This is a genomic window from Methylobacterium oryzihabitans (assembly GCF_004004555.2).
Lineage (GTDB): Bacteria > Pseudomonadota > Alphaproteobacteria > Rhizobiales > Beijerinckiaceae > Methylobacterium > Methylobacterium oryzihabitans.
The window spans coordinates 112,173-165,920 of sequence record NZ_SACP01000002.1 but is presented as its reverse complement, the minus strand read 5'-3'; the positions used below and the strand labels follow the sequence as shown (position 1 = coordinate 165,920).

Here is a 53,748-nt window from a genome sequence, read left to right as displayed (position 1 = left end):
TGGCCCGGGCACAGGCCGAGGCGGGCCGAGAACCGGAACGCGAGGGCGAGGCCGATCGCCACCGCCTCGCCGTGGACGAGCCGGGCCGAGTCGTAGTTGGTCAGCCGCTCCAGGGCATGGGCGAAGGTGTGGCCGAGATTGAGCAGCGCCCGTTCGCCGTCCTCGCGCTCGTCACGCACCACCACGCCGGCCTTGGCGCGGCAGCAGGCGGCGACCGCGGTCTCGCGGGCCGGTCCCCCGGCGAAGATCTCGCCGAAGCGCGCCTCGCACCAGGCGAAGAAGGCCGGATCGTCGATGAGGCCGTACTTCGCCACCTCGGCGTAGCCCGCCCGCATCTCCCGCGGCGTCAGGCTGTCGAGCGTCGCGGTGTCGGCCAGGACCAGCACGGGCTGGTGGAAGGCGCCGACGAGGTTCTTGCCGTGGGGCGAGTTGATCCCGGTCTTGCCCCCGACCGAGGAATCGACCTGGGCGAGCAGGGAGGTGGGCGCCTGGACGAAGCGCACGCCGCGCCGCAGGATCGCCGCCGCGAAACCCGCGAGGTCGCCGACCACGCCGCCGCCGAGGGCCAGCACGAGGTCGCGTCGCTCGATCCGTTCGGCGAGCAGCCCGTCGCAGACCGCCGCCAGGGTGGCGTAGCTCTTCGAGCCCTCGCCCGGCGCCACGGTGACGAGGCCGGCGCGCAGGCCCGCCTCGCGCAGGGACCCCAGCACCGCCTCGCCGTAGAGGCCCGCGACGGTCGTGTCGCTGACCACCGCCACCGCCCGCGCGCCGAGTTCCGCCACCCGCGGCCCGATTCCGGCGAGCAGCCCGCGCCCGACCAGGATGTCGTAGGCCCGCCCCCCGTCGAGGGGGACGTGCACGGTCTCGGCCGGGCTCATTGGGCGGCGACGCCGCGCAGGGACGGGTCCTCCTGCGGGCGCAGCAGGTAGGCGTCGAGGGCCTCCAGCACGTCCTGCACGACCCGGTCGTGCGACACGTCGCGCGACACCACGATCACGTCGGCGTCGCCGTAGACCGGGTGGCGGGTGTCCATCAGCCTGCGCATCGTTCCTTCGGGGTCCTCGTTCTGCAGCAGCGGCCGGCCGGGCCGCTTGCGCACCCGGCGCATCAGCACCTCGAGTTCCGCCTTGAGCCAGACCGAGACGCCGGCCTCGGCGATGCGCCGGCGGGTCTCCGGCCGCATGAAGGCGCCGCCGCCGGTGGCGAGCACCATCGGTCCCTCGCGCAGGAGGCGGGCGATCACCCGCTCCTCGCCATCGCGAAAGCTCGCCTCGCCGTAGATGGCGAAGATGTCGGGAATGGTCAGGCCGGCCGCCGCCTCGATCTCGTGGTCGGCGTCCTTGAAGATCAGGCCGAGGCGGCTCGACAGGCGCTTGCCGACCGTGCTCTTGCCCGCGCCCATCAGCCCGACGAGCACGATCGAGCGCGCCCCGACGCCCCGCCGGACGCGGCTCTCGATCGTGTCGGCGGTGGGGCGGGACTCGGCCATGCGGCGTTCTTAACCTGTTTTCCCGGCGGGACGAAACGTCCGAGATTCTGCGGATTCACGGCAGCGGCGCAACAGCCCTGCGCAATCCGACATCGGCCGGGCGGCCGCCCTTGTCAGGCTTGGCCGCCCATGGTCGAACGGACGGGCCCCGCGGCGACGCCGGGCCCTGGACCGGCCCCTGTTTCGCGTAGCTTCGAGGTTCGTCCGACGTGCCGACCCTGTTCCGCTTCCTCGTCGTCGTGGCGATCCTGGCCGGGCTCGCCTACGCGGCGATGTTCGCGCTCGCCACCTTCGTCGAGCCGACGCCGCGGGAGATGTCCGTGACGATCCCGGCCTCGAAGCTCCAGCCGCCGGGCCGATGAGCCGGACGAGCCCCGCCGCCCGGGCCGGTTCCGGGGCGGCGCAATCCTATCTCGACATGCTGGCGGCCGAGCGCGGGGCCGCGGCCAACACCCTCGCGGCCTACCGGCGCGACCTCGACGACTACCTCGCGTATCTCGGCGCCCACACCCTCGACCCGGCGACGGTCGAGGCGCCGGCGGTACGCGGCTACATGGCCGACCTCGCCGGGCGCGGCCTGTCGGCCTCGTCCTCGGCCCGGCGCCTGTCGTGCCTGCGCGGCTTCCACCGCTTCCTCTACGCCGAGGGCCTTGCCGAGACCGACCCGACCGCCCCGGTCGCCGGGCCCAAGCGCGGGCGGCCGCTGCCGAAGGTGCTGTCGGTGGCCGAGGTCGACCGCCTGCTCGCCGTCGCCAAGGCGGCGGCCGAGCGCCCCGACGCGGGACCCGGCGAGGCGGCGCGGGGGCGCCGGATGCTGTGCCTGCTCGAACTCCTCTACGCCACGGGCCTGCGCGTCTCGGAACTGGTGGCGCTGCCGCGCGCCGCGGCGCGCACCCGCGAGCGCTTCCTGATGGTGCGCGGCAAGGGCGGCCGCGAGCGGCTGGTGCCGCTCACCGACGTCGCCCGCGCGGCGATGATCGCGCATCTCGCCGACCTGCCGGCCGCGGGTCCGTGGCTGTTTCCCGCCGACAGCGAGAGCGGCCACCTGACCCGGCAGGCCTTCGCCCGCGACCTCAAGGCGGTGGCCGCCGCCGCCGGAATCCGCGCCGACCGGGTGAGCCCGCACGTGCTGCGCCACGCCTTCGCCAGCCACCTGCTCCAGAACGGCGCCGACCTGCGGGTGGTGCAGGAACTGCTCGGCCACGCCGACATCTCGACCACCCAGATCTACACCCACGTCCTCGACGAGCGCCTGAAGGACATGGTGCGCGACCTGCACCCGCTCGCCGATGCGTGATCCGATCGTCGAGCGATCGGTTCCGAGAACCGATCACTCCGCGACGTGTCGGGCCCAATAGGCGACAGCCCAGCCGAGCGCGACGGCAAACAGGGGCGTCACGATGAAGGCCAGGATCTGGATGTCGGTCATGGCTTCAGCCCCTTGAGCACGTAGCGGGCGGGGGCGTGGAGAGCGATGCTCCCGAACAGGAAGATCAGGACACCGAGTGCGAGTGTCAACGTTGGCAGATGTCCCGAGGCTCCCGAGACCCCGAACGCAGCGGCGGCAAGCGGCGCGATCACCCCAGCCGTGACCATGCCGTCCGCGGCCGTATTCAGGTATGTCGCCGTCAGCTTGGTCCGCTCGTTGTGGACGAGGCTCACGCAGGGATCTCCGTCACCCGAGCCGAGCACCGCTCAGTGGATGGGCACGCCGGCCTGGGACGGGGGGATGTGGTCGCTGAGGCGGAAGCCGACATGGGTCAGCGCCGCCTCGACCAGATCCCTGAGCACCGCATCGCCGTCGAGTTCGGACAGCCGGTGGGCCTCGATCAGGGTCCTGGCGAGTCCGTCGAGCACCTCCGGGTCGGCCGCCGGCGCGACCGGGATCCGCGGCGGCGGCGGGCTGACCGCCTTGATCGGCAGGCACGGCTTGGCGGCCGGTGGCGGGGGCGCGATCGTCCGCTCGGACACTGCCGGGGTCAGCAGCGCGCGGAACTCCGCGATGTTGCGGCGCACCTTCTCGGCTTCCTCCCTGAGGGCCGCCACGCGTTTCTGCATCTCCGCCACGAGGGCCAGACTTCGTGCGACCGGCGGGTCGTCGAGAGGCATCGTGTCCCTTTCCGCTCTGTTCTGCCGGGTAGCCGAGCGTCGCCGGCAAGATGACGTCCAGCGGGACAAATAGGCAAGGGCCGTCTTCGGCGACAATCGGTCGTTGTGCCGCGTCTGCGCGGCCCGCCGGTTGCGGTCGCGGATCCGGCGACGACCTTCGTCCCGGCCGCCGCGAGGGCGCGAAGACGATGCGGTGGTAACCCGGATTGGCTCAACCGGGACGTGTCATACGAAATCCGGATGATCGCTTCAGGCGATCCTGGCGGATCGCATTCGCGATGCGGATTTCGACTCCGCTCAGGCGGCGCGCGGGCTGGGGAGACGGAATCCGGACGTGATCGTCCGGATTCCGTCTCATCGCTCAGGGCACCGGCTTTCCGGCCGCGGCGGCCTCCATGGCGCAGGTCGCCGGGTCGGGATCGGCGGCGCCGAGGGCGGGCAGGATCGCCGCCAGTTCGGCCCGGGCGGCGTCGAGGTCGGCCCGGAAGGCGGCGCTGCCCTGGAGCGCGGCGAACAGGGCCGCGCCGTTGTCGCGTCCGGCCTCGACGTCGCTCGGCCAGTGCACGCCGCAGACGATGCGGCTCTCGCCGTAGATGCGCCCGCGCCGCAGGATCGCGGTGGCGTGCTCGGGCATCGCCGCCGCGAGGATCAGCGCGAAGGTCCAGCCCTCGGTGGTGTGGCCGGACGGGTAGGACGGGCTGCGCGCCAGCGGCTCGGTGCGCGCGACGCAGATCGGGGCATCGTTGCCGAGATGCGGCCGCTCGCGCCGGTAGACCTCCTTGGGGCGCCGCACCGCCTCGACCACGTCGAGGCGGGCCCGTTCGAGCACGCCGATCAGCACCGGCAGCCGGGCCGGATCGAGACGCCGGCCGATGCTGCACGAGAAGTCGTCGAGCAGGCTCGCCACCCCGGACGCCACGTCGTGGGTGGCGAGATGCCAGCGCGGCGTGTCCTTCAGCGCCCGGGTGGCGTCGTAGGCCGCCTTGTCGGCCCGGGCGGCCTCGCTGCCCGGGGGCGGGGGCGGCGGCAGCACCGCCGTGGTGTCGAGGGCGCCCGGCGCGAGGTAGGGCACCCGCGCGGGCTTGCCCGGCCGCACCGGGTCGGCGGCGATCGGCGGCGCCGCCTCCTGGGCGTTCGCCCCGTGGATCGCCGCCGCGGCGAGCAGGAAGGCGGCGAGGACCGGGATCGGGCGGGGCATGCGGTCTCCTGCGGTGTCGGCTCAGGCGGCGAGGATCGCCGCCGCGACGGCGTCGGGATGCTCCTCGTGCGCCGCCAGCGCCCCCGGGATCGTCGCGGCGGTCACGAGGCCGGAGGCGGCCAGCGCCTCCATCTCGGCGCCGGAGCGGCGCGGCGCGCCGGCCGGGCGCAGCACCGTCACCGGCGGCAGGCCGGGGCGGAACAGCGCCAGGAACTCCTCGCGCGTCTCGACCGGGTCGAGGCCGCCGGTGACGAAGGCCGCGGTGCCGAAGCGGGCGCCGGGCTGATTCGTCACCCGGCGCTTGTCGGCCAGGACCTCGGGGGTCACCCGCGCCGGGTCGGCGTAGACGTGGGCCTGCATCATCCGCGACACGATCGGCGTCGAGACGTTGAGACGGTAGAGGAGGTCGCCGACGAGCGGCGTCTCGACCGCCCGGCGCAGGCGCCGGAACAGCGGCCGCCGCTCCGGTCCCATCGCGGTCGGCAGCGGCCCGCGCCAGGTCGGCGCGACGAGGACGAGCCGCGCGAACAACCCGGGATGGCGCCGCGCCGCCGCCACGAGGTAGCCGGCACCGTGCCCGGCCGCGACGCCCAGCGCATACGGGCCCGGCCGGGCCTCCGCCAGGGCGTCGAGGAAGGCGTGCAGGGTCGCGGGGGCCAGCGGCACCCGCGCCCGCGCCTCGGCGCCGAAGCCGGGCCAGTCCGGCACGAGGCAGCGGAAGTGCCCCGCGAGGTGCCCGGCCAGCGGCCGCATCTCCTCCCGGGTGGCGATCGACGACAGGGCCGGCAGCAGCAGCGCGTCGGGCCCCTCGCCGATCGTGTCGCAGCCGAGGTCGACGTCGCGGCCGGCGAGGCGGAGGATGAGGCGGCGATGGGGCATCAGAACGGCTTCACCACGACGAGGATCACGATGACGATCATCAGCAGCGTCGGGACCTCGTTGATCACCCGGTAGAAGTTCGGCGTGCGGGTGTTGCGGTCGGCGGCGAAGTCCTTGACCATCCGCGAGAACCAGCCGTGCAGGCCGCTCATCGCCACGACCAGCGCCAGCTTGGCGTGGAGCCAGCCCTGCGAGAACGCGCCGCTCTGCACCGCCAGCGTGATGCCGAACACCCAGGTGGCGATCATGCCCGGCAGCATGATCCCCTTGGCGAGGCGCCGCTCCATCACCTTGAAGGTCTCGCTCTGGGCCGAGCCCGCCGGTGCGGCGGCGTGATAGACGAACAGGCGCGGCAGGTAGAGCATCGCGGCCATCCAGGCGATCAGCGCGAGGATGTGGCCGGCCTTGATCCAGAGATAGAGCACGGGGGGTCCTGGGTTCGGAGAGGATCAGCGCCGGAATCTGTCGAGCGTGCGCTCGACATCACTTGCGGAGCCTGTCGAGCATGCGCTCGACATCACCTGCGAAGCCGGTCGAGCATGCGCTCGACATGCGCGATCGGCGTCTGCGGGGTGATGCCGTGGCCGAGGTTGAACACGTGCGGCGTGCCCGCGGTGGCGGCGCGGATCGCGTCCACCGCCGCGTCGAGGGCGTCGCCACCGGCGATCAAGGTCTCGGGGGCGAGGTTGCCCTGGGTTACGGTGCCAGCCGGCAGGCGGGCGCGCAGGGCCGCGAGATCCACCGCCCAGTCGACCCCGACCGCGTCGGCGCCGGTCTCGGCGACGACCCGGGCATGCCCGTCGAGCCCCGAGCCGCGGGCGAACACGATGATCCGCACCCCCGGCGCCCGCGCCCGCAGGCCGGCGACGATCCGGGCGATCGGGCGCAGGCTCCAGCGCGCCAGGGCGTCGCCGGTCTCGCCCTCCGGAACCGCCGGCAGGGCGCCGGCATGGCTCTCGAAGATCTGCACCGCGTCGGCCCCGGCGGCGCATTGCCGGGCGAGGTACTCGATCGAGACGCTCACCAGCCGGTCGATCAGCGCGTCGAGGAGCGCCGGGTCGCGGGCGCCGAGCGCCCGCGAGGGGGCGAGATCGGGCGTGCCGCGCCCGCCGATCATGTAGCTCGCCACCGTCCAGGGCGCGCCGCAGAAGCCGAGCAGGGTGGTGGCGTCGGGCAGGCCCGCCCGCAGGCGCGACACCGTCTCGAAGACCGGCGCGAGCCGGCCCATCACCGCCGGGTCGTCGGGCCCGCGCAGGGCATCGAACTCGGCCTGCCCGGCGAGGGGATCGAGGCGCGGCCCCTCGCCCTCGACGAAGCGCACGTCCTGGCCGAGCGCGTGCGGCACCACCAGGATGTCGGAGAACAGGATCGCCGCCTCGAAGCCGAAGCGCCGGATCGGCTGGAGCGTGACCTCGGTGGCGAAGTCCGGATTGTAGCACAGGTCGAGGAACGAGCCGGCCTGCGCCCGCACCTCGCGATATTCCGGCAGGTAGCGGCCGGCCTGCCGCATCATCCAGGCCGGCGGGGGCGACAGCGCCTCGCCGCCGAGGACGCGCAGCACCGGCCGGCGGGCGGCGGCAGCCCCACGGGCTGCCTCGGAGGTGTTCGGCGTCACGCTCGTCGTTCTCCCTCGTCATCGGCCCGCAGGCCGTCGGCTCGATCTAACCGCAGAGCCTCCGTCCGACAGGGGGACCCTTGGTCGCTTCGTGCGCCGCGACGCGTCCCCAGCCGGCCTCTCATAAAAGGAAGATAGGAATCTAGGACTCTGTTTTTTCTATTGGGGGGCGGAATCACGCGCTGCCAGCGGCGTCCACAGCCTCTCCCCGCGGCGACGGCGTTAAGAGGGCTTTAACAGGTTCCGTTCAATATGCAGGGATCGCGTGAGAGGTGAGGGGCTTGCGCCCCGCGATCCTCTCCCGCGGCCGACCGGGTCCCGGATTCTCCCATCGGCCCGTCGCGCCGTCCCGGCACCCTCGCGTCTGTTGACGCGGGAGTCGATGAGCGGAGGCGCCCGCCGCCTGGACCTGCGGCCAAGCCCGGATTATCCACACTTGTCGACTCCCGACGCGCCCCGGGGTGCATAACCGGCCCGGGGCGGGGATCGCGCGCGCCGGACCGGTCCGGCCCCTCACCGCCCGGCCGGGGAGTCCACGTGGTCCGCAGCTACTTTCACCTCCACCTCGTCTCGGACTCCACCGGCGAGACCCTCATCAATGTCGGCCGCGCCGCGGCGGCGCAGTACGAGGGCGTCTCGGCGATCGAGCACGTCTATCCGCTGGTGCGCTCGGGGACCCAGCTGGAGCGGGTCATCAACGAGATCGAGCAGGCGCCCGGCATCGTGCTCTACACCCTCGTCGGGCACGAGCTGACCGAGCGGCTGGAGGAGGCGTGCCGGGCCACCGGCTCGCCGGCCCTGTCGGTGCTGGAGCCGGTGCACAGCCTGCTGCAATCCTATCTCGGCGCCCATTCGACCGCGCGGCCCGGCGCCCAGCACATGCTGAACGCCGAGTACTTCAAGCGCATCGACGCGATGAACTTCACCCTGGCGCACGACGACGGCAACCTGCCGGTCGACCTCGACGAGGCCGACGTGGTGCTGCTCGGCGTCAGCCGGACCTCGAAGACCCCGACCGCGATCTACCTCGCCAATCGCGGCCTCAAGACCGCCAACATCCCGCTCGTCCCGGGCGTGCCGCCGCCGCCGGTGCTGGAGACCCTGCGCCGGGCGCTGGTCGTCGGGCTGATCGCCTCGCCGGAGCGGATCGTGCAGATCCGCCAGAACCGGCTGCTCAGCCTCAAGGCCGACGAGGATTCGCCCTATGTCGACCGCGACGCGGTGGCCAACGAGATCGCGACCTCGCGCCGGCTGTTCGCCCGCAACCGCTGGCCGGTGATCGACGTGACCCGGCGCTCGATCGAGGAGACGGCGGCGACGATCGTCGACCTCCACCGCGAGCACCGGATGAAGTTCATCGCCACCTGACGCGCCCGACCCCCGATGACCCGTCCGCTCTGGCGCGGCCCCGCGCCGCTTCTCCTCGCCTCGACCAGCCCGACCCGCCGGGCGCTGCTCGAGTCCGCCGGCCTCGCCGTCGAGGCGCGGGCGCCGGAGGTCGACGAGCGCGCCGTCGAGGCCGCGTCCGGCGGCCTGCCGCCGGCGCGCCTCGCGCAAGTTCTCGCCGAGGCCAAGACCGCGGCGGTCGCCGAGGCCGCGCCCGACCGGGTCGTGGTCGGGGCCGACCAGGTGCTCGATCTCGACGGCGCGGTGCTGCACAAGCCCGGCGGCCGGGCGGCGGCGCACGCTCATCTCGCCCGGCTCCAGGGCCGGACCCACGGCCTGCACGCCGCGGTGGCGCTGGCGCTCGGCGGCGTCGTGGTCGACCGCTTCGTCGCCACCGCCCGGCTCACCCTGCGGCCGCTCGACGGCGCGGCGATCGACGCCTATCTCGACGCCGCCGGTCCGGCGGTGACCGGCAGCGTCGGCGCCTACCAGATTGAGGGCGTCGGCATCCACCTGTTCGACGCCGTCGAGGGCGACCATTCCACCATCCTCGGCCTGCCGCTGCTGCCCCTGCTCGCGCGCCTGCGCGGCCGGGGCCTGCTGGCGTTCTGATCCGACCGGACCCGCCCATGCCCGCTCTCCCGAAAGCCTTCGTGGTCGGCCATCCGATCGCGCATTCGCGCTCGCCGCTGATCCACGGCCACTGGCTCGCCGCCCACGGCCTCGCCGGCCGCTACGAGCGGATCGACGTGGCGCCGGAGGGTTTCGCCGACTTCCTGCGCGGCTTCGCCGAGGCCGGCTTCGTCGGCGGCAACGTCACGATCCCGCACAAGGAGGCGGCGTTCCGCCTCGTCGACCACCTCACGCCGCGGGCGCGCCGGATCGGCGCCGTCAACACGCTGAGCCTCGACGGCGACGGCCGGCTGCACGGCGACAACACCGACGCGCCCGGCTTCATCGCCCACCTCGACGCGAGCCTCGGCGCGGAATGGCCGGTCTCGACCGGCACCGCGGCGGGGCGGGCGGCGGTGATCCTCGGAGCCGGGGGCGCCGCGCGGGCGATCGTGGTCGGGCTGCTCGACCGCGGCCTGTCGCGGATCCTCGTCGCCAACCGCACGGCGGAGCGCGCCGGGGCCCTGCGCGACCTCGATCCCGAACGGGTCGCGTCGGTGGAGTGGGAGGCGCTGCCGGACCACCTCGCGGAGGCGGGGCTCCTCGTCAACACCACCTCGCTCGGCATGGGCAGCGGCCCGCCCCTCGTCCTCGACCTGTCGCCGCTGCCGGCGGGGGCCGCGGTGGCGGACGCCGTCTACGTGCCGCTGGAGACGCCGCTGCTCGCCGCCGCCCGCGTCCGCGGCCTCGCGGCGGTCGACGGGCTCGGCATGCTGCTGCATCAGGCGGTGCCGGGCTTCGCCCGCTGGTTCGGGGTGACGCCGCGGGTCACCCCGGAGCTGCGCGCCCTCGTGGTCGCCGACATCGAGGGCCGTCGGTGAGCCGGCCGGTCGTCCTCGGCCTCACCGGCTCGATCGGGATGGGCAAGAGCGCCACCGCGGCGATGTTCCGCGCCCGCGGCGTGCCGGTCCACGACGCCGATGCCTGCGTCCATGCCCTCTACGGCCCGGGCGGCGCCGCGGCGGCGCGGATCGGCGAGGCGTTTCCGGGCACCCTCGCCCCCGACGGCGCCGTCGACCGCGCCGCCCTGCGCGCCCGCGTGCTCGACGATCCGGCGCGGATGAGGGCGCTCGAAGCCCTGGTCCATCCCCTGGTGCGCGCGGCCGAGGCGGACTTTCTCGCCGCCCAGGCCGGGGCGCCGCTCGCGGTGCTCGACGTGCCGCTGCTCTACGAGACCGGCGGCGAGGCGCGCTGCGACGCGGTGGCGGTGGTCAGCGCCCCGCCCGAGGTCCAGCGCGCCCGGGTGCTCGCCCGGCCCGGCATGACCGAGGCGACCTTCGCGGCGATTCTCGCCAAGCAGATGCCCGATGCCGAGAAGCGCCGCCGGGCCGACTTCGTGATCGAGACCGGGGAGGGCTTCCCCCATGCCGAGGCGCAGGTGGAGGCGGTGATCGCGACGCTGCGGCGGTGAGGGTCGTTGGCAGGCCGCCACCACCCCTCGTGAAACCCGCGACGCGAACCCTCCCCCCTATGCGGGGGAGGGTGCCCCGCTGCGAGTGCGAAGCACTCGTGCGCGGGGCGGGCCGGGACGACAGTCCCACAAGAGGGGACCGCGACGGTGTCGGATGGAGCGCCTGTCCCATCGGCTCCGACCTTTCCGGAAGCGTGGTTCCCCTCTCGGCGGGACTTCGTCCCGCTGCGCTCACTCCGTTCGCCACCCTCCCCCGCAGAGGGGGGAGGGTTTGAATGCGCCCCGCACCCCTCTACCCGAACGCCCCGACCTCGTGCTGGATCATGCCGCTGATCTCGCGCACCTGGGCGAACAGGCGGCCAATCGGGGCGAACAGGGTGCGGTGCTCGGCCTCGTAGGTGCCGACGCCGCGGGGGCCGGCCGGCTCGCCGAAATTGAGCCCGAGCGTCGGGTCGGGAGTGACCGGGAAGATCTCGTCGAGGAGCTTGAGACAGGCCTCGACGTCGAGGCGCAGGATGCGCTCGATCAGGGCCTCGCGGGTGACGCCGGCCTGCGGGCGGAAGCCCGGGATGTGGACGGCGAGGAACCAGATCCGGTGGATCAGGGCGATCCGCAGGGCGTGCAGCAGGGTCAGGCGCGGCCCCATCCCGGTCAGGTCGGCGGCGACCATCTGGAGCCGCAGGTGGTCGTGGGTGAGGCGGCCGAACAGCCGGCGCAGGCGCGGCGCGAGGTTGAGCCGGTCGAGGGCCGCCGCGATGGCGACGATCTCCTCGCGCCGCCCGTCGCGGGTCGCCCGCCGCGCCCGCTCCAGCCACATGCCGGGATCGAGGGTGTCGACATAGGCCCGCAGCACGTCGAGGTCGCTGACCGCGGCGGCGTGCCGGGCGAGGCTGAAGGCGCGGCCGAACCGCTCCGACTGCACCCGCATGTCGTTGAACAGGTCGGGCGCGCGCCCGGCGGCGCGGCCGAGGCCGTGCAGGCTGTTGGCGAGGAAGCCGAGCTGCTGGAGGATCGCGTTGTTGGGGATCGCCCGCATCTGGGCCGGATGGGTGATCGCCACGGGGCCGCCGGCGTCGGACTGGCGCGCGACCGGGCGCGAGCCGGTGCGGTCGATGAGGTTGGGACCGAAGGTGCCGAGCAGGGCGGCGTAGCCGGGATCGTCCACCAGGGTCTGCATGTCCTGGCGCATGCCGGTGAAGAACTCGGTGGCGAAGTCCGGCTCGGCGTAGACCGGGTCGGGCGCCTCGGGCAGGCGCGAGTAGACGTGCTCGGCGATGCGCTGCACCGTCGCCTCGGCGAGCGCCGGGCTGCCGAACAGGAGGTAGCCGTCGGTGCCCTGGAAGCTCGATTCGAGCCGGACCTGGATCCCGGCCTCGCGGTTGCGCCGGCGGGCCTGGGTCGGGGCGAGGTAGGCCAGCCGCTCGGCGAGGCTCTCGGGATGGGCGCCGCGGCCGATCGACTCGCCGTGGGTGTCGAAGATCACCAGCTCGACGTCGGCGAGGCCGTGGGCCACCATCAGCTCGGTGACGCGCAGGCGCAGGCGCTCGATCCAGAACGTCGCGGCGATCTGGCCGACGTAGCGGCCGGAATCCGAGTAGCCGAACTGCAGCACCAGCCGGCCGAGGCGCTTGAGGTACCGCTGCCAGTGCGGCGAGCGCAGGGCGTCCTCGACGACGTGGATGCCCTGTTCGAGCGCCGAGGCGGTCTCGAACAGCGGCGTGATCTCGACCTTGTCGCCGATGCCGAAATGCTCGGCGAGCCAGAGGGCGGCGAGCAGGGTGTAGCCGGTCTCGGTCTCGGCGATGAGGAAGCGGACCGGGTGGCTGCCGTCGACGTGCTTGAGGATCTGGGCGATCGTCATCATCAGCCGGGCGGCCGAGGCGCGCTCGGCGGCGAGCGCCCCGAAATCCACCGGCACCGCCGCGACGTGGTCGAGCAGGTCGTTGATCGAGGCGAGGTGCGAGCGGCGCTGGGCCGGGTCGGTCGGGTCGCCGTCCTGGTCGAGGGCGCGGCGGACCGCGTTGTGGACCTGGCTGGCGTTGAGCCGGAAATGCGGCAGCCCGTTCTGGAGCCCGTGGGCGGCGCAGCCCGCCCGCAGCACGCACAGCGCGAGGCGGGCGTCGTCGTCGGCCGCCTCCGCCACCGCCTGGTCGAGGAGCGCCAGCAGCGGCCCGACCTCGGTCTGCGCCCGCTCGCGCTCGATGATGAGGGCGAGGGCGAAGCGGTGCACCACCTCCAGGCCCGGCTTGTCGCCGAGCTTGGGCGCCGCGGCGAGCTGGCGCAGCACCGCGTCGCGGGCGGCTTCCGCGAGGCGCCGGGCTGGGCCGGCGGCCGGGTCGTCCGGCAACTGGTCGAGCACCCGGTCGAACTGGGTCCGCTTCGATTCGAGCCGGTAGCGCAGGGTGTCCCACCAGTCGATGTCGGTGCGCCCGTCGGTGTCGCATCCGACCCAGGAGGCGAGCACGACCGGGCGCGGCACCAGCGCGTGCCAGCGGTCGGGCCAGCGCTCCCGCGCCGCGCGCAACACCGCGGCGTTGAGCCGGTCGAGGGCGGCGCGCCCGTGCTGCACCCCGTGCCGGGCCTGATCGAACTCGTCGTTGAGGGTGATGACCGGGTCGGGCCGCGCCGACAGCGTCGCGGCCTCGGCCAGGAACGGCTCCCGCGCCTCCGGCTCCGCCGTGGCGGCGTCCGCCAGCAGGTGGGCCACCGCCCGCGACATGCCGAAGGTCGGGTGGGCGGTGAACACCGCCGCGAACCGGGTGCGCTCCAGCCGCGCCCGCGCCTCCTCGAACGAGGCCGCCGGATCGCCGAGGACCAGCGTCGCGGTGTCGTCGAGGCTCGCCCCGCCGCCGAGGCCGACATAGGCCCGCAGGCGCGCCGCCCGCTCGCCGAGGGCGTCGTGGCGCAGGCGGGCGAACAGGCCGTCGAGGTCGCCCTCGCCGATCTCGCCGCGGTCGAACCGCCGGCTGATCGCCAGCGCCACGGTCAGGACCGGATTGCGGAACGGATCCTCGCTCGCCTGCTGGCGGGCCTGCTCCACCAGGTGGAGCAGGTCGCGCTCCAGTTCCTCTGCGTCGCGGGATGCCGCGCCGTTGCCCTCGTGCCTGTCCATCGGCGTGCTCGCCCCCTGAAAACCCGTCAGCGTGTGCGGGATGACCGTCCGGCAGGCAAGGACCGTTCCGCCCGGGATCCCCGGGAAAGGGATCGTTGACCGGATCTTAACGGATGGTCAGGCGCGCGTGCCCGGGGCATCATCCGATCCGACGACGAATCACCGCCGGCAGAGCGGGCAGGGGGACGCCACGATGTCGATGATCGCAGCCAGCACGGGCAGCTACGGAGCGCCCGCCGAGCCGCCGCCGGTCGCGGCGGCCGAGGAGCAGGACACCCGGCAGGTGTTCGACGCGACGGCCCTCGGCCCCGACGGCGTCGAGGCGGTCGCGGCCGAACTGCGCCGGGCCGGGTTCCTCGGCGACCGGCACGGAGCCGGCCGGCGCGGGTGACCGGGCCGCGGCCGGATCACGGCCGCCCGGTCGCCGGTGCCTGCGGGGTCGGCCCGGTGCCGCGGGTCGTCGGGGCCGGCACCGGCGCCCCGGCGCCGCCGGCGCTCGCCTGCGGCGTGCACACCACGGCGTCCTCCAGCACGTAGCAGATGCTCATCGCGCCGGTGCGGTGGTTGACCCGGAACACGCCGGCCTCGCGCAGGTGGCGGGTGGCGACGAGGCCGTATTGCGACGGCGGCTGCGGACCGGCGCCCTCGCCGGGACCGAAGCACAGGGTCGTGCCGACGGTGTTCTCCTGCAGGCCGTACTGGCACGAGGTGACCTCGCCCGTGACCGTGTCGACCCGGTAGACCCGGTTCAGGTCGGCCTGCGGCGCCGGCACGAACTCGTAGGTCGCCGCCCGGGCCCGACCGCCCGCCGCGGCCAGCGCCAGACCCAGCATTCCGGCGGCCCAGGCCCGCCGATCCCATCCACCGCGCATCGCGCGCTGCTCCTCGTCTGCCGCCGTTCGGGGCGAATCGGCCGTCGTCGCGCGTTATAGCGCGGCCTCCGGGCGCGTGCCCCGCCCGCTCACGCCGGGTCGGGCGCCGTCTCCCGCGCCGCCCGCCGGGCGGCCCGGGTCTCGCGGGCATGCGCCGTCTCGCGCAGGCGCCGGCGGCGCTCGTCGAGGCCGTCGCGGGTCGGCGGCCACCAGCCGCGGGCGGGGTCGTCCGGTCCGGCGGCCGGGAGAACCGCGGCGAGTTCGGCAAAGGTCGGCATCCGCCACCAGCCCCAGACGAAGGAGCCGCCGCGGTCGCGCAGGAACGGGTAGGTCGTGGCCACCGCCGCGGGGTCGAGCGGGTCGGCGTCCAGCGCCTCGAACGTCACGACGCCGTGCTCGCGGGTTTCCACCGGGGCGCCGAGCGGCGGCGGGTCGGCCTGCGGCACCGGGTGGCGGCGCCGGCGCCGCTCGCTCTCCCGGCCCGGGTCGCGGCCGGCGGCGCGGGCCCGGCGCGCCGCCGGCTCGGCCTCGGCGGCGGCCGCCTCGATCGCCGGCCAGACCGCCCGCAGGTCCTCGTAACCGCGCCACGGCACCCGCCACGCCCGGATCGCGGGATCCCAGTGCGCCGAGGCGATGCCGCGCAGGAGATCGACCACCCGGCGCGAGTAGGGGGTGCGCACCACGAGGCTGTCGGGCGGCGTCTCGAGGTAGCGGCTCGCCAGCGGCTCGAAGGCGAAGGCGTCGCGGCCCTTGTCGTCGGCGTGGGAATCGAGCGTCGCGAATTCCCGCGCGATCCAGGCGTCGACGCGCTGCTCGGCGGTGGTGCCGGGCACGAACCAGCGCCGCAGGGCCCGCCGCCACTTGGCGGTCGGGAAGGTGGCGCGGAACCGGGCGATGAGGTCGCGGTCGAACGGCATCGCCACCAGCACGCCGGGGCGCGTCCCGGTGCCGGGCGCGACCGCGAAGCCGCCGCCGCGGGAGACCTCGTTCTCCGGCGCCGCCACGGTCAGATCGCCGGCTTGCGGCCGCCGTAATAGTCGTCGAGGCGCTCGCCGTAGCCTGGCTCGGCGAACGGATCCTCGTCCGGGCCGTGCCGCGGCGCGCCGGCGAGCGTGTCGGCGTCGATGTCGACGACGTAGCCGCCGAGGCGCAGGTCGTAGGTCAGGGCCTTCCAGGGCAGCGGGTGGTAGCTCTCGCCGAGGCCGAGGAAGCCGCCGAACGCCACCACCGCGTAGGCGACCTGCCCCGAGACCTTGTCGACCATGAAGTTGTAGATCGTGCCGAGGGATTCGCCCTTGCGGTCGTAGACGGCGGTGCCCTCGACCTTGTTGGAGGCGATCAGGCGCCTCGTCTCGTCGAGGGCGATGCCGTCGCCGGAGGGGTCGAGTTCCATCGTGCCCGGCGCGCGCAGCGGGCGCTCGTTCGGCAGGTCGGTCGGCATCCGGGGCTCCCGTGTCGGTGGCGATTCAAGCGGGGAACCGGCCCGGGGGAGGGCGGTTCCGGCCGCCGCCTCACGAGGCGCCTTCGGCCTCGCGGCGGGCCACGCTCACCCGCACGTCCCGGCTCGCCAGCGTCATCTCGACCGCGAAGGCGAACAGCGAGCCCAGCGTGCAGACGATCGCCGCCCCGAACAGGAAGAACAGGATGCTGGCGACCGCGGCGTCGCGCAAGGCCCCGACGAACAGGGTCAGGACCGCGCCGCAGATCGCGATGCCGCCGAGCGCCGCGATCACCACCGCGACGTCGAGGGCGAGACTGCGCCGGCGCAGGTCGGCGAGACGCAGCACGCGGACCGGATCGTCGGCGGCGAGGTCCGACAGCTTCTCGACCTGATCGGCGATGCGGCCGTGCCGGGTCGAGAACACGTTGAGCAGGGTCGCGATGCCCGACAGCAGGAAGACCGGCGTCAGCGCCACCTGGATGATGTGCGCGGTCGAGTCGAGGGCGGAGGGTTCGGGGATCGGCATCGGGGCGGCGCGGGCGGGAACGGGGCGGGCCGGCCGGGCCGGTCCACCCCGTAAGGGACCACCGCTCCACCAGCGTCAAGGCCGCGGGCGGGGTGGCCGGTCAGCGCGACGGGTCGCGCTCCGGCCGGGCATCGGTGCGGGTGGCGGTGGCGATGCCCTTCGCCGTCTCGTCCGCCGTCAGGTCGATTCCGGTGCCGTGCCGGCCGGTCGTGACCGCCTCGCCGGCGTGGTCGCTGCCGTCGGCGATGCCGACCTTCTCCTCGCGCTCGAGCGGATTGATCGGCTTTCTGGTCTCGCTCACGAAAAACCTCCCTGGGTCGTCCGAGGGCGACGGCCGTCGCCCCCTTGCGTCGTCCGAGGGCGACGCGCCGTCGGCCCGAAGGTTTCCCGCCGGGCGATTCGGACGCAGGCCCGCGACGGAGCCGGGAACCGCGCGCGCCGGGCCGCCCTTGTCCCGGCAGGATGCAACCAGAACGGGAGAAAACCATGTCCGGAACCCCCACCGACGCCGGCAAGCCCGGCGACAAGGCTCCTCCCGGCACCCCGGGCACCGGCGACGACCTGTGCCCGCGCTGCCACGGCACCGGGCGGTTCGAGGCCCGGCCGTGCCCGGACTGCAACGGCACCGGCACGGTGACCGAACCGATCGGCGGCGCCTGACGATGCCGGATTCCGCCGCCGCGCCGGTGTGGTAAGCAACGCCCGCACGGCAGCGCGGCGGACGGATTCGAACGGATTCATGGGGTACCTGCACGACATCGTCGATCGGTTCCGGCGGACGGTGACGGCCTATGCCGGCGACGACGCCCTGATGCGCGCCGCCGTCTCGGCGAGCGCCAACGTCATCGTCGCCGACGGCGAGGTCGCGGGCGAGGAGTTCGAGGCGGCGCTCGCCGGCCTGCGGGCCGACCCGGTGCTGGAGAAGGGCTACGACGGGCCGATGCTGCAGGAGGAACTCTACGACGCGATCGGGCGCGCCCGCACCCGCGCCGGCCGGAGGCAGAACCTCCACGCCATCGAGGCGGTCGCCGGCCGGCCGCTGGAGCAGCGCCAGAGCGTCTTCCTCATCGCCGCCGACGTCGCCGACCACGAGGGCATCAGCCCGGTCGAGCACCGGGCGCTGGGCGAGATCGCGGCGGCGCTCGGCCTCGACATGGCGGCCCTGCTCGGCTGACGCCTCGACGTGGCGGCCCTGCTCGGCTGACGCCTCGACGTGGCGGCCCTGCTCGGCTGACGCCTCGACGTGGCGGCCCTGCTCGGCTGACGCGTCGGCCCGGCGGTTCCTCTGCGGCACCCGGCGGAACTGCGGCATCTCTTCACGGTTTTGCGGCACACCGGTCCGGCGCCCGGCGCGGAGGATCCACTCGTGAGTGCCATCGAGGAACGGGCGTCGGCGCGACCGGCCGCCCTGAAGCCCGCCCTGCTGCTCGGGGCGCTCGGCGTCGTCTACGGCGACATCGGCACCAGCCCGCTCTACGCCTTCAAGGAGGCGGTGCGGGCGGCGAGCGGCGGCGGCGCACCGAGCCCGGCGGCGGTGACCGGTGCGGTCTCGCTGATCCTGTGGTCGCTGATCGTCGTGGTGTCGATCAAGTACGCGATCCTGATCCTGCGCGCCGACAACCGCGGCGAGGGCGGCATCGTGGCGATGCTGGCGCTCCTCGGCGCCCGCCACGCGCAGCCCGGGACCTGGGGCGCCAGGCTCCTCGTGGTCGGGCTGGTCGGCGCCGCGCTCCTCTACGGCGACGGCGCCGTCACCCCGGCGATCTCGGTGCTGAGCGCGGTCGAGGGCCTGAAGGTCGAGGCGCCGGCCCTCGCGCCCGCGGTGGTGCCGATCACCGTCGCGATCCTGGTCGGGCTGTTCCTGGTCCAGAGCCGCGGCGCCGCCTTCCTCGGCCGGCTGTTCGGCCCGGTGATGCTGGTGTGGTTCCTCGCCCTGATCGGGCTCGGCCTCGGCGGCATCCTGCACGCGCCGGCGATCCTCGCCGCCCTCGAACCCTGGCGGGCGGTGGCGTTCGTCGCCGAGGCCGGCTGGCGCGTCGGCTTCGCGATGCTCGGCGCGGCCTTCCTGGCGGTGACCGGCGGCGAGGCGATGTACGCCGATCTCGGGCATTTCGGCGCCCGGCCGATCCGGCTGGCGTGGTTCGGCCTCGTCCTGCCGGCGCTCGCGGTCAACTATCTCGGCCAGGGCGCGGTGCTGCTGGCCGAGCCCGACGCCATCGAGAACCCGTTCTTCCGCCTCGCGCCGGACTGGGCGCATTACCCGCTGATCGGGCTCGCCACGCTCGCCACCGTCATCGCCTCGCAGGCGATCATCTCCGGCGCCTTCTCGCTGACCCAGCAGGCGATGCAGCTCGGCTTCCTGCCCTACCTGCGGGTCGTCCACACCGCGCCGGACGAGCGCGGTCAGATCTACCTGCCCGCGGTGAACTGGCTGCTCGCCGTCGCGACGCTCGCCGCCGTGCTGACCTTCCGCTCCTCCGACGCGCTCGCGGGCGCTTACGGCATCGCGGTTTCGACCCTGATGGCGATCACCACCCTGCTCGCCGGGCTGGTGGCCCTGCGCTGGGGCTACGCCCTGCCGCTGGTGCTGGCGGTCAACGGCGCCTTCCTGGCGGTCGACCTCGTGTTCCTGTCGGCCAACGCGGTGAAGATCGTCGAGGGCGGCTGGTTCCCCCTGGTGCTCACCGCCCTCGTCGCCCTGGTGATGCTGACCTGGCTCAAGGGCAGCCGGATGGTCGAGGCGCTGCGGGTGTCGCTGCGCCAGCCCGAGGCCGAGTTCCTCGCCCGCCTGCGGCGGGACCCGCCGGTGCGGCTGCCCGGGGCCGCCGCCTTCCTGTCCTCGGCGACGGAGGGCATCCCGCTCCACATGACCCGGTTCCTGGAGCGCAGCCACGCCCTGCACGAGCGCCTGCTCATCGTCACTGCGCTCTACGAGGAGGTGCCGGCGGTGAGCGAGGGGAAGCGCGCCGAGGTCGTGCAGCTCGCCCCCGACCTGTACCGGGTCACCCTCCGCTACGGCTTCATGGAGGCCGCCTCGGTTCCCGAGGGGCTGGCCTGCGCGGTCGGCACCGGACGGCTGCCGCCGCAATGCCTCGACGACGTCACGGTGTTCGTCGGGCACGAGACCATCATCCCGCGGCGCAACCACAGCGGGATGTGGCCGTGGCGCGAGGCGCTGTTCGCGTTCATGGCCCGGATCAGCGAGCGCACCGGGGCGTATTTCTGCGTGCCGACCCGGCAGGTGATCGAGGTCGGCACCGAGATCGAGATCTAAATGGAAACCGGCTGTAAACGATTGATTTTACATCTGAAATTTTGAGCGTGGGATCCTCTCTCCCACTCGGGAGAGGGGGACCCGCGCCAGGACGAAAAACTGTTTTCGATGGCTGCAACGGGTGCAGAAAAGCCGCGGCCCCGTTTCATCCGCAAGGGACGGCCATGCCGGTGAACAACTGATGCGGTTTGCGGACGATTCGTTCCGAAAACCGTATCACCAGCCCGCGCGGCGACTGAGCGAAGCCGGTTTCCGCATTGCGAAGCAATCCATCGGAAACCGCATGAGACCCGAACGGTGCCGGATCAGCCAGCGGCCCCGGAGGCCGCGCGCCGGGTGCGGACCAGCGAGAGCAGCGCGCCGACGATGCAAGCCGCGATTGCGCCCGCCCCCACCAGGAGGGTGAGCGTCCGGTTCCACAGCCGGTCGAGGCCGAGATCGGTGGTGACGAGGTCGGGACGGGCCGGATCGGCCATCACCCCGACCCGGTAGTCGCCGACATGGAAGCCCGAGAACACGTAGTTCACCCGCCGCGTCACCGTTCCGTCGGGCGTGCGGAGCGCGAGGGTCGCGTCGCAGATGTGGATCACGAGCTTGGCGCTGCACTTGCCCTCGCTCACCCGGGCATCGGGAGCGGGCCGGGCCGTCGCCTGCACCTGCCAGTCGGTGATGACCGCCGGTGCCGTGTAGACGGCGCAGGCCACCAGGATGCCCCCGAGCGCCACCACGCCGAACAGGATCCAGAAGGTGTTCATCCAGCTCTGCCCGCGGCTCGGCACCCGCAGGGCGTCGGGGCGGTAGGCGGAGGCGGTCTCGCGCGGGTCGGTCATCGCTTCTCTCCTGGCTCCTCAGGCGGGCTCGGGTACGCGCGGGGCGGAAGCTCCGGCGAGGGCCCGCCGGGCCTCGGCCGCCGCCTGATAGGTGGCGATCAGGTCGGCGAAGCCCTGCCGATCCAGTCCGCGCGGCAGGGGGATCGGAACCGTGACGATGCGGCGCTTCGCGTCGAGCTTCACGGCGTGCCGCCCCGGCAGCCGTTCGGGCCACCGCACCTCCGGCGGCAGCAGCACGCGGGTGACGATGCCGGCGTGGTTCCCTGTCATGTCGAGGTCGGCGATGTCGTCCCAGGCGATCGTCCGGTCGAGCCCCGGCACCGCCAGGCCGTCGGGCGTCAGGATCAGCACGACGGGCTCGCCCCGCGACAGGACCAGGGCGCCGGCCCCGAGCATCAGGACCGCCAGGGCGAGGGACGCCACGAGGACGACGGTGGCCTCGCGCGGCAGCATCCCGGGGATGCCGAACACGGCGACGGCGAGGGCGACCACGCCGAACAGGCCGCCGGCCGCCGCGAGCACGAGGCCGCGGGGGCGGTGGTTCGCCCGCAGCACCCGGTCCTCGGTGCCGACCGCCGCGGCGGTGGTCTCCAGATGGGCGTGGAACGCCGCGTCGCGCGCCCGCACGGCCTCGAGGAAATCCGCGGTCGCCGACCGGCACAGGCCGGCTGGGTCCGCGAAGTAGGCGGCGAGTTGCCCGAGGGCGTGCGGCGGCGGCGTGAGGCCGGCGGCGGCCAGGAGGTCGGCGTCGATCGCCCGTCCGAGGGCGCCGATGCGGTCGCGGGTCGGCGGGTGGGTGTCGGTCGGGTGGGCCTGCCCGGTCTCCAGGTGGGCCGCCGGGTCGTCGAGGCCGCGGGCGAGCGCGTGGTCGAGCACCGCCGCGACGAGGTCGGGCGGCGCCGCATCCGGGGCCTCGGCCGCGGCGGCGAGGGTCTCGGCGATGCGCGGCGCGACCGCACCCGTGCGCAGCAGCGCCCGCGCCGCGGCATCCCGCGAGGTGACCGCCGCGCCCGCCGCGTCGGCGGCGAATTCGCGGACCCGGCTCCAGTGGCGCACGGCGAGGTGGAAGCGCTCCATCACGAACAGGCCGAGACGAAGCGAGGGCCCGAACAGGCCGAGCGCGCCGCGCTCGCGCGCGGCCACGGCGTCGAGGGAGCGCCCGACCCCGGCGTAGATCGGCAGGAAGCGCTGGCTGTAGGCGGTGTCGCCGCCGGCGTAATGGGCGAGTTCGTGGGCGATGATCGCCGCCGTCTCGTCGCCGCGCATCAGCGCGAGGGAGGGCAGCGGCAGGTGGAGGATCCGGCCGGCGAGCCGGGCGCCGCCGGGTTCCAGTTCCACCGGGCCGGCCGTGACGAAGAAGCCCCCGGTCAGGCCGACGACCACGGCCTCGGGCCTGAGCGCGCCCATCCGCTCGGCCAGCCCCTCGACGAGGCGCCACAGGCCCGGGGCCTCGGCCGGCGCGATCGGCCGGCCGAGGATCGGCAGCGGGTCCGGCTCGAACGCGTCGAGGGCGCGGCGCAGGCCGCGCAGGGCGCCGCCCGCCGCCAGGAGCGTGGCGCCGACCGCCACGGCGGCGATGCCGATGAGCTTCATCCCGTCGCCGGTGAGGCCGCCCTGGACGAGCAGGCCCGCCTCGAACACGACGACGGCGACGAAGGCGGCGGTCGCCGCCACGATCTGGAGCGCGAGCGCCGCCGGGAGCAGCCGCCGCATCAGCGAGAAGCCGCCCACCAGAGCCTCGCGCGAGCCGCGCCCCCGCCGCGCCAGCAGCGCGCCGGCCACCAGCACGAGGAGCGAGAGGCCGGCCGCGACCGCGCCGCCCGCGACGGCGATCGGCGGCAGCACGCGGCGCCAGTCCATCAGCGCGGCGAGCGTCGCGGTGTCGTCCCGGGCCTCGCGCGCCTTCGCCACGGCGAGGGGGCCGCCGTAGTGCTTGCCGTTGTGGCGGAACTGCAGGCGGAAGTCGGGGCGCCCGTCGCGCGGGGCGCGCGCCTCGAGATCCGCCACGACCTGGGCGAGGCGGTCGTGCTCCGCCATGACGGCGGCGAGATCGTCGAGGCCGCGCCGCCCTTCCCAGAGGCCGACGAGAAGGAGCGCGAGCGGCAGCAGCACGGTGGTCGCCACGAGGCCGAGGAGGGCGCGCGGACGCGAGGGCGCGTGCGGAACCGTTGCCTGGGAGATCGTCGCCTCCTGCCGTACGGGAGATCAGGCGCCGCCGCGATGCAGACATCACGCCACGGTCGCAAGACGATCCGGCGCCACCGTCGATGACGCGCCGGTCGAAACACCGGCCACAGGGGAGAAAGATCGGACGCGGTGCATCCCAGATCTCGGCCGGCGCGGGGATTTCTAACGGGATGCGCGCGCAGGTCAACCGGATGTTTCTGGCGGTCGCAGATGGAGGCCGGATGTCGTGCCCGGCAACGGGCGACGGAGGACACGGAGCCTGCGGGCCAGTGCGCGTTCCCCGCGCTCCGCCCTAGATGCGTCTCCCGAGGACCGGATCCGAGCCCGCGCGGCGTCCGGCTGGTCCATCGGCAGGGAGGAGCGGGTGGCGGGATCGGTGACGGAATGGCTCGTGCAGGGGGTCGGCCTCCTGCTCGTCGCCGCGACGGTCCTGCCGTACTGGCGCAGCCATGTCGGGCTGGTGCGCAGCTGCGACTTCCCGCGGATGCAGATCGCAGCGGCGATCCCGGTCGTGGCCGGGCTGCTGCTGCTCGCCGGCGGCCCGGTCTCCCTCGGCCTCGCGGCGATCCTCGCGCTCTGCCTCGTGCTGCAGGCGCGGGCGATCCTGCCGTTCACGCCGCTGGCCCGCCGGCAGGCCGAGGCGGTCCGGCCCGGGGAGGCGCGGGCGGAGGCGCAGGTCCGGATCCTGATCGCCAACGTGCTCGAATCGAACCGCGACTACGGCGGCCTGCTGCGCGAGGCGGCGCGGGCGCGGCCCGACCTGATCCTGGCGCTCGAGACCGACGAGGGCTGGCGCCGCGCGCTCGCGCCGCTGGAGCGGGACTACCCGAACGTCGTCGCCCAGGCCCAGGACAACACCTACGGGCTGATGCTGTATTCCCGGCTGCCGCTGGAGCGGCCGCAGGTGCGCTTCCTGCTGGAGGACGACGTGCCGTCGATCCGCACCGGCGTGGTGCTGCCGTCGGGCGGGCGCTTCACCTTCCAGGGCGTGCATCCGCGTCCGCCCCATCCCGGCCACAGCAGCGCGCCGCGGGACGCCGAACTGGTCCTGGTCGCCCGCGAGGTCGACCGCGAGGACGGCCCGACGGTGGTCGCCGGCGACCTCAACGACGTCGCGTGGTCGGACACGACCCGGTTGTTCCAGTCGATCAGCGGCCTGCTCGATCCGCGCCGCGGCCGCGGCCCCTACGCGACCTTCAACGCCAAGTGGCCGTTCCTGCGCTGGCCGCTCGACCACGTCTTCTTCAGCGAGCATTTTCTGCTCGGACGCATCGAGCGCCTGCCCGACATCGGCTCGGACCACTTCCCGATCCTGATCGCGCTCCAGCTCGAACCCCGCAAGGGCGCGGCCCGGCAGGACGCGCCGGAGGCCGACGCCGAGGACCACGCCCGCGGGCACGAGGTGGTGGCCGCCGGCCGCGAGGAGGCCCGATGAGCACGAGGGATTCCGGGCCGATCCACGCCTTCCTGGCCGGGCGCGGCCGCGACGGCCGCGGGCGCCTGCTGGCCGAGGTGCTGGCCTTCGACGATCGCCGCCTCGAAGCGGTGCACGACTTCGTCCAGTGGCTGTTTCCCCTGCCGGAGGCGAGCCGGGCGGTGCCCGGCGCCCCGGTCCTCGACCCCGCGCAGGCGGCGGCGATCCGCGCCGACCCGGCGGCGCTGGCGGGCCTGCGGGCGGCGCGCGACCGCATGGCGCGGTTCTACGCCGGGACCGACCACTGGCTCGTCGCGCACGATCACAACCACCTGCGCATCACCCGCATCCTCGCGTCCCTGCGCGACCTCGTCGGTCCGGACGAGGCGCGGGCCTTCCACGACGCGGTGGCGGCGCGCAACCGCGCGGCCGGCGGGCCGGTGAACCGCGACAGCCTCGCCTTCTGGGTGCGGGCCTGCGGGTAGCGGGTGGGGCGGCCTGCCGCACGGGAACGGCTGGACAGCGACCGGCCCCCGGGCGAAAGCGGCCGCGAGGGACGAGGGGGACCGAGGGAATGGCGTACTGGCTCTACAAGTCCGAGCCGGCGACCTGGTCGTGGGACCAGCAGGCGGCGGCGGGCGCGGCCGGCACGTTCTGGAACGGCGTGCGCAACCACGTCGCGCGCAAGAACCTGAAGACGATGCGGCTGGGCGAGCAGGGCTTCTTCTACCATTCCAACGAGGGCAAGGCGGTGGTCGGGATCGTCGAGGTGATCCGGACCTACTATCCCGACCACACCGACGAGAGCGGCCGCTTCGGCATGGTCGACCTCAAGGCCGTTGAGGCGCTGCCGCGGCCGGTGACGCTGGAGCGGATCAAGGCCGAGCCGCGGCTCTCCGGGATGGTGCTGGTGACCAACTCCCGACTCTCGGTCCAGCCGGTCACCGAGGAGGAATGGGCGCTGGTGCGCGCGATGGGCGGCCTGTGACCGGCCGCCGGGCGATCGCCGGCGCGGTGGCCGCGGCCCTGATCGCCGGTCCGGCGGCGGCCGACCGGCCGCAGGCGCAGCGCGCGGTCGTGACCTGCGCCGCGCTCGCCAACCTGCGCATCCTGATGACCGAGTCCGGCGGCGAGGCGGCGAAGATCAAGGCCCGCCTCGGCGACCCCAACGCCGATCATCTCGGTTGCAGCCGCACGCCCCTGGACCGGATCGAGGGCACCGCCGACCGGGTGGTGATCGGCGGCACCTCCTACGATTGCCTGAAGCTGAAGGACAGCCTCGTCTGCCGCTGGAGCCTGCCGCGCGACCCGGCGCCGAAGTAGCCGGTTCAGATGCTCCAGTACGGCGTCGCGTTGTAGTAGCGGTGGACGTGCTCCTCCCAGGCGCGGTCGTAGGACGGGTCGCGTCCCTCGGCCGAGGTCGGGGGCGAGGCGCGGAGCTGGTCCTCGGTGATCGCGACCTCGTAGGCGTCGAGTTCCGGCTTGAAGCGGAGCGCGCTCCACGGAACCGTGTAGTAGCTCTCGCCCATGCCGAGGAAGCCGCCGAAGCTCATCACCGCGTAGGCGACCTTACCGGTGGCCTTCTCGATCATCAGCCGCTCGATGCGGCCGATGCCGTCGCCGTTAGGGTTGCGAACGGCGGTGCCCTCGACCCGGTCGCTGGCGATCAGCGCGCTGGTCTCGTTGGTGGTGGTGCTCCCCATGTCGGAGCGGTCGCTGGCGGTCGGCGCGACGGTGGTCATCGCAGTCACTCCCTGGATGGTTTCCGCCCGGGAAACGCCGCCCCGGCCGCCGCTGTTCCGCCGGCGAGGCCGCAGCCGGTTCCCTGAGCGGCGCAGGACGGCTAGCGTCCCCCCATGCCGATTCGCGCCTCCGCCCTCGCCGTCCTCGCCGTCCTCGCCGGCTCCGCCGCGCATGCCCAGGATCGCGGCACCCTCACCCCCAAACCCCTGCCGCCGCTCGCCAACCCCGACGATCCCGCGACCCCCGCCAAGGCGCTGTTCGGGCGCGCCGTCACGCCGGCGGCGCTGGCGCCGCAGGCGATCGGCTCCTACGCCCGCGGCTGCGTCGCCGGGGCCGAGGCGCTGCCGGTGGACGGCGCCAACTGGCAGGTGATGCGGCTGTCGCGCAACCGGATGTGGGGCCATCCGCGCCTCGTGGCGTTCCTCGAGCGCATCGCCGCGAAGGCACCGGAGCGCGCCGGCTGGCCGGGCCTGCTCGTCGGCGACATGTCGCAGCCGCGCGGCGGGCCGATGCTGACCGGCCACGCCTCGCACCAGCTCGGCCTCGACGCCGACGTCTGGCTCACCCCGATGCCCGACCGGCGCCTGACCCGGGCCGAGCGCGAGGAGATGTCGGCGACGAACGTCGTGCGCGCCGACCGCCGCGACATCGACCCCGCGGTCTGGCAGCCGGCGCACCTGCGGCTGATCCGCATGGTGGCGAAGGAATCCGAGGTCGCCCGGATCTTCGTCAACCCGGCGATCAAGCTCGCCCTGTGCCGCGAGGCCGGCGGCGACCGCGGCTGGCTGACCAAGGTGCGGCCGATGTACGGCCACAACTACCACTTCCACATCCGCCTCGACTGCCCGGCCGGCGAGCACGCCTGCAAGGACCAGGACCCGCCGCCGACCGGCGACGGCTGCGGCGGCGAACTCGACTACTGGTTCAGCGACGCGGTGCTCAATCCCCGCCCCGGCCCGCCCGGCAAGCCGCGCCCGCCGATGACGATGGCGGGCCTGCCCGACGCCTGCCGGACGGTGCTGAAGGCGCGGTGAGTGGAAGCGTCATGGGGACGGCCGGATTGCTTCGGCATCTCCGCCGAGGCAGTGTTGGCACATGACCGAAGTGCCGATTCAGGAGGCGGAGCGCCGCTTCGCCGAACTCGCCCGACGGGCGGAAGAGGGTGAGACCGTCGTGGTGACGCGCGATGGTCACCCGGTGATAGACCTTGTTCCACATCGCCGTGCCCGGCGCGGGCTCGACTTCGAGGCCGTCGAACGCTTCAAGAGCCGACACGGTATCGCCCGCATCGTGCAGGATCTGCCTGCCGACTTCGACGCGCCGTTATCGGAAGAGGTTCTTGGGCTGTCCTCGTTCGAGGCGTGAGACTGATTCTCGGTCTAATACGAATTTCGGACGATTCGTTCAGCTTAGCCGCAGACGACCACAGCGAAGGGCAAATGCCACGCTGAATGGATTATTGGGATTTCGTATGACAACGACGCACGCCCGACCCCTCCCCCCTCCGCGGGGGAGGGTCGGCGTCGTGCTTTGCCTACTCCGCCGCCTGCGCCCCGACCCCGGTCCCGACCGGGCACGACACGCCGGTGCCGCCGAGCCCGCAATAGCCGCCGGGGTTCTTCGCGAGGTACTGCTGATGGTAGTCCTCGGCGAAGTAGAACGGGCCGGGATCGCGGATCTCGGTCGTGATCGGGCCGTAGCCGCGGGCGCGCAGGGCCTCGGCATAGGCGCCGCGGGAGGCCTCCGCCTCGGCGCGGCGGGGATCGCCGTCGGGCAGGTAGAGGCCGGAGCGATACTGCGTGCCGACGTCGTTGCCCTGGCGCATGCCCTGGGTCGGGTCGTGGCTCTCCCAGAACGTCTTGAGCAGCGCGCCGAACGGCAGCACCGCCGGGTCGTAGGCGACCAGCACCACCTCGTTGTGGCCGGTCAGGCCCGAGCAGACCTCCTCGTAGGTCGGGTTCGGCGTCGTGCCGGCGGCGTAGCCGACCGCCGTGGCGACGATGCCGTCGCCGATCTGCCAGAACTTGCGCTCGGCGCCCCAGAAGCAGCCGAGGCCGAACACCACCGTCTCGGTGCCGGGCGGGTAGGGACCCTTGATCGGGCGGCCGTTGACGAAGTGGCGCTCGGCGGTGGGGAGCGGGGTGGCGCGGCCGGGCAGGATCCGGTCCGGGCTCGGCATCTCGGCGCGCTTGCGGAAGAACAGCATCGGCTCGCTCCGTGTCTCGTGTCGTGTCGTGTCGGGATCGGACAGGATGTGGGGTGCCGGGGCGCGATTCTGTAGGGCGCGGGATTTGCGTCAGGGCCGCACGGTCCCGTCAGGGCCGCACCAGCGTCCCGATGCCGGGGCGGCCGGGCTGGCCGAGCCACAGCAGGACGAGGCCGAGGCCGAGCGCCACGAGGGCGGCCGGCGACAGCGTCAGGGGGGCGCCGAGGACCTTCCACAGCAGCGGCTGGCCGCCTTCGGCCAGGGTCTGGAGGCTCGCCGCCCGTTCCTTCAGCACCGCCACCGCGACGTCGTTGACCGAGGTCACCAGGACGGTGTTGTTCGCGATCGAGCGGGCGCCGTCATAGACGAGGCCGACGAAGCCGGCGGCGAGGAGCAGGAGCCCGAGGAAACGGCTCAGGAAACGGATCATCCACAACTCCGGTCCGCGGCTGTCGGCGCCACACCCGTCTGATACTGATTTCGGACGATTCCGTCCGAGATCCGTATCCCCAGCCCGCGCGGCGCTTGAGCGAAGCCGAAATCCGCATTGCGAACGCGATCCCGCAGGGATCGCCTGAAGCAATCAATCGGATTTCGCATGAGTAGAGAGGGGCGGACGGGCCCGCAAGCGCGGCCCTGCGCCCGGTTGATCCGGACGCCGCGCCCGTGCCAGGAGCCCCGCAGGACAGCGCGAGTGCGGGCGGCTTGGACGGCATGGCGGACGGCGTGGGCGGCGGCCCGGACCTCATCATCTTCGATTGCGACGGCGTGCTGATCGACAGCGAGCCGATCAGCCTCGCGCGCCTGACCGACAACCTCGTGCGGATCGGGGTGCCGATCGACCTCGCCACCGTGGCGCGGCGCTTCACCGGCACCAGCATGACCTCGATCATGGCGCATATCGCCGCGGATTACGGCGTCGCGACGCCGGAGGGCTTCGTCGACGCGGTCCGGGCCGACACCCTGCGGGCGTTCGAGGCCGAGCTGCGGGCGATCGCCGGCGTCGCCGAGGTGCTGGCCGACCTGCCGCAGCGGCGCTGCGTCGCCTCCAGCAGCGACCCGGCCCGCCTGCGCCACGCCCTGACCCTGACCGGGCTGCTGCCGCTGTTCGGCGACCACGTGTTCAGCTCGACCATGGTCGCGCGCGGCAAGCCCTTCCCCGATCTCTTCCTGTACGCCGCCGACCGGATGGGGGCGGAGCCGGGCGCCTGCGTCGTGGTCGAGGACAGCGTGCCCGGCGTCACCGCGGCCCGGGGCGCCGGGATGCGGGTGCTCGGCTTCGCCGGAGGCGGCCACTGGCAGCACGACCGCGCCGGCGCGGACCTGCTCGCCGCCGGCGCCGCCCTGGTCTTCGACGATTTCCGCCGGCTGCCGGCCCTGCTCGGCACCCTCGCCGAAGCGGCGTGACAGCGGCAACGCTTCGTTCCCCATCCGGGCGGTCGCCGCCCGGACCCCTCATTGACTTCACCGGACCCGCGCCGCATCTCCCGGGATCCGGGCCCGTCCGGCGCCGGATCGTGCGTCCGGCGGGCCCCCGCGGGCGTAACCGGAGACAGGCCGTGACTCTTCCCCGCATCGTCGCCTTCTCGGGCAATGCCGGCCGGCCCTCCCGCACCCGGGTCCTGGTCGAGGCCATCGCCGCCGAGGTCGCGCGCCAGCGCCGGGTGGATCTGCGGGTGTTCGACCTCGTCGATGCCGGCCAGGGCCTCGGGGCCACCACCCGCGACGCGCTGCCGCTGCCGGCCCAGCGGATCATCGAGGCGATCGAGGGGGCCGACGCGCTCATCGTCGCCTCGCCGGTCTACAAGGGCTCCTATGCCGGGCTGTTCAAGCACGTGATCGACTTCCTGGCGCCCGAGGCGCTCGCCGGCAAGCCGGTGGCGATCGCCGCGACCGGCGGCGGGCCGCGCCACGCCCTGATGGTCGAGCACCAGCTCCGGCCGCTGTTCGGCTTCTTCACCGCCCACGTCGCCGCGACCGCGGTCTATGCCGGCGAGGACGAGATCCAGGACGGCGCCGTCACCGACCCGCGCGTCGCCGAGCGGGTGACCGCCGCCGCGACCGAACTGGTCCACCTCCTCGACGCCGCCGACGCGATGCGGCGGGCCCGCGACACCCGCGACGAACCCGCGGCCGCGCGGCTGTGAGCCGGCTCTAGACCTCCGGCAGCAGACGCTGCTCCCAGGCCGCGAGCGCGCGCTCGAACACCGCCGGGTCGTCGAGGGCGCGGGCCAGCACCAGGGCGCCCTGGACCGCCGTAAGGCAGTGCTCTGACAGGCCGTCCGCCTCGCGTCCGTGCCCGGCACGCCGCAGCGCATCCGCCAGCGCCGTGCGCCATTCTGAAAAATAGCCGGCTATTTCGCCGGCAAACAGATCGCGTTCGCCGGTGAGGGCCAGGATCCCGACGAGGCACATTCGGCGCCCGGACCGGAAGTAGGCCCGCACCTGCGCCAGCATGGTGCGGATCCCGTCCGCCGGGTCTCCGCCGCGCAGGGGGGCGAACACCGCGGCCTCGAACCATTCCCGGATCTCGGCGAGCACCGCCGCCGCCATCTCGGCCTTGCCGCCGGGAAACAGGTGGTAGAGGCTGCCCTTGCCGAGCCCGGTGCGGGCGCCGATGAGGGCGAGGCTCGCCCCCTCGTAGCCGCGCTCGCGAAACACCTCGGCCAGGACCGCGACGGCCGCCGCCCGGCCGGACGGCCCCGTCACAGGCCGAGGTCGGTGAGGCCCGGGTGATCCACCGGCCGAATGTCGGCGCGGTCCCAGTGGAACAGCCGGTCGGCGGGCGCGATCGCGACGTCGTTGATGCTGGCATGGCGCTCGCGCATCAGGCCGTTCTCGTCGAACCACCAGTTCTCGTTGCCGTAGGCCCGGAAGAACTGCCCGGCCCCGTCGTGGAACTCGTAGGCGAACCGCACCGCGATGCGGTCGTCGGTGAAGGCCCACAACTCCTTGATGAGCCGGTACTCGTGCTCGCGCTGCCACTTGGCGGTCAGGAACGCCACGATGGCGTCGCGGCCGGAGACGAACTCCGAGCGGTTCCGCCAGCGGCTGTCCGGCGTGTAGGCGAGGGCGACCCGGGCCGGGTCGCGCCGGTTCCAGGCGTCCTCGGCGGCGCGGACCTTCCGGATCGCGGTCTCGCGGGTGAACGGCGGCAGGGGAGGGCGGCTCTCGGACATCGGCGGCTCCGGCATCGTCTGTACCGATCGGTACAGAGTCGGACCGCCTCCGGTCAAGCGGTGTCGCTGGTCAGGCGGGGCCGTCCTGCGCCTTGCGGTAGGTCCGGCCATAGGCGCCGTACTGCTCGATCGTGCGCTGCATCATCGCCCGGCGCTCGCCGTCGAGGCGGCCGATGCGCCGCGCCGGCCGCCCGCCCCACAGCCAGCCGCTCTCGAGTTCCTGGCCCGGATCGGTGGCGGTGCCGGCGGCGACCAGCACGTCAGGACCGACGATCGTGTCGGGGGCGAGCACCGCTCCCATGCCGACCAGGCTGCGCGCGCCGATGCGGCCGTCGCCGAGATGGACGTTGTGGCCGATCGTGACCTCGCGCTCGATCACCAGACCGCTGCCGCGGGTGCGGATCACGGTGTTGTCCTGCACGTTGGAGCCGGCTCCGACGACGATCGGGCCGACTTCGGCCGCGAGGTCGCAGCCGAAGAACACGCCGCTGCCCGGCTCCAGGGCGATCCGGCCGTGCAGCCGCGCCGTGCGGGCGACGAACACGCCCGGTTCGAGGGCCAGCGCGTCGCCGGGCGGGCGCGGCAGGTCCTGCGCCGCCGCCTCGCGCAGGCGCTCGGCCCGCTCGGCGAGTTCGCCCGGCGCCAGCGGCCGCACCGGCCGGGCCGGGCTGCCGGCATAGGCGAAGCCGCCCGGCAGGGTGGTGCGCGGATAGACCGTGCTGCCGGCCTCGATCAGCACCCCGTCCCCGACCACCGAGCCGTCGAGCACGACGCAATCGTCCTCGATCACGCCGTCGTCGCCGATCGTGCAGGCGTGCACCACGGCGTTGCGCCCGACCGTGACCCGGTCGCCGACGATGCAGGGATAGACGTCGTGGGCGATGTGCAGGGTCGAGCGAGCGCCGAGCCAGAACCGGTCGCCGACGACGATGTCGTGCCCGTCGCCACGGATGACGCTGTCGTCGCCGAGCCACGCCTGGACCCCGATGCTGGTGCGGCCGATCACCGTCGAGCCGCGGCCGCACCAGACCGGACGGGCAGCGAAGGCCGGCTCCTCGCCGGCGAAGGGGAGCACCAGTTCGGGTGTCACGGGCCTCTCCGTTGGTGCGCGACGCGGGCGGCGAGCCCGGTCGGCTTCCTTCATGAACCCGGGCGGGGCCGCTCTGCCAGCCCGAATCGGCAATGGCCGGCCGGCTTGTCAACGGCGATTGGCCCGGCCGCCGCGGCCGTGATACGGGGGCCGCGAACCTCGGGATCCCGATGACGCCGCGCCTCAGCATCCAATCCGCGCTCTTCGACGTCGCGGCCGAGATCGCCGCCCTGTCCGCCGGCGAGGCCGGGCGGGCCGGGGCGGTGGTGAGCTTCACCGGCCTGTGCCGGGACGAGGGCGGGCGCCTCGCCGCGCTGGAGCTGGAGCATTATCCCGGCATGGCCGAGGCCGAGATCGGCCGTGTGGTCGGGGAGGCGGCGGCGCGCTGGCCGCTGCACGGCGCGACGGTGATCCACCGGCACGGCCTGATCCGCCCGGGCGAGGGCATCGTGCTGGTGCTGACCGCGGCCTCGCACCGGGCCGCGGCGTTCGCGGCGGCGGACTTCCTGATGGACTACCTCAAGACCCGGGCTCCGTTCTGGAAGCGCGAGCACCTCGCCGACGGCACCACCGGCGGCTGGGTCGCGGCGGCCGAGGCCGACGACACGGCCGCCGCGCGCTGGTAGGCGATCTCAGGCGGCGATCCGGCCCGCCCGCTCGCCGGCCTCGATGAGGCGGGCGGGCTGGCCGGCGCGGGCGACGAGGGTCGCGCCCTTCGGCACCACCTGCCAGCCGGTGCGGCAGCCGTCGATCGGCTCGGACACCACCACGAGGCCGGTGCGGGTCTCGCGCCAGTACAGGCTCGGCGGCTGGCCGTCGCAGGCCCAGCGGAAGGCGGTGAGGCCGTCGCCGTCGGTGAGCACGGCGGTGAAGCGCACCGGCTCCTCGACGCGCGCCTCGGTCATCAGCGCGCGCACCGTGGCGAGGGTGCGGGTCATCGCCCCGACCGGGTCCTCGGCGGCGCCGTTGGCGAGCGCGAGCAGGAACAGCGCCTCGGAATCGGTCGAGCCCTGGCGGGCGTCGTAGAGCGCGTCCGGGATCAGGCTCTCGAGCCGGCGCTTGATGCGGGAATAGCCACCGATCTGGCCGTTATGCATGAACAGGTGGCGCTCGTGCCCGAACGGGTGGCAGTTCGCCCGCGTGGTGGCGGTCCCGGTCGAGGCCCGGACATGGGCGAAGAAGGTGCGGGCCCGGATCTGCCGCGACAGGCTGCGGAGGTTCTCGTCCGACCAGGCCGGGCGCACGTCGCGGTACAGGCCGGGCTCGGGGCGGTCGCCGTACCAGCCGATGCCGAAGCCGTCGCCGTTGGTCTCGGTCTTGGCCTCCTCCGCGTGGAGCGACTGGTGCACCAGCGAGTGGGTCGGGGCGCAGACCAGTTCGTCGAGGTAGACCGGTTCGCCGTGATAGGCGAGGAAGCGGCACATCGGCGTGGAACCTCAGGCGCGGCGGCGATCCACTGGCTCCCGGGGAATCGGGTGCTTCCGGCCCGCCGCCGTCATCTCACCGTAACATTCGACCTTGCAGGGTGAACAGTTCGTTAATGCGGCGCACCATGCCCACCCGGAAGGCAGGTCCGGGATGGCGGAGGATCGTGGCGGGGGTGAGACCGCGGATGTCGCGGGGCCTGCCGGGATCGAAACGCGGCCTCGTCCGTTGACGTGGAGCCCGGGACGGCGCCTTCGCCGCGCGGTCCCGTGGCGTGTCACCGGCTGCGCGTCGCTTTCCCCCGCCGGGACACGAGCCACCCCGATGCCGCGTCGGTCCGCTCCCGATCGGGTGAGTGCGGCTCCGGCATCGCGTCGCTTCCCGAGAGGAGACCTTATGGGCAGAGCAGCGTCCGCCGTTCCGATCGCCGTCGTGGTCGAGGACGACGAAGCCGTCCGCGATTTCGCCGCGGCGATCCTGGAGGAGACCGACCTCGACGTCATCGCCTGCGAGAGCGCCGAGGACGCCCTCGCGGTGATGCGCCGGCACGGGCCGGACGTGGCGCTGCTGTTCACCGAGATGCGCCTCGGCGGCGCGATGGACGGGGCCGCCCTGGCTCGCACGATCGAGCGCGACTGGCCGGACGTGCGCGTCGTCGTCACCTCGGAGCCCGGCCGGACCCAGGCGCTGCCCGACCACGCGGTCTACATGCCCAAGCCCTGGCGGCCCCTCGACGTGCTGGTCCAGGCCGAGCACGCGGTGGTGCACCCGGTTCATCACTGAGCGGCGCCAACGCGAAAAGGCCCGTGCGCCCTCGGCGCCGGGCCGTTTCGATGATCGACGTCGGGCGCCGCGAGGCGCCCGGACCGCTCAGGCGCTGACGGCGGGAGCGGCGGCGGCCGGAGCCGGAGCGGCGGCCGGACGGCGCGGCGAGGTGGGACGCGGCTTCGGCTTCGGCGCGGCGATCAGCCCCTCGCGGATCGCGGTCTTGCGGGCCTGCTTGCGGGCGCGGCGCACGGCCTCCGCCTTCTCGCGGGCCTTGCGCACCGACGGCTTCTCGTAGGCCTTGCGCTGCTTCATCTCGCGGAAGATGCCCTCGCGCTGCATCTTCTTCTTGAGAACGCGGAGAGCCTGATCGACGTTGTTGTCCCGAACGAGTACCTGCAAGGGTGTGTCCTCTAGCGAAATGTCCATGGTGGCCGACCCTGGAGGCCGCGCCCGAAGGGGAAGCCCCCGCGCCAACCGACAGACGCCCCGATCCCGGCGGACGAGGCCGGGAGGGGCGGCAAGCGATGGCCGGGACGCGACGTACCGGATCGGCGCACAATCTGCGCGTCACGGGGCCATACACCAGTTGGTCGGGACTTCCAACCGTCATCGCCGCCCGGGCGTTCCTTTTCGGATCACCGTCGCCGGGACCGTTCGGGCCTCAGGCGTTGGCCTGGATGAAGTTGCGCACCAGCGGGTAGGTCTGGTTCTCCCACTTGCGGCCCGAGAACACGCCGTAATGGCCGACGCCGGCCTGGAGGTGGTGGCTCTTGCGGAAGGGCTTGAGGCCGGTGCAGAGGTCGTGCGCCGCCATCGTCTGGCCGACCGAGCAGATGTCGTCGCGCTCGCCCTCGACCGTCATCAGCGCCGTCCTGCGGATCGCCCGCATGTCGATCGGCGCGCCCTCGAAGGTGAGCTTGTTGCGCGCCAGCGTCGCGTCCTGGAACACGGTCTTGACCGTCTCCAGGTAGAACTCGGCGGTGAGGTCGAGCACGGCGAAATACTCGTCGTAGAAGGTCTCGATCTGCTGCGCCCTGGCGGCGTCGCCGTCGGCGAGGTGCCAGAACAGGTCGAGATGCCCGTGCATGTGGCGGCCGGCATTCATCGACATGAAGGCCATGACCTGCATGAAGCCGGGATAGACCCGGCGCCCGGCGCCGGCATGGCGCCGCGGCACCGTCGCGATCAGGTTGCGCTCGAACCAGGAGATCGGCTTCGAGGTCGCGAGTTCGTTGACCTTGGTCGGGTTGATCCGGGTGTCGACCGGTCCGGCCATCAGCGTCATGCTGGCCGGGTGGGCGGCGTTGCCGGTCTCGGCCATCACGGCGGCGGCGGCCATCGCCTGCACGGCGGGCTGGCACACGGCGACGAGGTGGGCGCCCGGGCCCATCGCCTCCAGGAACCGCACGAGGTGGGCGACGTACTCGTCGAAGCCGAACCGCCCGGCCTCCACCGGCACGTCGCGGGCATTGTGCCAGTCGGTGACGTAGACGTCGTGGTCGGCGAGCAGGGTCCGCACGGTGCCGCGCAGGAGCGTGGCGAAGTGGCCCGAGAGCGGCGCCACGACGAGCACCCGCGGCTGCTCGCTGGCGAGATCCTTGCGGAAGCGCAGCAGCGAGCCGAACGGCGTGCGCAGGGCGACCTCCTCGGTCACCGGCACGTCGCGGTTGCCGACCCGCACCGCCGGGATGCCGTAGGACGGGCGCGCATGGGTCATGCCGGTGCGCATCATCATCCGGGCGGCGGCGCTCCACCACGTCGCCGGCTCGCGGTAGCCCGCCGCGGTCCAGGGCGAGACGGCGTCGTGCAGCAGACGGCCCCAGGACCGGGTGGCGGCGGCGAGATCGGAGTGGAACTCGAAGGTGTCGTAGAGCATCAGCCCGCACTCTCCCGGAAGGGCGCAGCAGGATCGCGGGCCGCCGGGCGAAAGACGTAAGGCAAGGTTCGTCTCCGCGCGATGTGACTTTCGTTCGGGTTCCATGCGACTGCCGTGCCAGCCGGCGATGCGCCGTTCCGGCACGAGTCTTGGATCACCGCCCCCGGGCGCCCCCGGGCGCCCGGGGAGGAACGCGGATGGCCGAGGCGACGCTCACAATCTCAAGCCGCAACTACTCGTCGTGGTCGCTGCGCGGCTGGCTGCTGTGCCGGATGGCCGGGCTCGACTTCGCCACCGAGGTTCTGTCGGGCGACCCCGCGAGCCGGGCCGAACTGCTGCACCTGTCGCCGTCGTTCCTGGTGCCGCGCCTGACTCACGGCGCGGTCCGGGTCTGGGACGTGCTGGCGATCGCGGCCTACCTCGACGAGTGGAAGCCGCAGGCCGGCCTGCTGCCGGAGGACCGCGCCGCCCGCGCCCTGTGCCGGGCGATCTCCGGCGAGATGCACGGCGGCTTCACCAACCTGCGCTCGGCCCTGCCGATGAACCTGCGCGCCCGCTACGCCGACTTCAAGGTCTGGGGCGGGGCGCAGTCCGACATCGCCCGCATCGTCGCGATCTGGGAGGACGCCCTCGGCGCGTCCGGCGGGCCGTTCCTGTTCGGCGAGCGGCCGACGCTGGCCGACGCGATGTACGCGCCGGTCTGCACCCGCTTCGTCACCTACGGCGTCGCCCTGCCCGACCGCTGCGCGGCCTACCGCGACCACGTCATGGCGTGGGCGCCGATGCAGGACTGGATCGCCGCCGTCGCCGACGAGCCGGAGGAGATCGAGGAACTCGACATGGAGTTCTGATCGGCGCGTCCGGCCATCGCCTCGTCACAGCACGGTGAAGTCGGAGGCGGTGAGCGCGGCCCGGTTGCCGAGGCTCGCGAACTGGACCGCCGCCGCCGCCCCGGATCCGTCGGCGTCGTAGAACAGCGCGCCGGTGCCGCTGTTGTAGAGGATGCGGTCGTCGGCATCGACCCGGCCGAGCCCCAGGTCCTTGAACGCCGTGCCGGCGAGCGGTCCCTTGGCGAGCCCCGCGAAGACCTCGCCCGACAGCGCGATCCGGTCGCCGTCGGCGCGGCTGAAATCGGCGATGCGGTCGGTCTCGCCGGCGATGAGCGCGGTGTCGAACACGAAGGTATCGGCCCCGCCGCGGCCGAACAGGGCGTCGCTGCCGCCGCCGCCGGCGAGCCGGTTGGCGCCGGCATTCCCGGTGATCAGGTTGGCGATCTCGTTGCCGGTCAGGTCGATGGCGGTCGTCGCCGTGGGCGAGGCCGCCCGCAGCGCCTCGATCGACGCGCTCGCCGCCAGCGTGTAGCTGGCCGAAGCCTGGACCGTGTCGTAGCCGCCATCCGCCGCCTCGGACACCCGGTCGCCGGCCTGATCGACGAAGTAGGTGTCGTTGCCGGTGCCGCCGGCCATCGCATCGGCACCGCCCCCTCCATTGAGCACGTCGTCCGCGGCGCCGCCCGTGAGGGTGTCGCCGCCCGCGCCGGTGGTGATGGCGTTGCCGAGGCTCGACGCGGTGACGGCGACGCCCTGCGGGACGCTTCGGGCGAGGTTGACGCTGCCGGCGTCGCTGAGGACCAGTTCGACGTCGCCGGAGAACGCCCTGCGGATGGTGGAGAAGCCGGCCGCCTGCCGCGTCGTCAGGGTGACCGGACCCAAGTCGATCTCGAGGATCTCCACGCCCGAGATCGACGAGGTCGAGAGGTCGCCGGCCGAGAACCGGATCGTGTCCGTGCCCACGCCGCCCACGATCGTGTTGGCGGTGGAGGGCGGTCGGAACCGTCCGCCCAGGTCGAACACGTCGTTGCCCGCGCCGCCGTCCAGGCGGTCGCCCCTGCCGAGCAGGAGGTCGTCGCCGGCCCCGCCCGCCAGCGTGTCGCCGCCGGCCCCGATGAGGGTGTCGTTGCCGAGGCCCAGGGTGACGGCGTTGCCGCCGCCCAGCGACCGCACGTAGCCGATGCCGGGCAGGGCCGAGAGGTCGACGCTGCCGCCGCCCGACAGCAGCAGCGCGGACGTCTCGATGCTCGTGAAGCCGGCGGCCTGCCGGGTCGTCATCGCCAGCCCCTTCGAGCCCCGCACGACCTCGATGCCGCCGAGCGTGTACCCCCTGATGTCCGTGACGACGGTGTAGCCGCTCGGGCTGGAGGCCGGCATCGGCATCCAGCGCGGCGTCTCGATCGCCGTGCCGGCATAGCTCAGCGCCAGCGTGTCGGTCCCCTCGCCGCCGTCGAGGGTGGCGTTCGCGACGACCACGGGGGCGAAGAGGAACGTGTCGTTGCCCGCGCCGCCCTCCGCCGTGTCGTTGCCGAAACCGAGGGAGAAGAGGTCGTCGCCGCCGCCGCCGCGGAGGAGGTCGTCGCCAGTGCCGCCATCCAGCACGTCGTTGCCGTTCCCGCCGAGGAGGGTGTCGTTCCCCGCCCCGGTCCTGACGTCGTTGCCGGCGGCCGAGCTGCGCACCAGGACGCCGCCCGAGACCTTGCCGGCGAAGTCGGCGCTGCCGGCCGTCGTCAGCAGGAGCTGCGTGCCGGCCCCGGTCCGGATCGTCGAGAAGCCGGACGCCTGCCCGGCGGTCAGCGCGACGCTGCGGCCCTGGGTGTCCAGCACCTCGACCCCGCTGATCGCGAAGCCGGAGATGTCGGCCGCCATGACGGTGCCGGGCGGGTCGCCCGGCCGCGCGCCCGGGACGGCGAAGGCCGTGCCGGCATGGGTCGTGGTCAGGACGTCGGTGCCGCTGCCGCCGTCGATGACGCCCCGCCCGCTGGTGATCCACGACAGGAACACGTCGTCGTTGCCGGCACCGCCCAGGATCGTGTCGACTCCGTAGGACGAGTAGACGTCGTCGTCGCCGTCGCCGCCGTCGATCCGGTCGTTGCCGTAGCCGCCGTAGAGGACGTCCACCCCGGCCTCGCCCGAGAGCAGGTCGTCGCCGTCGCCGCCGTCGAGGGTGTCGCGCCCGTCGCCGCCCTCGAGGGTGTCGTTGCCCTCGAAGCCGCGCAGGTCGTCGTTGCCGCCGAGGCCGAGGATCAGCTCGTCGTCGGTCCTGGTCCGGCCGGGATAGTCCAGGGAGATCACGTCGTTCTGCGCCGTGCCGCGGATCGTCTTGGCCATGCCGGAATCTCCCCGGAACCATCGAGTGTGGAATCCGGACTGTCCTATCAGATCGGATCGACGCCTTGGACAGGACGGGGACGACGAGGAATACCGAGAAAATACCCGGGACGATTTTTCCATTCCCTTGAGGCAGGACGGTGACGCCCGGCCGGTCCCGCCGTGCGGGAATCTGTCGGATTGTGCCGGCGCCGGCGGCGCCTACATCTCCGGGGGCCGTCTTCTCGCGACCGCGCGCTCCTGCGCGACCACTGCCGAGCCTCCTTTGAGCAAGCCCAAAGCCCTCCTGACGTCCGAGCGCCGCATGGACGACCTCGACACCTCGATCCGCCCCCTGAGCCTCGCCGACTTCACCGGGCAGCGGGCGGCGCGGGCCAACCTCCAGGTGTTCATCGACGCGGCCAAGAAGACCGGCCAGGCCCTCGACCACGTGCTGTTCGTCGGGCCGCCCGGCCTCGGCAAGACCACGCTGGCGCAGATCGTCGCCCGCGAGCTCGGGGTGAACTTCCGCTCGACCTCCGGCCCGGTGATCGCCAAGGCCGGCGACCTCGCGGCGCAGCTCACCAACCTGGAGGAGCGCGACGTCCTGTTCATCGACGAGATCCACCGGCTCAACCCGGCGGTGGAAGAAATCCTCTATCCGGCGATGGAGGACTACCAGCTCGACCTCATCATCGGCGAGGGGCCGGCGGCGCGCTCGGTGAAGATCGAGTTGCCGAAATTCACCCTGGTCGCCGCCACCACCCGGGCCGGCCTGCTGACGACGCCGCTGCGCGACCGCTTCGGCATTCCGATCCGGCTCGAATTCTACGAGATCGACGAACTCGAGGCGATCGTCACCCGCGGCGCCCGGGTGCTCGGCATCGGCATGTCGGCGGACGGCGCCAACGAGATCGCGCGGCGGGCCCGCGGAACGCCGCGCATCGCCGGGCGGCTGCTGCGCCGGGTGCGCGACTTCGCCATCGTCGAGGACGCCCCGACGGTCACGCGGGCCATCGCCGACCGGGCGTTGCGGCTCCTCGACGTCGACCCGGCCGGGCTCGACACCATGGACCGCAAGTATCTCGGCATGATCGCCCACGCCTATAACGGCGGTCCGGTCGGGGTCGAGACCATCGCGGCGGCGCTGTCGGAGCCCCGCGACGCGATCGAGGAGATCATCGAGCCCTACCTGATCCAGAAGGGCTTCGTGCAGCGCACGCCCCGCGGGCGCGTCCTCACCGCCCACGCCTTCCGGCATCTCGGCCTGCCCGAGCCGAACCGCGATCCGGCGCAGCAATACGGCCTGTTCACCGGCGACGAGGATGCGTGATGGGACGCCGCGGCGCCGGATCACCCGCCGCCGCGTCCTCGCCGGGGCCGGCGCCGTGGCGGCGTCGGGTGTCGCGGGCGGCGCCTACGCCACCGGGATCGAGCCGTTCCGGTCAGTGGTGACATCCTATGACATCCGGCCGCGTGCGCCCTGGCCGGCGGGCCTGCGCCTGCGCATCGCCGCGCTTGCCGACCTCCATGCCTGCGAGCCGTGGATGAGCCCGACGCGGATCGCCGGAATCGTCGCGGCGACGAACGCCCTCGAACCCGACCTCGTGGTGCTGCTCGGCGACTACGTCGCCGGGCTGAACGTCGTCACCCGCTACGTCACGGCAGCCGAGTGGGCGCCGGTGCTCGGTGGATTGCGGGCGCCGCTCGGCGTCCACGCGGTGCTCGGCAACCACGACTGGTGGGAGGACCGCACCGCCCAGGCCCGGGGCCGCGGCCCGACGATCGCGGGCGAGGCGCTGGCGAAGGCCGGCATCCGCGTGCTGTCGAACGAGGCGGTGGCGCTCCCGGTGCCGGGCGGGCCGGTCTGGCTCGCCGGGCTGGAGGACCAGCTCGCCCTGCTGCCGGGCCGGCGCCGCCACGGCCACCCGCGGATCGGCCTCGACGACCTCGCCGCCACCCTGGCGCCGGTCCCGGACGGGGCGCCGGTGATCCTGCTCGCCCACGAGCCCGACATCTTTCCCAAGGTCCCGGCCCGGGTGGCGCTCACCCTGTCGGGCCATACCCATGGCGGGCAGGTCCGGCTATTCGGCCAGTCGCCGATGGTTCCCTCGCGCTACCGCAACCGCTACGCCTATGGCCATATCCGCGAGCACACCGACCTCGTGGTCTCCGGCGGACTCGGGCTCAGCATCGCGCCGGTGCGTTTCGGCGTGCCGCCGGAGATCGTGGTCGTTACCCTCGGCGCAGAGACTTCCGCATGACCCCCCACTGCCTGCCGGTCCGCGTCTACTACGAGGACACGGACTTCTCCGGCTTCGTCTACCACGCGAGCTACCTGCGCTTCATGGAGCGCGGCCGCACCGAGATGCTGCGCGGGCTCGCCGGCGACCAGTCCGAGCTGCACCGCGACGCCGACGGCCTCGTCTTCGTCGTGCGCCGCATGACCCTCGACTACCGCAGGCCGGCGGTGATGGACGACCTGCTCACCGTCGTGACGGCCACGAGCGAGCTGCGCGGCGCCTCGCTCCACCTCGCCCAGGAGGTGCGCCGGGGCGACGAGGTGCTTGTGAGCGCCGCGGTCGTCGTGGCCTGCGTACGCAACGGCCGGGCGATCCGGCTGCCCGAGTCCCTGCGCCGGCGGATGGCCCCCGCCTCCTCAACCGAACCTTAACCTTGCCGGGCCTTTAACTCCGTCCGGGCCCGGCCCGGTTCTCCTGCGTCGATGCCCCTTACTTTCGACAGATTCGAGCGCGATCCACACAGGCATCCGCTCAGTCTGATGGAGCACCAGGGCCCGGCCCCGCCGGTCCCGGACGTGAGGACGACTGCATGACCCCCGCCGATGCCGTCCAGGCGCTGCCGGCCCACGAGATCACGATGTTCGGCCTGTTCTGGCAGGCGCATTTCGTCGTCAAGGTGGTGATGCTCGGCCTGATCGGCGCCTCGGTCTGGTGCTGGGCGATCATCGTCGACAAGACCCTGCTGTTCCGCCGCATTCGGACCGAGATGGACGCCTTCGAGGAGGCGTTCTGGTCCGGCCGCTCCCTGGAGGAGCTGTACCGGGCGCACAACGACAAGCCGGCGTCGGGGCTCGCCGCCCTGTTCGTCGCCGCGATGCGCGAGTGGAAGCGCTCGTTCGAGGGCTCGGGCCGCTCGATCCAGAGCCTGTCGCAGCGCATCGACAAGGTGCTCGACGTCACGATCCAGCGCGAGGTCGAGCGGCTGGAATCGCGGCTGCTGTTCCTCGCCTCGATCGGCTCGGCCGGCCCGTATATCGGCCTGTTCGGCACCGTGTGGGGCATCATGACCGCCTTCACGTCGATCGCCGCCTCCAAGAACACCTCGCTCGCCGTCGTCGCGCCGGGCATCGCCGAGGCGCTGTTCGCCACCGCGATCGGGCTGTTCGCGGCGATCCCCGCGGTGCTCGCCTACAACAAGCTCCAGGCCTCGGTGCAGAAGGCGCAAGGCCGCCTGGAGGGCTTCGCCGACGAGTTCTCCGCCATCCTGTCCCGCCAGATCGACGAGCGCATGGCGCTGGCCGCCTGACGCGCCGGTCCACCAGGGAGCAGAGCCATGGGCATGGCCACCGGAGCCGCGCAGGGCGGCGGGCGCCGCCGGCGCGGACGGCGCAGCGGCGCGATCAACGAGATCAACATGACGCCGTTCATCGACGTCGTGCTGGTGCTGCTTATCATCTTCATGGTGGCCGCGCCGATGATGACCACCGGCGTCCCCCTCGACCTGCCGCAGACCAAGGCGGCGGCGCTCAACTCCGACTCCAAGCCGGTCACCCTGTCGATCCGCCAGACCGGACAGGTCTATCTCGGCGAGGACGAACTGACCGACGACGGCATCGTGGCGCGGCTCTCGGCTGCCGCCAAGGACGGCTTCGAGGAGCGGGTGTTCGTGCGCGGCGACAAGCGGGTCGATTACGGCCGGGTGGCGCAGGTGATGGCGATCGTGACCGGCGGGGGCTTCAAGAAGGTCGCCCTGGTCACCGAGCAAGAGCAGCGCTGAGGCGCCGCGATGGGTGTGTCCCTCAAGCGTACCGAACCGGGCGTCTGGATCTCCGGCAGCCTCCACGCGGCTTTGCTCGGCGTCGCGCTGTTCGCCGCCGCGGCGCACGAATTGCCGCAATCCGAGGAGGGCGTGCCGGTCGAGGTCATCACCGAGAACCAGTTCTCCGAGTTGACCAAGGGCTCCCGCGACGGCGAGGCCCCGGCGCCGACGCCGCGCGCCGACCGGGTGTCGGAGACGCACGAGGAGCGCGACCCCGGCGAGGCCAAGACCAACGTGCCGACCCCGCCGACCCGTCCGCCGGACATCAAGGTCGCGAGCGCCGAGGAGATGCCGCTGCCGCCGCTGCGGCCGGCGCTGGAGCAGCCCGACCCGGCCCAGGCCGAGGCGGCGCGTGCGGAGGCCGCGCGCGCGGAGGCCGCCAAGGCTGAAGCGGCCAAGGCGGAAGCCGCGAAGGCGGAAGCCGCGAAGGCCGCGGCGGCGGAAGCCGCGAAGCAGTCCGCCAAGGCCGCGGCGGCCAAGGCGGCCGCCGACGCGAAGGCGGCCGCCGAAGCCAAGGCCGAGGCGGCCCGCGCGGAAGCCGCACGCCGCGAGGAACTGGCGGAGATCGCCCGCGAGGAAGCCGAAACGAAGGCCAAGGCGGAGGCTGCGAAGGCCGAGGCCAAGGCGCGCGCCGACGCGAAGGCGAAGGCGGAGGCCGCCGTGAAGGCCAGGGCCGAGGCGCAGGCCCGTGCCGAGGCCGAGGCGAAAGCCAAGGCGGAGGCCGAGGCCAAGGTGAAGGCGCTGGCCGAGAAGGCGGCGGCGGACGCCCGTGCCGAGGCGAAGGCCGAGGCGGATGCGAAAGCCAAGGCCGACGCCGAGGCCAAGGCCGCGGCGGTCGCGGAAGCCAAGGCGAAGGCCGCCGCCGAGGCCCGCGCCAAGGCGGTCGCCGACGCGAAGGCCAAGGCCGCGGCGGAGGCCAAGGCCCGCCGCCTCGCCGAGGAGGCCGACCGCTTCAATGCCGGCTCGATCCGCGACGCCCTGGCCTCGCGCGCGCCGTCGCAATCGACCGGCGCCACCGGCCGCGACGTGCAGCGCACCGCCGCCCTCGGCACCGCCTCCGGCACGGCGCAGCGCCTCAACCCGAGCCAGCGCGACGCCCTCGTCGGCCTGCTCCAGCAGCAGATCGAGCGCTGCTACTCGGCGCCGCCCGGCGCCCAGCAGGGCATCGTCCTGCCGCAGCTCGACATCCGCCTGAACCCGGACGGGTCGCTCACCACCGAGCCGCGCATCCTGCGCGCCGGCGGCAGTTCCGTCGACCGCTCGATCGCCGAGGCGGCGGTGCGCGCGGTGCGCCGCTGCGCGCCCTACCGCATCCCGGCCCAGTTCGCCCCGTTCTACAACGACTGGCGGGTGATCAACGCGGAGTTCGAGCTCCCGCGGGCGTGATGACGCGAGCTGTCACACGCACCCCCAACCCTCCCCCCTCTGCGGGGGAGGGTGCCCGGCGGAGGCCGGGCGGGAGAGGGGAGCGCGACGGTGCCGGAGGTGGCACTCGTCATGACGGCCGCGACCTTTCCGGAGGCGGCGTCCCCTCTCCCGGCTCGCTCCGCTCGCCACCCTCCCCCGCAGAGGGGGGAGGGTTCGGGCGCAGCGCCTTCACCCCACCATGGAACCTCCCATGCCCCCACGCTCGACCCCGCGGCGCATCCCCGCCGCGCTCCTGTGGCTCGTCATGGCCGCCCTCGTGCTGTCGGCCGGCCTTCCTTCGCCGGCTAGGGCGCAGCTCAACCTGCGCATCGGGTCCGGCGGCGCGTTCCAGCCGATGCCGATCGCGGTCGCGGACTTCTCCGGCGATCCGAGCCTCGGCCCGATGGTGTCGGGCATCGTCACCAACAACCTGAAGCGGTCGGGCTACTTCGTCCCGGTCGAGAAGGCGCGCTTCCCCGAGCAGCCCGGCTTCGACGCGGTGCCGAATTTCGCCGCCTGGAAGGAGACAGGGGCGCAGGGGCTCGTCACCGGCCGCGTCACCCGCGACGGCTCGGGGCAGCTGCGCACCGAGTTCCGGCTCTGGGACGTCGGCTCGGGCCAGCAGATGATCGGCCAGCAATATGCCGGCGAGCCGTCCAACGCCCGCCGGATGGGCCATCTCCTGTCGGATGCGGTCTACACCAAGATCACCGGGCTGGGGCCCTACTTCGACAGCCGCATCGCCTTCGTGGACGAGTCCGGCGCGAAGGAGAACCGCCGCAAGCGCCTCGCGATCATGGACCAGGACGGCGCCAACGTGCGCTACCTGACCAGCGGCGACGCCGCGATCGTGGCGCCGCGCTACTCGCCGGCGACCCAGGACATCACCTACATGTCCCAGACCACCGGCCAGCAGCCGCGGGTCCAGGTCATCAACCTCCAGACCGGCTCGCGGCAGGTGATCCCGACCCAGGCCGAGATGAGCACCAGCCCGCGCTTCGCGCCGGACGGGCGCCGGCTGGTGATGAGCGACCAGGACGGCGGCAACGCCAGCATCTACGTCATGGATCTCGGCTCCAAGGCGCAGACCCGGCTCACCAACGCCAACGCCATCGACACCTCGCCGTCGTTCTCGCCGGACGGGCGCGAGATCGTGTTCGAGTCCGACCGCGGCGGCCAGCAGCAGATCTATGTCATGGGGGCGGACGGCTCGAACCCGCGCCGGATCTCGTTCGGGGACGGCGCGGCCTCGCAGCCGGCGTGGTCGCCGCGGGGCGACTACATCGCCTTCACCCGCCAGCGGAAGGGCTCGTTCGCGATCTGCATCATGAAGCCCGACGGCTCCGGCGAGCGGGTGCTCACGGAGGGCTTCCACAACGAGGGCCCGACCTGGGCGCCGAACGGCCAGTACGTGCTGTTCTTCCGCGATCCCGGCGGGCAGGCCGGCGGCAAGCTCTACATGGTCGACGTGACCGGCAAGGTCGAGCAGCCGGTGCCGACCCCCTCCTACGCCTCCGACCCGACCTGGTCGCCGCTGATCGAGGCGCGGCGGTAGCGAGCGCCGACGGCGTCGCCCGGCTTGCGGCGGAGCCGGGCGTCGAGGGGCGGAAGCGTCACGCTCCCTGCGCGTCCGCCTGCATCGCGTGGGCCGGGCGGCCCTGGGTGGTGCGGGCGAGGGCGCTCCCGGCCTCCATCCGGTGCACCCGCACCGGGATCGACTTCGCCGCCGGGGTCTTGCTGCCGACGGCGTAGTGCCACAGCGGCAGCAGGATGTTGGCCTCCGGGTAGTAGGCCCCGACGCAGCCGATCGGGACGTCGTAGGGCACCACCGTGAGCCCGGCGAGCTCGCGCCGCACGCCGTCGTTCGCCACCGTCTCCACCCGCACCATCCCGCCGGGCTCGAGGTTCAGCCGGTCGATGTCGGTGCGGTTCATCAGCAGCACGTCGCGGGTGCCCTTGATGCCGCGGAAGCGGTCGTCGTAGCCGAACACCGTGGTGTTGAACTGGTCGTTGCTGCGCAGGGTCATCATCCGCAGGATGTCGGGCTCGTCCCCGGGCATGTCGGGATCCTCGTCGAGGGCGCCCGGCGTGATGAAGTTCGCCCGGCCGGTCGGCGTGTGCCACTCGCGCTTGCAGGCCGGCAGGACGCGCTGGAAGCCGCCCGGCTCCCACATCCGGCGATCGTAGTCGTGGAAGGTCTCGGGGAAGGTCTCGCCGATCGCCGCGCGGATCAGCCGGTAGTCGTTGCTCCAGGCATCCCACGGCACCCGGGGGTTGGGCTCCAGCACCCGCTTGCCGAGCTCCGCCACCAGCCGGATCTCGCTGATGAGGTGGGGCGAGGCGGGCGTGCGCATCCCGCGCGAGCCGTGGATGCAGCCCGAGGTGTCCTCCATCGACACCGACTGGATGCCGGTGCCCTGGCGGTCGGTCTCGATCCGGCCGAGGACCGGCAGGATGTAGCTGATCTCGCCCGGGATCAGGGCGGTGCGGTTGAGCTTGGTGATCGCGTTGACGGTGAGCCGCAGGCGCCGCCAGGCCGGCTCGATCACGCTGCGGTCGGGCACCGCCCGGACGAAGTTGCCGCCGAGCTCGATGAAGCAGTCGACCTCCCCGGCGATGATCGCCTCGCAGGCGTCGACCGAGGCGTAGCCCTCGTCGCGGGGCGGCTCGAAGCCGTATTGCTGCGCCAGACGGTCGAGGGGCACCAGTTCCGGCTTCTCGGTGACGCCCATCGTGCGCTGGCCCTGCACGTTGGAATGGCCGCGCACCGGGCAGATGCCGGCGCCGCCGCGGCCGATATTGCCGCGCATCAGCAGCAGGTTGACGAGCATCTGCACGGTCTCGACCCCGGCGCGGTGCTGGGTCAGGCCCATGCCGTAGATGCCGATCGTCGCCGTCGCGCGGGCATAGACCGCCGCGGTGGCCTCCATCGCCTGCCGCGGCAGGCCGGCGCGGCGCTCCAGCTCGGCCCAGTCCTGCCGGCGCAGCCACGCCAGGAACTCGTCGAAGCCGTGGGTGTGGGCCGCGATGAACGCCCGGTCGAGGACCGGGGCGCCGCCGTCGCGGGCCGCCGCGTCGTCGATCTCGACCACCGCCTTGCAGATCGCAGTCAGCGCCGCGAGGTCGCCGCCGGTCTTCACCTGATGGTATTGCGAGCTGATCGGGGTGTCGCGCCGCGTCAGCATCTCGGTCGGCGATTGCGGGTTGGTGAAGCGTTCGAGCCCGCGCTCGCGCAGGGGGTTGTAGGTGATGATCGCCGCGCCGCGCTCGCTCGCCTCCTGGAGCGGATGCAGCATCCGCGGGCTGTTGCTGCCGGGATTCTGGCCGAAGAACAGGAAGCAGTCGGCCTTGGCGAAATCGGCCAGCGAGACGCTGCCGATCGCCTGCCCGATGCTCGCCGGCAGGGCGACCGAGGTCGTCTCGTGGCAGAGGTTCGAGGAATCCGGCAGGTTGTTGTTGCCGTAGAGCCGGGCGAACAGCCCGTAGAGATAGCTCGCCTCGTTCGAGCAGCGGCCCGAACTGTAGAACACCGCCCGCTTCGGGTCGCGGGCCCGGCTCGCCCGCAGCTCGCGGGCGATCTCCTCGATCGCCGAGCCCCACGAGACCGGCACGTAGCGGTCCGAGGCCGCGTCGTAGCGCATCGGATGGGTGAGTCGGCCGGGCCGTTCGAGGTGGTAGTCGTCCCAGCCGAGCAGTTCGGTGACCGTGTGCTCGGCGAAGAACTCCGGCGTGCAGCGGTGATTGGTGATCTCCCACGCCACCGTCTTGGCGCCGTTCTCGCAGAACTCGAACGGCAGCGGCTGGGCCGGCTTGACCCAGGCGCAGCCGACGCACTGGAAGCCGTCGACCTTGTTGTGCCGGGTCAGCAGCAGCGCGCCGCTCGCCAGCACGTTCTCCCGCGCCAGGATGTTGCCGAGGGATCGCGCCGATCCCCAGCCGCCGGCCGGACCGGCGTAAGGCTTGAACGAGACGCGGTTGGCCATGGCGAGGCTCCCGAGGGCGTGGATTGACGGATGATAGGGGCGGCCGCGGGTGCCCATGCTAGCGAGACGCCAGCGACATCCCGACGGAGCGGCCGCGATGCTGGTGAAACCCGACTACATGCTGGAGAAGCCGGACGTGCCGTCGTCCCCGAAACTGTTCCTCGACCAGACCGTGATCCCGGCCGCCGCCAACGCCGCCGGGGCGGTGGAGCGGGGCGTCGAGCGGGCGGTCGTCGCGGTGCGGCGCGAGCCGCTTCTCGCCGTGTGTCTCCTCGCCGGCGCCGGCCTCGCCGTGGCCTTGTGGCGGCAGCGCCGGTGACCGGGGCCGGCCACCCCCGCGACGGCCGAGACGATGCGTCCTCATTCCGGCTCCTGACGGCGTTCCTGGCGGGGCCAATCCCCGCCGCAACAAGCCCCGCCGCCCGATAAAGTTCGATCTTTGCCGCGGATGAATGCGGAATGGCCGTGTATTGATGGCGTCGTGGCGTCTTCATCAGCGCCGAGCGCCGTGCGAATGCATGCGGGACTTTAACATCCGTCAGTGCGGACGGCGACCTGATCCAGCAGACAAGGGCAAGGTATCCGGATGATCGCTCGTCGTCTGGCCCGATACGCTGAAGAGCCGCATGCCTGCAGCCGACTCCGCCGCTAGGCGGGGCTCCGATGGCGCGTGACGCCGTGACCGCCGGTCGGTTGCGCCGCGCACGGCGCTGGGCCGCGGCCGGCCTCGCGCTGGCTGCCCTGCCGGGCTGCCAGATGAGCCTGCTCAACGCCAAGGGACCGGTCGGCGCCGCCGAGGCCAACATCCTGGTCGTGGCGAGCGTCATCATGCTCGCCATCATCGTCCCGACGATGATCGGCACGCTGGTCTTCGCGTGGTGGTTCCGGGCCTCGAACACGAGGGCGCGCTACCGGCCGGACTGGGCCTTCTCAGGGCGGATCGAGCTCGTGATCTGGTCGGTGCCGTTCCTCACCATCCTGTTCCTCGGCGGCATCGCGTGGATCGGCTCGCACCAGCTCGACCCGGCGGTGCCGCTCGCCTCCGACAGGAAGCCGCTGCGGGTCCAGGTCGTCTCGCTCGATTGGAAGTGGCTGTTCCTCTACCCCGAGCAGGACGTCGCCTCGGTCAACGAACTGGTGATGCCGGCGGGAACGCCGGTCCACTTCGTGATGACGTCGAGCAGCGTGTGGAACTCGTTCTTCGTGCCGCGGCTCGGCAGCATGATCTACACGATGCGGGGCATGACCTCGCAGATGCACCTGATGGCCGGCGACGAGGGCACGCTGCACGGCCTGTCGACGCATTTCAGCGGCGACGGCTTCTCCGACATGCACTTCCCGGTCCGGGCGGTCTCCGACGAGGCCTTCGCCGGCTGGGTCCGGGGCGCGAAGGCCGGGCCGGTGCTCGACGCCGCCGCCTACGGCGATCTCGCCCGGCAGGGCGTGGTCGAGGCGCCGCGCCGCTACGGCGGCGTCGCCGAGGGCCTGTTCCAGGGCATCGTCGACCAGACCATCCCGAAGGGACCGGGCCCGGCGCAGGGCGCCGACAACGGGGCGCCCCCCAGCGTGAAACCCAAAGGGGGCTCGTGAGCATGCTCGGCAAGCTGACCTGGTCGGCGATTCCGTTCGACCAGCCGATCCCGCTCGTCGCCGCGGCCCTGGTGGGCGTGGTCCTCCTCGGCGTCATCGCCTGGGTCGCGATCGCCGGCTGGCTGCCGTATCTGTGGCGCGAGTGGATCACGAGCGTCGACCACAAGCGCATCGGCGTGATGTACGTGCTGCTCGGGCTCGTCATGCTGGTCCGGGGCTTCTCCGACGCGATCCTGATGCGCTCGCACCAGGCCTTCGCCTACAAGGCCGCCGGCTACCTGCCGCCGGAACACTACGATCAGATCTTCTCCGCCCACGGCACGATCATGATCTTCTTCGGCGCGATGCCGTTCGTGATCGGGCTGATGAACTTCGTCGTCCCGCTCCAGCTCGGCGTGCGCGACGTCGCCTTCCCGACACTCAACTCGGTGTCGTTCTGGCTCACCGCGTCGGGCGCGCTGCTCGTCAACGTGTCGCTGGTCGTCGGCGAGTTCGCCCGCACCGGCTGGTGGCCGGCGCCGCCGCTCTCCGAGACGACCTACTCGCCCGGGGTCGGGGTCGATTACTACCTGTGGGCGATCCAGATCTCGGGCGTCGGCACGCTGATGTCGGGGATCAACCTCGTCACCACGATCCTCAAGATGCGCGCGCCGGGCATGAGCTACCTGCGCATGCCGATGTTCTGCTGGACCGCGCTCGCGTCGAATCTCCTCATCATCGCGGCCTTCCCGATCCTCACCGCGACCCTCGCGATGCTGACCCTCGACCGCTACCTCGGCTTCCACTTCTTCACCGACGAGGCCGGCGGCAACTCGATGCTGTTCATGAACCTCTTCTGGGCCTGGGGGCACCCGGAGGTCTACATCCTGGCGCTGCCGGCCTACGGCGTCTTCTCCGAGGTGATCTCGACCTTCTCCGGCAAGCCGCTCTTCGCCTACCGCTCGATGGTGTGGGCGACGCTGGCGATCTGCCTGCTCTCGTTCACGGTGTGGCTGCACCACTTCTTCACCATGGGGCCGGGCGGCGACGTCAACGGCGTGTTCGGCATCACCTCGATGATCATCGCGGTGCCGACCGGCGTGAAGATCTTCGACTGGATGTTCACGATGTACGGCGGCCGGGTGCGGTTCACCACGCCGATGCTGTGGTCGGTGGCGTTCCTCGTCACCTTCGTGGTCGGCGGCGCGACGGGCGTGCTGCTGGCGATCCCGCCGGCCGACTTCGTGCTGCACAACTCGCTGTTCCTGGTCGCGCATTTCCACAACGTCATCGTCAGCGCAGTCGTGTTCGCGGCCTTCGCCGGCTACACCTACTGGTTCCCGAAGGCGTTCGGCTTCACGCTCGACGAGTGGTGGGGCAAGGCGGCGTTCTGGTTCTCCCTCGTCGGCTACGTCTGGGTGTTCACGCCGCTCTACGTCGTCGGCCTGATGGGCATGACCCGGCGGATGCAGCATTTCGACGTCGCCGAGTGGTATCCGTGGATCGTGGCGGCGAGCCTCGGCGTGATCGTGATGGTGTTCGGCGTGGTCTGCCAGGTGGTGCAGCTCGTCGTCAGCATCCGGCGCCGCGAGTCGCTGCGCGACCTCACCGGCGATCCGTGGGACGGGCGCTCGCTCGAATGGGCCACCGCCTCGCCGCCGCCGGCCTTCAACTTCGCGGTGCTGCCGCATGTCGAGGGCGAGGAGGCGTACTGGACGATCAAGCAGCGGGCGCGCGAGCAGGCGCGCCTGCGCGAGGAGCCGGATTACGAGCCGGTCGAGATGCCGCTCAACTCGCCGACCGGGTTCGTCTGCGCGTTTTTCGCGACCGTGATCGGCTTCGCGATGATCTGGCACATCTGGTGGATGGCGGCGGCCGGGTTGGCGGGCGCCTTCGCGACCTTCGTGGTCTTCGCCTGGCGCGACCGGGTCGAGTACGAGATCCCGGCCGAGGACGTGGCGCGGATCAACCGCCTCAACCGTGCGAGCCGCACCGAGGCGCTGCGGCAGGCCCGCCGGAGGGCGGTCGCATGAGCGACACCGCCGCCTTCGCCCCGGTGGCGCCGCCGCCGCGCCGCGACCCCCACCATCTCGGTCACCATGCCCGCCCCGGCGAGGGCGAGGCGACCGCGGCCGGACGCGGCACCGGCGGTCCGGCGCCGAAGCGCATCGTCGTCGGCTACGGGTTCTGGATCTTCCTGCTCAGCGACATCGTGATGTTCGCCGCGTTCTTCGCGGCCTACGCGGTGCTGCGCGGCGGCACCGCCGGCGGGCCGGGCCCGCGCGACCTGTTCGACCTCACCACCGTGGCTATCGAGACCGGCTGCCTGCTGATCTCCAGCTTCACCTGCGGCGTCGCCACCCTGGCGCTGGCGGCGCGCCGGCCCTTCGCCTTCCAGGCCGCGATGGCGGTGACGTTCCTGTTCGGCGCCGCCTTCCTGGCGCTGGAACTGCGCGAGTTCACCGACCTCGTCGCCCGCGATGCCGGGCCGTCGCGCAGCGCCTTCCTGTCGGCGTTCTTCACCGTGGTCGGCTGCCACGGCCTGCACGTCACCGCCGGTCTGCTGTGGCTGCTCACCATGATGGCGCAGGTGCTCACCAAGGGCTTTCGCGCCGACATCCTGCGCCGGGTGATGTGCTTCTCGCTGTTCTGGCACGCCCTCGACATCGTCTGGGTCGCCGTCTTCACCGTCGTCTACCTCATGGGGTCGATCGCATGAGCCAATCCGACACCGACGATCGCGCCGGGGCCGACACCGCGCCGGGCGACGAGTACGGCCACGAGGAGTTCGGCGCCGGCCTGCGCAGCTACCTCATCGGCCTCGCCCTCGCGACGCTGCTCACCGCGGCATCGTTCTGGGTCGTGCACACGCGGCTGATGTGGGC

60 protein-coding genes (2 of these 60 running past the window's edge) are annotated in these 53,748 nt (G+C 73.0%); 33 read left to right on the top strand and 27 right to left on the bottom strand.

Going from position 1 to position 53,748, the window contains the following annotated elements; translation table 11 throughout:
* A protein-coding gene (gene aroB, locus EOE48_RS03315) for a 3-dehydroquinate synthase (RefSeq protein ID WP_127727358.1) crosses the window boundary here: on the bottom strand, positions 1-878 show its 5' portion. Its footprint begins 250 nt before the window's first position; the window shows 878 of its 1,128 coding nt (coding positions 1-878); its start codon is at positions 876-878; its stop codon lies off the left edge, out of view.
* Entirely contained in the window at positions 875-1,489 is a 615-nt protein-coding gene (locus EOE48_RS03310) for a shikimate kinase (RefSeq protein ID WP_127727357.1), read from the bottom strand. The genes aroB and EOE48_RS03310 overlap by 4 nt, the downstream gene beginning before the upstream one ends.
* 209 nt (positions 1,490-1,698) lie before the next feature.
* On the opposite strand from EOE48_RS03310, the gene EOE48_RS03305 reads away from it, so the two are divergent.
* Together EOE48_RS03305 and EOE48_RS03300 are read left to right on the top strand one after the other, a co-directional pair.
* Positions 1,699-1,851: a histidine kinase gene (locus EOE48_RS03305; RefSeq protein WP_127727356.1), complete on the top strand. Its 153-nt coding sequence runs from the start codon at positions 1,699-1,701 to the stop codon at positions 1,849-1,851.
* A complete protein-coding gene (locus EOE48_RS03300) occupies positions 1,848-2,786 on the top strand; it encodes a site-specific tyrosine recombinase XerD (RefSeq protein WP_127727355.1) in 939 nt (312 codons plus the stop codon). The genes EOE48_RS03305 and EOE48_RS03300 overlap by 4 nt, the downstream gene beginning before the upstream one ends.
* Positions 2,787-2,914: 128 nt before the next feature.
* Here the strand turns inward: EOE48_RS03300 and EOE48_RS03295 are convergent, their stop codons facing one another.
* The 6 genes from EOE48_RS03295 to hemE all read right to left on the bottom strand — a co-directional run bounded on the left by EOE48_RS03295 (position 2,915) and on the right by hemE (position 7,290).
* A complete protein-coding gene (locus EOE48_RS03295) occupies positions 2,915-3,151 on the bottom strand; it encodes a hypothetical protein (RefSeq protein WP_127727354.1) in 237 nt (78 codons plus the stop codon).
* Between the two features lie 33 nt (positions 3,152-3,184).
* Positions 3,185-3,598 carry a hypothetical protein gene (locus EOE48_RS03290; protein ID WP_127727353.1) on the bottom strand — a complete coding sequence of 138 codons (414 nt, stop codon included), beginning with the start codon at positions 3,596-3,598 and terminating at the stop codon, positions 3,185-3,187.
* A gap of 361 nt (positions 3,599-3,959) precedes the next feature.
* Positions 3,960-4,796 carry an acid phosphatase gene (locus EOE48_RS03285; protein WP_127727352.1) on the bottom strand — a complete coding sequence of 279 codons (837 nt, stop codon included), beginning with the start codon at positions 4,794-4,796 and terminating at the stop codon, positions 3,960-3,962.
* Between the two features lie 21 nt (positions 4,797-4,817).
* Positions 4,818-5,675: an alpha/beta hydrolase gene (locus tag EOE48_RS03280; protein WP_127727351.1), complete on the bottom strand. Its 858-nt coding sequence runs from the start codon at positions 5,673-5,675 to the stop codon at positions 4,818-4,820.
* Positions 5,675-6,100, bottom strand: coding sequence for a protoporphyrinogen oxidase HemJ (gene hemJ, locus EOE48_RS03275; protein WP_127727350.1), 426 nt, complete (start codon positions 6,098-6,100; stop codon positions 5,675-5,677). The genes EOE48_RS03280 and hemJ overlap by 1 nt, the downstream gene beginning before the upstream one ends.
* A gap of 92 nt (positions 6,101-6,192) precedes the next feature.
* Positions 6,193-7,290 (bottom strand): uroporphyrinogen decarboxylase, encoded by a 1,098-nt coding sequence (gene hemE, locus EOE48_RS03270; protein WP_127727349.1) that lies wholly within the window; start codon positions 7,288-7,290, stop codon positions 6,193-6,195.
* A gap of 537 nt (positions 7,291-7,827) precedes the next feature.
* Between hemE and EOE48_RS03265 the strand changes: the two genes are divergently transcribed.
* From EOE48_RS03265 to coaE, 4 genes are read left to right on the top strand one after another with little or no spacing between them, the layout of a single operon-like run.
* Complete coding sequence (locus EOE48_RS03265; RefSeq protein WP_127727348.1) at positions 7,828-8,658, top strand: pyruvate, water dikinase regulatory protein; 831 nt, start codon at positions 7,828-7,830, stop codon at positions 8,656-8,658.
* A gap of 15 nt (positions 8,659-8,673) precedes the next feature.
* Positions 8,674-9,288, top strand: coding sequence for a Maf family protein (locus tag EOE48_RS03260; RefSeq protein ID WP_127727347.1), 615 nt, complete (start codon positions 8,674-8,676; stop codon positions 9,286-9,288).
* A gap of 17 nt (positions 9,289-9,305) precedes the next feature.
* Entirely contained in the window at positions 9,306-10,169 is an 864-nt protein-coding gene (locus EOE48_RS03255) for a shikimate dehydrogenase (protein ID WP_127727346.1), read from the top strand.
* Complete coding sequence (gene coaE, locus EOE48_RS03250; RefSeq protein ID WP_127727345.1) at positions 10,166-10,759, top strand: dephospho-CoA kinase; 594 nt, start codon at positions 10,166-10,168, stop codon at positions 10,757-10,759. Before EOE48_RS03255 ends, coaE begins: the two co-directional genes overlap by 4 nt.
* 292 nt (positions 10,760-11,051) lie before the next feature.
* On the opposite strand, the gene EOE48_RS03245 is transcribed toward coaE, so the two are convergent.
* Entirely contained in the window at positions 11,052-13,871 is a 2,820-nt protein-coding gene (locus EOE48_RS03245) for a phosphoenolpyruvate carboxylase (protein ID WP_127727344.1), read from the bottom strand.
* Positions 13,872-14,064: 193 nt separating this feature from the next.
* On the opposite strand from EOE48_RS03245, the gene EOE48_RS03240 reads away from it, so the two are divergent.
* On the top strand, positions 14,065-14,262 hold the full coding sequence (locus tag EOE48_RS03240) for a hypothetical protein (RefSeq protein ID WP_127727343.1): 198 nt from the start codon (positions 14,065-14,067) through the stop codon (positions 14,260-14,262).
* A gap of 16 nt (positions 14,263-14,278) precedes the next feature.
* Here the strand turns inward: EOE48_RS03240 and EOE48_RS03235 are convergent, their stop codons facing one another.
* From EOE48_RS03235 to EOE48_RS03215, 5 genes are all read right to left on the bottom strand, one after another.
* Positions 14,279-14,743, bottom strand: a complete 465-nt coding sequence (locus EOE48_RS03235; RefSeq protein ID WP_425463615.1) for a hypothetical protein — start codon at positions 14,741-14,743, stop codon at positions 14,279-14,281.
* 89 nt (positions 14,744-14,832) lie between these two features.
* Positions 14,833-15,747, bottom strand: coding sequence for a hypothetical protein (locus EOE48_RS03230; protein WP_246153927.1), 915 nt, complete (start codon positions 15,745-15,747; stop codon positions 14,833-14,835).
* Positions 15,748-15,749: 2 nt separating this feature from the next.
* Positions 15,750-16,184 (bottom strand): PRC-barrel domain-containing protein, encoded by a 435-nt coding sequence (locus tag EOE48_RS03225; protein WP_127727341.1) that lies wholly within the window; start codon positions 16,182-16,184, stop codon positions 15,750-15,752.
* Positions 16,185-16,254: 70 nt separating this feature from the next.
* Positions 16,255-16,710 carry a DUF2721 domain-containing protein gene (locus tag EOE48_RS03220; RefSeq protein ID WP_127727340.1) on the bottom strand — a complete coding sequence of 152 codons (456 nt, stop codon included), beginning with the start codon at positions 16,708-16,710 and terminating at the stop codon, positions 16,255-16,257.
* Between the two features lie 100 nt (positions 16,711-16,810).
* The gene (locus EOE48_RS03215; protein ID WP_127727339.1) at positions 16,811-17,011 is read right to left on the bottom strand and encodes a hypothetical protein; all 201 of its coding nucleotides are present in this window, start codon (positions 17,009-17,011) and stop codon (positions 16,811-16,813) included.
* 185 nt (positions 17,012-17,196) lie between these two features.
* Here EOE48_RS03215 and EOE48_RS29075 point away from each other — a divergent pair, with 185 nt between their 5' ends.
* From EOE48_RS29075 to EOE48_RS03205, 3 genes are all read left to right on the top strand, one after another.
* Positions 17,197-17,370, top strand: a complete 174-nt coding sequence (locus EOE48_RS29075; RefSeq protein WP_246153926.1) for a hypothetical protein — start codon at positions 17,197-17,199, stop codon at positions 17,368-17,370.
* A 79-nt stretch (positions 17,371-17,449) separates the two neighbouring features.
* Positions 17,450-17,884 carry a tellurite resistance TerB family protein gene (locus tag EOE48_RS03210; RefSeq protein ID WP_127727338.1) on the top strand — a complete coding sequence of 145 codons (435 nt, stop codon included), beginning with the start codon at positions 17,450-17,452 and terminating at the stop codon, positions 17,882-17,884.
* A 192-nt stretch (positions 17,885-18,076) separates the two neighbouring features.
* The gene (locus tag EOE48_RS03205; protein ID WP_246153925.1) at positions 18,077-19,984 is read left to right on the top strand and encodes a potassium transporter Kup; all 1,908 of its coding nucleotides are present in this window, start codon (positions 18,077-18,079) and stop codon (positions 19,982-19,984) included.
* Positions 19,985-20,289: 305 nt separating this feature from the next.
* On the opposite strand, the gene EOE48_RS03200 is transcribed toward EOE48_RS03205, so the two are convergent.
* Positions 20,290-20,814 (bottom strand): hypothetical protein, encoded by a 525-nt coding sequence (locus tag EOE48_RS03200; RefSeq protein WP_127727337.1) that lies wholly within the window; start codon positions 20,812-20,814, stop codon positions 20,290-20,292.
* An 18-nt stretch (positions 20,815-20,832) separates the two neighbouring features.
* The gene (locus EOE48_RS03195; RefSeq protein WP_484213848.1) at positions 20,833-22,938 is read right to left on the bottom strand and encodes a M48 family metalloprotease; all 2,106 of its coding nucleotides are present in this window, start codon (positions 22,936-22,938) and stop codon (positions 20,833-20,835) included.
* Between the two features lie 439 nt (positions 22,939-23,377).
* On the opposite strand from EOE48_RS03195, the gene EOE48_RS03190 reads away from it, so the two are divergent.
* The 4 genes from EOE48_RS03190 to EOE48_RS03175 all read left to right on the top strand — a co-directional run bounded on the left by EOE48_RS03190 (position 23,378) and on the right by EOE48_RS03175 (position 25,738).
* On the top strand, positions 23,378-24,436 hold the full coding sequence (locus EOE48_RS03190) for an endonuclease/exonuclease/phosphatase family protein (RefSeq protein WP_127727336.1): 1,059 nt from the start codon (positions 23,378-23,380) through the stop codon (positions 24,434-24,436).
* Positions 24,433-24,900 (top strand): hypothetical protein, encoded by a 468-nt coding sequence (locus EOE48_RS03185; RefSeq protein ID WP_127727335.1) that lies wholly within the window; start codon positions 24,433-24,435, stop codon positions 24,898-24,900. Before EOE48_RS03190 ends, EOE48_RS03185 begins: the two co-directional genes overlap by 4 nt.
* An 89-nt stretch (positions 24,901-24,989) precedes the next feature.
* The gene (locus tag EOE48_RS03180) at positions 24,990-25,403 is read left to right on the top strand and encodes an EVE domain-containing protein (RefSeq protein WP_127727334.1); all 414 of its coding nucleotides are present in this window, start codon (positions 24,990-24,992) and stop codon (positions 25,401-25,403) included.
* The gene (locus tag EOE48_RS03175; protein WP_127727333.1) at positions 25,400-25,738 is read left to right on the top strand and encodes a hypothetical protein; all 339 of its coding nucleotides are present in this window, start codon (positions 25,400-25,402) and stop codon (positions 25,736-25,738) included. The genes EOE48_RS03180 and EOE48_RS03175 overlap by 4 nt, the downstream gene beginning before the upstream one ends.
* A 5-nt stretch (positions 25,739-25,743) precedes the next feature.
* Here the strand turns inward: EOE48_RS03175 and EOE48_RS03170 are convergent, their stop codons facing one another.
* Positions 25,744-26,118, bottom strand: coding sequence for a PRC-barrel domain-containing protein (locus EOE48_RS03170; RefSeq protein WP_246153939.1), 375 nt, complete (start codon positions 26,116-26,118; stop codon positions 25,744-25,746).
* Between the two features lie 153 nt (positions 26,119-26,271).
* Between EOE48_RS03170 and mepA the strand changes: the two genes are divergently transcribed.
* Together mepA and EOE48_RS03160 are read left to right on the top strand one after the other, a co-directional pair.
* Positions 26,272-27,192: a penicillin-insensitive murein endopeptidase gene (gene mepA, locus EOE48_RS03165; RefSeq protein ID WP_127727331.1), complete on the top strand. Its 921-nt coding sequence runs from the start codon at positions 26,272-26,274 to the stop codon at positions 27,190-27,192.
* Between the two features lie 61 nt (positions 27,193-27,253).
* Positions 27,254-27,523, top strand: a complete 270-nt coding sequence (locus tag EOE48_RS03160; RefSeq protein WP_127727330.1) for a type II toxin-antitoxin system Phd/YefM family antitoxin — start codon at positions 27,254-27,256, stop codon at positions 27,521-27,523.
* A gap of 169 nt (positions 27,524-27,692) precedes the next feature.
* On the opposite strand, the gene msrA is transcribed toward EOE48_RS03160, so the two are convergent.
* Together msrA and EOE48_RS03150 are read right to left on the bottom strand one after the other, a co-directional pair.
* A complete protein-coding gene (msrA, locus tag EOE48_RS03155; protein WP_127727329.1) occupies positions 27,693-28,364 on the bottom strand; it encodes a peptide-methionine (S)-S-oxide reductase MsrA in 672 nt (223 codons plus the stop codon).
* A gap of 109 nt (positions 28,365-28,473) precedes the next feature.
* On the bottom strand, positions 28,474-28,794 hold the full coding sequence (locus tag EOE48_RS03150; RefSeq protein WP_127727328.1) for a PetM family of cytochrome b6f complex subunit 7: 321 nt from the start codon (positions 28,792-28,794) through the stop codon (positions 28,474-28,476).
* Between the two features lie 284 nt (positions 28,795-29,078).
* On the opposite strand from EOE48_RS03150, the gene EOE48_RS03145 reads away from it, so the two are divergent.
* Positions 29,079-29,771: an HAD family hydrolase gene (locus EOE48_RS03145; protein WP_127727327.1), complete on the top strand. Its 693-nt coding sequence runs from the start codon at positions 29,079-29,081 to the stop codon at positions 29,769-29,771.
* 152 nt (positions 29,772-29,923) lie between these two features.
* On the top strand, positions 29,924-30,511 hold the full coding sequence (gene msuE, locus EOE48_RS03140; RefSeq protein WP_127727326.1) for an FMN reductase: 588 nt from the start codon (positions 29,924-29,926) through the stop codon (positions 30,509-30,511).
* A gap of 7 nt (positions 30,512-30,518) precedes the next feature.
* On the opposite strand, the gene EOE48_RS03135 is transcribed toward msuE, so the two are convergent.
* The 3 genes from EOE48_RS03135 to EOE48_RS03125 form a co-directional block, all read right to left on the bottom strand.
* The gene (locus tag EOE48_RS03135; RefSeq protein WP_127727325.1) at positions 30,519-31,073 is read right to left on the bottom strand and encodes a TetR/AcrR family transcriptional regulator; all 555 of its coding nucleotides are present in this window, start codon (positions 31,071-31,073) and stop codon (positions 30,519-30,521) included.
* Positions 31,070-31,543 (bottom strand): nuclear transport factor 2 family protein, encoded by a 474-nt coding sequence (locus tag EOE48_RS03130; RefSeq protein WP_127727324.1) that lies wholly within the window; start codon positions 31,541-31,543, stop codon positions 31,070-31,072. Before EOE48_RS03130 ends, EOE48_RS03135 begins: the two co-directional genes overlap by 4 nt.
* Positions 31,544-31,613: 70 nt before the next feature.
* Positions 31,614-32,633: a gamma carbonic anhydrase family protein gene (locus EOE48_RS03125; RefSeq protein WP_127727323.1), complete on the bottom strand. Its 1,020-nt coding sequence runs from the start codon at positions 32,631-32,633 to the stop codon at positions 31,614-31,616.
* 170 nt (positions 32,634-32,803) lie between these two features.
* Between EOE48_RS03125 and EOE48_RS03120 the strand changes: the two genes are divergently transcribed.
* Complete coding sequence (locus EOE48_RS03120) at positions 32,804-33,259, top strand: molybdenum cofactor biosynthesis protein MoaE (RefSeq protein WP_127727322.1); 456 nt, start codon at positions 32,804-32,806, stop codon at positions 33,257-33,259.
* A 6-nt stretch (positions 33,260-33,265) separates the two neighbouring features.
* Here EOE48_RS03120 and EOE48_RS03115 read toward each other — a convergent pair whose 3' ends face one another.
* Entirely contained in the window at positions 33,266-34,057 is a 792-nt protein-coding gene (locus EOE48_RS03115) for a class II glutamine amidotransferase (protein ID WP_127727321.1), read from the bottom strand.
* 397 nt (positions 34,058-34,454) lie between these two features.
* Between EOE48_RS03115 and EOE48_RS03110 the strand changes: the two genes are divergently transcribed.
* Positions 34,455-34,841 (top strand): response regulator, encoded by a 387-nt coding sequence (locus tag EOE48_RS03110; protein ID WP_127727320.1) that lies wholly within the window; start codon positions 34,455-34,457, stop codon positions 34,839-34,841.
* A gap of 87 nt (positions 34,842-34,928) precedes the next feature.
* Here EOE48_RS03110 and rpsU read toward each other — a convergent pair whose 3' ends face one another.
* Together rpsU and EOE48_RS03100 are read right to left on the bottom strand one after the other, a co-directional pair.
* Positions 34,929-35,225 carry a 30S ribosomal protein S21 gene (gene rpsU / locus EOE48_RS03105; protein ID WP_127727319.1) on the bottom strand — a complete coding sequence of 99 codons (297 nt, stop codon included), beginning with the start codon at positions 35,223-35,225 and terminating at the stop codon, positions 34,929-34,931.
* Between the two features lie 262 nt (positions 35,226-35,487).
* Positions 35,488-36,702 carry a polyhydroxyalkanoate depolymerase gene (locus EOE48_RS03100; RefSeq protein ID WP_127727318.1) on the bottom strand — a complete coding sequence of 405 codons (1,215 nt, stop codon included), beginning with the start codon at positions 36,700-36,702 and terminating at the stop codon, positions 35,488-35,490.
* Positions 36,703-36,899: 197 nt separating this feature from the next.
* On the opposite strand from EOE48_RS03100, the gene EOE48_RS03095 reads away from it, so the two are divergent.
* On the top strand, positions 36,900-37,553 hold the full coding sequence (locus tag EOE48_RS03095) for a glutathione S-transferase family protein (RefSeq protein ID WP_127727317.1): 654 nt from the start codon (positions 36,900-36,902) through the stop codon (positions 37,551-37,553).
* 24 nt (positions 37,554-37,577) lie between these two features.
* Here EOE48_RS03095 and EOE48_RS30170 read toward each other — a convergent pair whose 3' ends face one another.
* Positions 37,578-39,863: a calcium-binding protein gene (locus EOE48_RS30170; RefSeq protein WP_187371305.1), complete on the bottom strand. Its 2,286-nt coding sequence runs from the start codon at positions 39,861-39,863 to the stop codon at positions 37,578-37,580.
* A gap of 304 nt (positions 39,864-40,167) precedes the next feature.
* Here EOE48_RS30170 and ruvB point away from each other — a divergent pair, with 304 nt between their 5' ends.
* The 7 genes from ruvB (at position 40,168) to tolB (ending at position 46,866) form a co-directional block, all read left to right on the top strand.
* Complete coding sequence (gene ruvB, locus EOE48_RS03085; RefSeq protein WP_127727315.1) at positions 40,168-41,175, top strand: Holliday junction branch migration DNA helicase RuvB; 1,008 nt, start codon at positions 40,168-40,170, stop codon at positions 41,173-41,175.
* Positions 41,168-42,106, top strand: a complete 939-nt coding sequence (locus EOE48_RS03080; protein ID WP_127727314.1) for a metallophosphoesterase — start codon at positions 41,168-41,170, stop codon at positions 42,104-42,106. Before ruvB ends, EOE48_RS03080 begins: the two co-directional genes overlap by 8 nt.
* A complete protein-coding gene (ybgC, locus tag EOE48_RS03075; protein ID WP_127727313.1) occupies positions 42,103-42,516 on the top strand; it encodes a tol-pal system-associated acyl-CoA thioesterase in 414 nt (137 codons plus the stop codon). The genes EOE48_RS03080 and ybgC overlap by 4 nt, the downstream gene beginning before the upstream one ends.
* Positions 42,517-42,674: 158 nt before the next feature.
* The gene (tolQ, locus tag EOE48_RS03070) at positions 42,675-43,391 is read left to right on the top strand and encodes a protein TolQ (RefSeq protein WP_127727312.1); all 717 of its coding nucleotides are present in this window, start codon (positions 42,675-42,677) and stop codon (positions 43,389-43,391) included.
* Between the two features lie 27 nt (positions 43,392-43,418).
* The gene (locus tag EOE48_RS03065) at positions 43,419-43,862 is read left to right on the top strand and encodes an ExbD/TolR family protein (protein ID WP_127727311.1); all 444 of its coding nucleotides are present in this window, start codon (positions 43,419-43,421) and stop codon (positions 43,860-43,862) included.
* Between the two features lie 9 nt (positions 43,863-43,871).
* Complete coding sequence (tolA, locus tag EOE48_RS03060) at positions 43,872-45,290, top strand: cell envelope integrity protein TolA (RefSeq protein WP_127727310.1); 1,419 nt, start codon at positions 43,872-43,874, stop codon at positions 45,288-45,290.
* Between the two features lie 286 nt (positions 45,291-45,576).
* The gene (gene tolB, locus EOE48_RS03055; protein WP_246153937.1) at positions 45,577-46,866 is read left to right on the top strand and encodes a Tol-Pal system beta propeller repeat protein TolB; all 1,290 of its coding nucleotides are present in this window, start codon (positions 45,577-45,579) and stop codon (positions 46,864-46,866) included.
* A gap of 58 nt (positions 46,867-46,924) precedes the next feature.
* Here tolB and EOE48_RS03050 read toward each other — a convergent pair whose 3' ends face one another.
* A complete protein-coding gene (locus EOE48_RS03050; RefSeq protein WP_127727308.1) occupies positions 46,925-49,294 on the bottom strand; it encodes an FdhF/YdeP family oxidoreductase in 2,370 nt (789 codons plus the stop codon).
* A gap of 97 nt (positions 49,295-49,391) precedes the next feature.
* Here EOE48_RS03050 and EOE48_RS03045 point away from each other — a divergent pair, with 97 nt between their 5' ends.
* The 5 genes from EOE48_RS03045 to cyoD form a co-directional block, all read left to right on the top strand.
* A complete protein-coding gene (locus EOE48_RS03045; RefSeq protein WP_127727307.1) occupies positions 49,392-49,613 on the top strand; it encodes a hypothetical protein in 222 nt (73 codons plus the stop codon).
* A 344-nt stretch (positions 49,614-49,957) separates the two neighbouring features.
* Positions 49,958-50,884, top strand: coding sequence for a ubiquinol oxidase subunit II (gene cyoA / locus EOE48_RS03040; RefSeq protein WP_127727306.1), 927 nt, complete (start codon positions 49,958-49,960; stop codon positions 50,882-50,884).
* A 2-nt stretch (positions 50,885-50,886) separates the two neighbouring features.
* Positions 50,887-52,896 (top strand): cbb3-type cytochrome c oxidase subunit I, encoded by a 2,010-nt coding sequence (locus EOE48_RS03035; protein ID WP_127727305.1) that lies wholly within the window; start codon positions 50,887-50,889, stop codon positions 52,894-52,896.
* Positions 52,893-53,582 carry a cytochrome o ubiquinol oxidase subunit III gene (cyoC, locus tag EOE48_RS03030; RefSeq protein ID WP_127727304.1) on the top strand — a complete coding sequence of 230 codons (690 nt, stop codon included), beginning with the start codon at positions 52,893-52,895 and terminating at the stop codon, positions 53,580-53,582. The genes EOE48_RS03035 and cyoC overlap by 4 nt, the downstream gene beginning before the upstream one ends.
* On the top strand, positions 53,579-53,748 hold the 5' portion of the coding sequence (cyoD, locus tag EOE48_RS03025; RefSeq protein ID WP_127727303.1) for a cytochrome o ubiquinol oxidase subunit IV. Its footprint extends 247 nt past the window's final position; the window shows 170 of its 417 coding nt (coding positions 1-170); it begins with the start codon at positions 53,579-53,581; its stop codon lies beyond the right edge, outside the window. The genes cyoC and cyoD overlap by 4 nt, the downstream gene beginning before the upstream one ends.

Coding starts and splice junctions, on each gene's coding strand:
- EOE48_RS03180 (WP_127727334.1), top strand. CDS start 24,990: ATGGCGTACTGGCTCTACAAGTCCGAGCCGGCGACCTGGTCGTGGGAC.
- EOE48_RS03280 (WP_127727351.1), bottom strand. CDS start 5,675: ATGCCCCATCGCCGCCTCATCCTCCGCCTCGCCGGCCGCGACGTCGAC.
- tolB (WP_246153937.1), top strand. CDS start 45,577: ATGGCCGCCCTCGTGCTGTCGGCCGGCCTTCCTTCGCCGGCTAGGGCG.
- EOE48_RS03080 (WP_127727314.1), top strand. CDS start 41,168: ATGCGTGATGGGACGCCGCGGCGCCGGATCACCCGCCGCCGCGTCCTC.
- EOE48_RS03065 (WP_127727311.1), top strand. CDS start 43,419: ATGGGCATGGCCACCGGAGCCGCGCAGGGCGGCGGGCGCCGCCGGCGC.
- cyoA (WP_127727306.1), top strand. CDS start 49,958: ATGGCGCGTGACGCCGTGACCGCCGGTCGGTTGCGCCGCGCACGGCGC.
- EOE48_RS03120 (WP_127727322.1), top strand. CDS start 32,804: ATGACGCCGCGCCTCAGCATCCAATCCGCGCTCTTCGACGTCGCGGCC.
- EOE48_RS03050 (WP_127727308.1), bottom strand. CDS start 49,294: ATGGCCAACCGCGTCTCGTTCAAGCCTTACGCCGGTCCGGCCGGCGGC.
- EOE48_RS03100 (WP_127727318.1), bottom strand. CDS start 36,702: ATGCTCTACGACACCTTCGAGTTCCACTCCGATCTCGCCGCCGCCACC.
- EOE48_RS03035 (WP_127727305.1), top strand. CDS start 50,887: ATGCTCGGCAAGCTGACCTGGTCGGCGATTCCGTTCGACCAGCCGATC.
- tolQ (WP_127727312.1), top strand. CDS start 42,675: ATGACCCCCGCCGATGCCGTCCAGGCGCTGCCGGCCCACGAGATCACG.
- EOE48_RS03235 (WP_425463615.1), bottom strand. CDS start 14,743: ATGCGCGGTGGATGGGATCGGCGGGCCTGGGCCGCCGGAATGCTGGGT.
- cyoC (WP_127727304.1), top strand. CDS start 52,893: ATGAGCGACACCGCCGCCTTCGCCCCGGTGGCGCCGCCGCCGCGCCGC.
- EOE48_RS03210 (WP_127727338.1), top strand. CDS start 17,450: ATGGGGTACCTGCACGACATCGTCGATCGGTTCCGGCGGACGGTGACG.
- EOE48_RS03145 (WP_127727327.1), top strand. CDS start 29,079: ATGGCGGACGGCGTGGGCGGCGGCCCGGACCTCATCATCTTCGATTGC.
- ruvB (WP_127727315.1), top strand. CDS start 40,168: ATGGACGACCTCGACACCTCGATCCGCCCCCTGAGCCTCGCCGACTTC.
- EOE48_RS29075 (WP_246153926.1), top strand. CDS start 17,197: ATGTCCGGAACCCCCACCGACGCCGGCAAGCCCGGCGACAAGGCTCCT.
- EOE48_RS30170 (WP_187371305.1), bottom strand. CDS start 39,863: ATGGCCAAGACGATCCGCGGCACGGCGCAGAACGACGTGATCTCCCTG.
- EOE48_RS03255 (WP_127727346.1), top strand. CDS start 9,306: ATGCCCGCTCTCCCGAAAGCCTTCGTGGTCGGCCATCCGATCGCGCAT.
- EOE48_RS03150 (WP_127727328.1), bottom strand. CDS start 28,794: ATGATCCGTTTCCTGAGCCGTTTCCTCGGGCTCCTGCTCCTCGCCGCC.
- EOE48_RS03115 (WP_127727321.1), bottom strand. CDS start 34,057: ATGTGCCGCTTCCTCGCCTATCACGGCGAACCGGTCTACCTCGACGAA.
- EOE48_RS03290 (WP_127727353.1), bottom strand. CDS start 3,598: ATGCCTCTCGACGACCCGCCGGTCGCACGAAGTCTGGCCCTCGTGGCG.
- EOE48_RS03185 (WP_127727335.1), top strand. CDS start 24,433: ATGAGCACGAGGGATTCCGGGCCGATCCACGCCTTCCTGGCCGGGCGC.
- EOE48_RS03245 (WP_127727344.1), bottom strand. CDS start 13,871: ATGGACAGGCACGAGGGCAACGGCGCGGCATCCCGCGACGCAGAGGAA.
- EOE48_RS03045 (WP_127727307.1), top strand. CDS start 49,392: ATGCTGGTGAAACCCGACTACATGCTGGAGAAGCCGGACGTGCCGTCG.
- EOE48_RS03110 (WP_127727320.1), top strand. CDS start 34,455: ATGGGCAGAGCAGCGTCCGCCGTTCCGATCGCCGTCGTGGTCGAGGAC.
- EOE48_RS03310 (WP_127727357.1), bottom strand. CDS start 1,489: ATGGCCGAGTCCCGCCCCACCGCCGACACGATCGAGAGCCGCGTCCGG.
- EOE48_RS03260 (WP_127727347.1), top strand. CDS start 8,674: ATGACCCGTCCGCTCTGGCGCGGCCCCGCGCCGCTTCTCCTCGCCTCG.
- EOE48_RS03170 (WP_246153939.1), bottom strand. CDS start 26,118: ATGGGGAGCACCACCACCAACGAGACCAGCGCGCTGATCGCCAGCGAC.
- EOE48_RS03160 (WP_127727330.1), top strand. CDS start 27,254: ATGACCGAAGTGCCGATTCAGGAGGCGGAGCGCCGCTTCGCCGAACTC.
- EOE48_RS03220 (WP_127727340.1), bottom strand. CDS start 16,710: ATGCCGATCCCCGAACCCTCCGCCCTCGACTCGACCGCGCACATCATC.
- mepA (WP_127727331.1), top strand. CDS start 26,272: ATGCCGATTCGCGCCTCCGCCCTCGCCGTCCTCGCCGTCCTCGCCGGC.
- EOE48_RS03130 (WP_127727324.1), bottom strand. CDS start 31,543: ATGTCCGAGAGCCGCCCTCCCCTGCCGCCGTTCACCCGCGAGACCGCG.
- msrA (WP_127727329.1), bottom strand. CDS start 28,364: ATGCTGTTCTTCCGCAAGCGCGCCGAGATGCCGAGCCCGGACCGGATC.
- EOE48_RS03300 (WP_127727355.1), top strand. CDS start 1,848: ATGAGCCGGACGAGCCCCGCCGCCCGGGCCGGTTCCGGGGCGGCGCAA.
- tolA (WP_127727310.1), top strand. CDS start 43,872: ATGGGTGTGTCCCTCAAGCGTACCGAACCGGGCGTCTGGATCTCCGGC.
- EOE48_RS03095 (WP_127727317.1), top strand. CDS start 36,900: ATGGCCGAGGCGACGCTCACAATCTCAAGCCGCAACTACTCGTCGTGG.
- EOE48_RS03285 (WP_127727352.1), bottom strand. CDS start 4,796: ATGCCCCGCCCGATCCCGGTCCTCGCCGCCTTCCTGCTCGCCGCGGCG.
- ybgC (WP_127727313.1), top strand. CDS start 42,103: ATGACCCCCCACTGCCTGCCGGTCCGCGTCTACTACGAGGACACGGAC.
- EOE48_RS03200 (WP_127727337.1), bottom strand. CDS start 20,814: ATGACCGACCCGCGCGAGACCGCCTCCGCCTACCGCCCCGACGCCCTG.
- EOE48_RS03240 (WP_127727343.1), top strand. CDS start 14,065: ATGTCGATGATCGCAGCCAGCACGGGCAGCTACGGAGCGCCCGCCGAG.
- EOE48_RS03225 (WP_127727341.1), bottom strand. CDS start 16,184: ATGCCGACCGACCTGCCGAACGAGCGCCCGCTGCGCGCGCCGGGCACG.